The sequence below is a fragment of the Halobiforma nitratireducens JCM 10879 genome (assembly GCF_000337895.1).
In the GTDB taxonomy this organism is placed as follows: Archaea; Halobacteriota; Halobacteria; order Halobacteriales; family Natrialbaceae; genus Natronobacterium; species Natronobacterium nitratireducens.
Genome location: NZ_AOMA01000009.1, coordinates 1 through 52530, shown reverse-complemented (window position 1 = coordinate 52530; position 52530 = coordinate 1). Strand labels below are relative to the sequence as shown.

Genomic DNA, 52530 nt, shown 5'->3' with positions numbered 1-52530 from the left:
GAGCCGCTCCCGATGCTCCATTGATGTCGCACTCTCAGGGAATGACTCACGGTCACCATTGTAAAACGATGCATATGCATCGGCGGCAGACGTACGTGCGGACTTCGGAACGTCCTCAAAGAGCCGATGGCGGAGAACCGATGCCACCTCGTTGTCCTCTGTGGGCGTAATTGAGCCCTCGGTCCGGTCGGTAATGCTGTTGAACTCTGAGATTGTTTCGGAGACGAGACCTCGGACGTCTTCAGCCCGGTCATGGAAGGCCGTATCTGCGATGCTTAGTACGACTGTCAACTGGTCCGTGTTCTGGGTCGCTGAGAGTAGCGACATCAGGAACGTATTTGTCTGCTTGGCGAGCGTTGAGTCACCGACCTCGACTGCTGCCGTTTGTTCGAGATATGCAGCAATTTCGTCGATGAGAATGAGCGAGGGGTCGGAGTGACGGTCAAACAGGCGTTCGAGCTTTTGGCTCCCTGGAGGGGACTGCTGTTCATCGTTTTCACGGAGGAACTCGTACCCTTCTTGTCCGAATAGCTGATAAGCGAGTTCGCCCCACATCGTTTTGGTTTCCGGTGCGTTTGGGTCGGTATAGTCACATCGCGCACTCGTGGCGTCAACGTGTGTGCCCACGAAGACAGCAGTATTCACGTCAAGTCCGAGCGCCGCTGAGTCACTATAGGCGTCAGCTGTCTCCTCTTCGCCCACGAAATCAGAAAGGTCGGGGACAGCTTCCGGCTGTTCGGCTAAGTGGTATGCAGCGATTTGGTTGTGGGTCTTGCCTCCTCCGAACGATGTGTCAAGGCGGAGCACTCCGTTTGTACCGCTGTACTCGTTATCCTGGTACGAGACAAATCGGGTTGCAAGCCGGCCCAGAAGCTCTTGCAGTCCGTCGGTAGGGTATGTCTTTTCGAAGAACAGTTTCGGGTCAGCGTATACTGCTGGCGCATCGTTCGAGTGTGCGACATCAGCGAGGCTGGCAGCAAACTGGTCCTCAGCGAGTTCTCCAATAAGAACATCTTCTCGCGGCGTACACGCCTCGAACATTGACGGCAATTCTCCTTTACCGGTTGCCGATTCTGGTGACGCGTCACTCATTCGAGTTGACTCATGTATCCAACCTACAATAGCCCGTTGCATGTGCAAAATTAGTTGATGCTTGGTACCCGGATGTGGGCATTAGTAGCCAACCCTGTTCAGAGAAACCTGCAACATCATCTGGTTTTTGGCCCTAATTTCGAAAGCGTGCAACAGGGTATACAAAATAGTGCCTCATACCTCCGCGCCGACTAGAACTGAATAGTCCCTAGACGGTGTCTTGATGAGACGATAAAATCATATACAATGCTATCAGCTCGCCAGCGAAAGCGGTGGGTTCGAAACCTTTACTGTCGACTTTGCCACATTTGTGATGCTTTCCACACAGGTCAACACCGAACCCTACGTGCATTACCTCGTAACGAATTACTTTGAAGAAACCCCCTACAATGAATCCGTCGAGCAGACTCTACCGCTTCAGCCATCATCCGTGTTGCTGGATGGAGAACCCATCTCCATAGGCGACACATCGATGAGACCCTCTTTGACTACCTCGGTATATCGTTTAAAAGCCACTTCGAAGTCATCATATACCTCACGTACGGCCCGCTGCCACATTTGGCCATCTCGTTTCTTGTCAAACTCAACATCAATAGTGATGGCATGACCATCATCGGTGTACGTCAATCCTACCCTGCGCGTTTCACCATAGACAAGCGTCGCACTCGCTGTTTGCGACTCTGATTCGGGAAAGAAGGAGGCATACTGGAGACGTGTCCACCCATAGTCCGAGCCAATAAACTCTGGCGCAATCAACTTCCCATCCTCGATTCGAAGGTCACCACTTCCCCCAACGAATTGGACATTATCGTCGATGATTGGCTCTCCTTCCTTGGAAGGGAGGTCTGGTTCTGGAATAGCAGTCATTGTTCATCACCCGTCTGCAGCCTTGTTTCCACTTTATCAATCGCAGCATCAAGGCTCTCCCACGTACCTAATGCATCAAAACCGTACTCGTGGGATATGCAAGCGCTCCATTCTGATTCATTATCAATACGGAGGTGGAGTTTTGGACTCCGATTGTTGCTACTGAGAACGACCTCTTGAGACTCTATATCAATCTCAGTAACGTATTCTGTCAATTCACGTTCTTTGAGGATGGTTCCAAGTTCAAGATTGACCTCCTCAATCAGCTTTTCTGGATACGTCGGTGTTGCACCCCTCAGCGGGTCCGTTGCAGGGTGGTGCTGTCTAACAACACCAACAGCGCCATAGGCATTTTCGAAATGCCCGAGGATTGTCCGATGAAGTCCTGGAATCTCACGGATAACTATCCAATCTTGACCTACTGTGTGGGCAACGGTGAACAAGACCTCCTCATTGTCTTGTTGGTCTTGTTGAGTACGTCCAATCTCGACATATGCCAACACAGTATTTCCCAGTAGACTTCTTCCATACTCCCTGCCCGCTTCGATAATGAATTCGTCCAGTTCCAATTCGATTATTGCGTCCGCAAGCTCACCGTCGATTTCTGCAACATCAGTAGAGTTTTATTCATCTCATTGCTTATCATTTTATTATATTGATGGGATAGGATTATCTACACTTAAAACACCGGGCCGATTAGTCCGCGACATTTGATATTATACCTGATACGACGGCACACAGTGAACCATGTGGACCGTGTGAAACCCGTGTGAGAAAGCACCGTGTGTCAAACGTTTCAGATGGTTTAAACCGCTGACCGACAAGCCCGTCATGGGGCTATCCATCACTGAGTAACCATCTCCCCTCCTGAATCCGACTGTAATAGTTGACACCTTTGCGGACACACTTTCGGTTCCGATACCTTTTGCACACACCGTCTCGCAAGTGTAAAACCCATAGACACACCTCGTTTCGTCTGTTCTTCACACACCTTCGGATTCGACAGTCTCTGATGAAATCTATCGCATAGGTTATGAGAACGTCTGTCCTGAACGGAACTCGGTCAACTCGTTGATTCTGGACTCCAGCTCCTCGATTTCCTCTCGTAGTTCCTCAGCCTCTGGCTCATCACTTGTTGCCAGACTGTCCTTGAGACCCTGAAGCCGCGTCTCCTTGGTATCCTCGTTGACTTCGGCCTTACGCACGTACTCCTGCTCTTCAATGTCATAAACAGCGGACGCAGGGACTGTCACCACGTCGAGTACCTCGTCAACTTTGCTGCGGTCTACGCTCATGACTCGCTCACGGTCTACACCAGCTTCATCCAGTACTTTGAGGACGGTTTCCTCATCTTTGAGTGAGCGATTTCGCCGCGAAGTCCGTTGTACCGAGCCGTACTGACTGTGGACAGGCTGGTCGTGATGCACACGGTCGAGCAATACATCAGCGACATCTTGCCGCAGATTATTCGAATTCCGCTGAACATCAGAGAGAAGCGTGTAGAGGTTAACGAGCGTCCCTGTTTCGAGTTCCGTTAGTGACTCTACCTCATGCCGTTCAAGAGCGTCAACAAGGAGTAGCGCATCAGCATAGACATCAAGGTCGGGTTCTTTTCGTTCCGTTTTTTCGTCCTCAGCACCCTCGTCAACGAGCTGTGTTGTGGTAGCAGTCTCCGACTCGATAATGGCCCCACGGTCTTCGTTCACCTCGTACCGTGGATGCAGACTCAGCACGGCGGCATAGGGTTCAGCACCCACAGGGAGTTTTCCAAGGTCGTATCCTCCATCTGCCTCGTAGATACGTTGGTAGAGAGTCTCGAACTGGTCTCGCTGGAGTGGTCGTGACTCCCCGTCTGGGAACTCGATGATTATGCGTTGTTCCTGTACATCTGTGAGACGGAACTCCTTGTGGGCATTCGGGGTGACAAGTGTTGCATCTGACGGGAGTTCTTCGCACTCTTCCAGCAGCGTAGACCAACTGACGCTAAATGGCATTAGAAGTATATGGCGGCTATAGAGTCAAAATAGTAGTGCTGAGGCTGGTTCCATCAGATAGTAAGGTCTCCGACTTCCCAATCATCGGGAAGGTCAGTATCAAGGCCCTCCTCGACCACAAGATTTCGAAGACGCTGCTCGACCTCGCCATCCAGTTCGAAGGTGTAATCCAACTCCTCGTGCCAGTCCCAGTAACGAGGCACTGTCGGCCAAAAATCGCTTGCTGCACCCGCAGGCGCATCCAGTAGGTACCGAATTTCGGAAATTTCACCAGCAGGATACTGCATCTTTTCCTGAATTGAATCGTCGTGAATAATTCGCTCTGACACCTCGATAGCGGCGTGTTGGTCGGCGTAAAACGCGTGTTCCAGCATCGGATTCACCACGAAAATATCCTCTGCTGCATGGGCATGGATACGGTCAGCAACGGAGTGGTCGGGATGACCGATTCCCCACCCATACGGATGGAGTCCCTCGTTGATGAAGTCATATCCCTCCCCAACCTCGCTCAGAATCGAGTCGAAGTAGTCGAGAACAGTAACAGGCACAGCATCAATCCCGTCTGCGAGACGCACCCGAATGAGATTACGACTAGCCACGTTCTGGAGTACTGTCGTTACGTGTGGGAACTCATCAGCTGTCTCTGGGTGGTACGCGTTGAGGAACTCTTCGAGCAATTCCCACCCTTCTGCCTGTGTTGTATCGTCCAACACGGTGATGAGTTGGTCTCGATACGTTCGGGTGATTCCTCGGTAGCGGTCAGATTCCTCTGCCTCGTGTGCCGACGCTAACCGTGTCTCGTATGTTGCTACTGCCTGTGTGAGTGCGGTCACATCTCCGTCGCCAGCGGTCGATAACTGTTCGTCAAGCTCTTCCAGCTCAACTGCATCAGGCCGTCGGTCTTTTGGCATTACTTGTCTCTACAGAGCTGTCGGCGTAATATTTGTGCCGCTGGACGACGACGACAGTGTATGACCGATACTTACACGCTTACTGTTAGAATCGATTCGTACGATTTTAACGGCGAATTCTACTTCATCGGTGAAGGGTACGGCACAGGTGAGGAAGTCCTGAAACACGTAGCAACCGACCATATCCTAGCGATGAAGCAACGCCCGCACGTCGCTGAGTACCTCCTCGAAACACTCCAAAGCGGTGAGAACGTGAGTGAATCGGAGTACAGACAGGCAGACCCCGACGTTTCGTGCGGACTTCACTTCGATGTCAATCACCAGCAGTTCCGTTTCTGGGTTGGCGACCATACAGTTGAGATTGGGGGACAGCCGACCAAGAGCGAGCTTCGCTCAATCGCTGAAGAGCTCCCAGCGTAGGTCTCTTGCCGAGTTATCTCTCACCCAGCAAGGACAAGTATCGCACTTGCATAGAGAGATTTGAATGCGCATCTCGTTTGATGACGGCACGCTTCTCCTCAAAGACGCTCCTGATGCTATCCCTTACGCGGAGTGGGATGACCGCGTTGACGAGTATCGAGCACAAGCACACCACTACCGAGAGTTGCTTGAGCTGGCGGAGGACAACGATGATGGGCAGGCAACTCTCTCTGAATCCACAGCGGCTGTAGCATCTATTGAAGATACAGCTCGCAGCTACGCCGACTTCCATTTCACCCCTTCCGTCGCCATTGAGCCACGAGACTACCAGCAGACTGCGTTAGAAGCGTGGAACGACCACGACCGCCGTGGGACCGTCGTACTCCCCACGGGCAGCGGCAAGACCTTTCTCGCTGTGCAAGCCATCGCTGACGCAGGTGTCAGCACGCTCGTTGTCGTCCCCACCATTGACCTCATGAATCAGTGGCACGCCACACTCACGAACGCGTTCGGCGACCAACTCCCCAACGAGGTCGGCGTGCTCGGAGGTGGCAGCCACAATGTGACTGAACTCACGGTGACCACGTATGACAGTGCATACCGCTACATCAACGAGTACGGTGACCAATTCGGCCTGCTCGTCATCGACGAGGTACACCACCTGCCAGCGCCGACCTACCAACAAATACCCGAGATGACTATCGCTCCGTATCGGCTCGGACTCACCGCTACCTACGAGCGTGCTGATGGAGAGCACGAAGTGTTGGAAGAGCTGATTGGCCCTGTCGTCTACGAAGAGAACGTCGATGAGCTCGCAGGCGAGTATCTCAGTGAGTACGAAACCATCCACCTGAAGGTCGAACTCACTCCCGAAGAACGCGAGAAGTACGATGAGGAGTATCAAATTTACCGTGACTACGTGGACAACCACGACTTCGACATCTGGAAAGAAAGAGGCTATCAGGAGTTTCTCAAGCGGTCTTCATACGACCCGCAAGGTCGCCGTGCCCTCGTCGCGAAGCAACGAGCCGAAGAGATTGCCCGTACTGCCGAAAAGAAACTGGATACGCTCGATAATCTGCTGAAGCGCCACCACGATGACCGCACCATCATCTTTACCGCCAACAACGATTTCGCCTACGACATCTCGAAGGAATTCATCGTTCCGTGTATCACCCACCAGACTGAGACAGACGAGCGAACGGAGATTCTAGAGCGTTTCCGCACGGGCGAGTACTCGATGCTGGTTACGTCACAGGTGCTTGACGAGGGTATCGACGTGCCTGCAGCAAACGTCGGTATTATTCTCTCTGGTAGTGCCTCGAAGCGGCAGTACGCACAACGGCTCGGACGGATTCTCCGCCCCACAGATGACCGACAGCCAGCTCGCCTGTACGAAATTATCACTGAAGACACTAAAGAGCAGTACGTTTCCACGCGCCGCCGTCAAGGGGTGAGCAGTAGTGCTGACAGCTGACCTCGCTCGCTCCCGTACGCGAAACGGAACAGTACAACCGCTGTTCATCGACGCGGACGACCAACAGTATCGCGAGACAGCAGCGGAGCTCATTCAGATATTCGAGGACCACCTGGATGAGCCAAAGGGAGAGCTGGAGGAGACGATTGACCAGCTCACCATCGCAGACACGGACTACAAAATCGTCCAAGGACTGGCGAAGCTGCTGAAGGACGAGTGTGAGTTCGAGACCGTTGCCGCTGCTGACCCGAAGGAAATTCGCCAGCGACTCTTTGAGAAGGCCAACGAGACGTATCCAATTGTCCATCAGCCAACGCTCGGAGAGGACACGCAGAAGTTGGAAGTCTACAGCACTGTTGCTGATAAACTGGGTATCTCGCTTGAAGAGTGTTATCGTGGTATGTATGCAGACCTCGAAGACAACAAGCGCCTCGTTCGATTTGGACACCACGTCTCCGATGGGCATGAGGATTCAGCTGAGACCTCAACGACGACGCAATTGACTGGTGACAGCGAAGAGTCCTATGCCGAGGACGCAATCACCGTTGATTGGCTTCTCACGCGATACAATCTCGCGCTCGCACAAGCGGTGCTGTACGATGCGACACGGATGAAGATTCGAGTTTGGGACTCCTTTGGGACTGTGTTTAGCTACGTCAAGCTGTTTGGGCTAATGCACCGCATCTATCCCATCGATGGAGCTGGCAACCGTGTAGCGGATACAGACGCTGCTCATGGGTACGAAGCGATACTTGACGGTCCAGCGTCGCTGTTCTCCCAGTCGCGGAAGTATGGAATTCGGATGGCGAACTTCCTCCCTGCGCTCCCCCTGTGTAACCGTTGGGAGATGGAAGCCGAGATTCTCGACAACGAGGCCACAAGCACTACTCTCACGTTTGAACTTGACCACACCGACGACCTCTCATCCCACTACACTGCACAGGGTGATTTCGACAGCGACGTAGAGCGGACCCTCGCTCAGAAGTGGGAACGAGCAAACACAGACTGGGAACTCGTCCGAGAAGATGACGTACTGGACTTAGGTGCAGAGGTCATGATACCCGATTTCGCCCTCGAACACCCCGATGGCTGCCGAGCAATTCTGGAGGTTGTCGGGTTTTGGACTCCTGAGTACCTCGATGATAAGCTGACGAAGATACGGGAAGCAGATGCTGATAACCTCCTTCTCGCCGTCTCCGAGCGGTTAGATTGCTCATCAGAGGATTTTGAGGGAATGGATGACCGTGTTCTGTGGTTCAAATCGGGCATCCATGTCTATGACCTCGTAGAGATGGCCGATACCCATTCACAACCAATAAATAATAATTCTTAGGACGACTCTTCACTTTCACTATGCCATCCTAGCTCTTTTGCTGGTTGGTGACCAAAATGAGCATGGAACTTGGATTCCCTGTCACACGCTCCAAGTTCCTCCCCGTTTGACACTCATGCCACCATCGCCCTCACAACTAGGTACATGTCCCCTCTGTGGCTCATCAATCAGCAGTGATGCGATTATCCTCAAATACGAAGTAAACGGGGAAGAGCGGCTGTATGCAGAATGCGACGAGTGTAACGAGCCTGTGCATCCGCAGTAGGAGAAGTTATAGCTGAGCTGTTAGTTAACAACTTCTGTGAACGCAACGTTCTCCCGTGCTTCAGTCACGCGGACTGTCACTCGGTCACCAACAGCCGTGTCAGGAACAATTACGACATAGCCGCGCTCAACTTTGGCGATACCATCTCCTTGGTCACCGACATCCTCTATCTCAACCTCTCGAATATCGTCCTCTTTGACAGGCGGTCGCTGGGGTCGGTCGTCTTGTTCGTCACGCTCATTTTGGGTAGGTGACTCGGAAGAAACGATGGCGACTCGGTAGACCTCACCGCTCTGCACGTCACCGACCTCAACCTCACGCTTAGGTACCTCAATTACGTAGGTTCCGTTTCGTTCGGTGACTCGCTCACTGTACAAGCAGAGTAAGTCATCAGAGAGTTCCATCTGCTTCCGTATGGATTACGAGAGAGATGACATAGGTATTTTGTTAACACTATTACGTCTCTTGAACTTCCTCTGTTAGCAGTTCTTGGAGCTTCTCGGTTTTGGAAATCAGATTGTTGGTAGTGTAGACCACCATCATCTTGAGGAGTTGCTTGTTACAGGAATTATCCTCAGCCTCTGCAATTTCACGAAAAAGTTTCATGGTCTCTTCTTCGACTTCGATTTTATTTTTGTTGTCCGACATATGTTCGATTTTCAGAGCATATGTTAAATGTTTTATTGGAGTGGGGCAGAACGCGGAACTTAATCTCTGTATGTCATTAGTAACAAAACTGACTCATGCGGATGTGGGGCCATGGACGACCTCACAGGGTTTCAGCGTGACTTGCTCTACGTCATCGCTGGTGAAGACCGACCATCAGGTCAAGACCTGAAAGACGAGGTTGAGCAGTACTACAGCTCCGAGATTAACCACGGGCGGCTGTACCCAAATCTGGATGCGATTGTCAACAAGGAACTCGTCGAGAAAGGAGAGCTCGACCGCCGTACGAATTATTACAACATCACGAAGAACGGGGAGGAAGTTATCGAAGAGCGGCGTGAGTGGGAACAACAATACATCGACTGATGATTAGGCAGTACGCCTCGTGATGTGATACTCTCGACCTGCAAAGGGCTGACTGTCCTCTGGGTGCAATAAGTCGTCATCGGGGTAGCCAATTGTCTCATAGCGTCCTCGATGTGGACGTGGAACCCAGTGCCGTTTTGATGGCGTTGAGGGGCGGTCTCGGTTAAATACACGGCACATTTCACGAAACGTCGATTCGATACAGCCATACACCCCACCTTCAGCTGGCTTCCAACGAGGCCCCTCATCAGTCAAAACCCACGCGTCACCCCACTGTGCGGACGATACGGGCACACTGGTATCCATGCTTTCGACTTGAATCAGTCCTTCTTCGAAAACAATCTCGTAGTGGTCATGCGGTGAACCGCCAAAAAGATGGATTTCGTCGCACCCTCGATAATCGTCGATACTCCACGGTGACTCCGCAAACTTGGACTGACACGGAATGCCGACGCGGATGTGGTCGGGGATTCGCGACGGGTGAACTGACTTTGGCACCATGACCAACGTCTCGCAATGTGGAGCGACTTCATACGCGAGCGAGAGCGCGTCCTCGAACGTGACGCCATTGTTGATGTCTGGGATTACGGCGAACTCAGGCTGCTCTTCCTTCACTACCTGTAGATAGGGTTCAAACACGTCCTCAACCGAGACCTCCGCCTCTTCCAACCGCTTGAACGGGAAATCCACAAACGCTCTTCTGTAGGAGATTGTTGATACTGCTCAGCTGTCGCTGTGGAATCGAAGAGAGCAAGGACACCGCGTCAGCGGTGTCCGTTNGGCGCAGGTTCGCTGGCGTAACGGTGTTACTTGCCCTCGCTGCCGTTCTGATCTGACGGTCAAGAACAGCAGCTATGGGCACTTTCAGCGCTATCTCTGTAAGAATTGCGACCGCACGTTCAACGACAAGACCGGCACGATCTTTGCCCATTCGAAAGTTGCGCTCAGGAAGTGGCTGTTCTCGATTTACGCGTTTCTCCGATTTAACACGAGTCTTCGCCAACTTCAGCTAGAGATCGACGTTCAGTACAAAACGATCTACAAGCGCGTCGAACGATTCACGAAGGCGCTCGACGCGCCTTCGCTTGACCTTGTCGGACCGGTCGAAATCGACGAAGTCTACGTCTCTGCAGGGATGAAAGGCCGCGAGCGCGACCGACCGTCGCGCTCGCGTGGCCTGTCCACGCGTGGGCGAGGATCGTACGAGCAGGACAAACCGCCTGTGTTCACGATCGTCGATCGTGGAACCAGCGACCGATACGTGATCCCAGCGAAATCAGCCGACGAATCGACGATCCGGCTCCTTCTCTCAAACCGCGGGAAGGAGCCACTGACTGTCTACACCGATGGATTTCGTGCCTACGACCCGTTGGCCGAGGACGACGCATTCGACCGCGAATACGTCGTCCACGGCGACGGTGANGACTGTCTACACCGATGGATTTCGTGCCTACGACCCGTTGGCCGAGGACGACGCATTCGACCGCGAATACGTCGTCCACGGCGACGGTGAATACGCCGACGAAGACGTTCACGTCAATACCTGCGAGAGCCACGGATCGCTGCTGCGACCGTGGCTCTCGCCTCATCGAGGCATCTCAAAAGATAAACTCACACAGTATCTCCGAGCGTTCCAACTTCGACGAAAGTTATTGCGGAAACCAGGGAGAGAAGCGCTCAAACACGCTGTCAAAGCTACGCTGTGAAATCAACAAAGTGCTACACAAGAGCGNAAGTTATTGCGGAAACCAGGGAGAGAAGCGCTCAAACACGCTGTCAAAGCTACGCTGTGAAATCAACAAAGTGCTACACAAGAGCGAAACAGTATCAGACGCGCGAATAGCAGGTCTGCGTCCGGAGTCCCGTCATACCTGACCGCATCCACGGCGTACAGATTGCCCTCGTGTTCGATCGGCTGCCCTTGTTCGAACTCCGGGATTCGCTCGTCGTAGAGTCGAACCGAGCCCGTCTCGACCGCAGTCTGGACGTCGTCGGACGCCTCGTCGCTCGGGATCGCGGCGTGTTCGAGTCCCTCCATTTCCGAAACGTGGCGGAGAGACAGCGTCGTCGTTTCGTCTGACTGGGTCGTTTCGGGAACGTAATACCCTTCGTCGAACTGGACGACGTCGTATCTCGCGTTCTGGCGCTGGTGGACGTCGTGGCCGTCGGATTGTTCCTCCGAGAGGTCCCCGTCGACCTCGAGTTGTCCTCGCTCGAGAACCTCGCGCTCAAGCGCACAGGGTCGCTCGCCGTTGCCTCCACACTGCAGTATCGACTCGGACAAACTGAGCGCCTGTGAGGCCTCGACTTGCGTTTCAATCTCGGCGACTTCGTACGTGACCTCGGTTGCCTCCCCGTACGGATTTTCGGGAGAGAGATACAGGGGGTTCAGCAGTAACGAAATGCCGACTATCAGAAGGGTCGCCGTCAAAACGCTTCGCTTCATCGACACAGAGGATTGATTTCGTTTTCACTAGTACGTTGTGTCATCCATTTCGAACAAGACACGAAACCTCCTACGTACTCAGTCGTCGGCCACAACGGTGTCCGTAAGTGCCTCCGGACTGACCGAGGCGTACCGGACCACGGCGTCGAACTGCTCCAGCGGGAATCGATCGCCGCTCGTGATCCCCCGTGCCTCCTGCTCTTCGAGTTCGGTCGCGACGAAGCGGTTCGCGACCAGCCCAAGCCGTCCCTCACCGTCCTCGAGTTGCTCCTGTGCCTCCTCGAGCAACAGCGCCGCCGTAAAGACGTCGAAGACGTAGTGAGACAGACGCTTTGCCGACAGTTGCGCGTACTCGGCGTCCTCACCGGCGAGCGTCACCAGCGCGGTCTCGAGGTCGCGGAACTCGCTCTCGACCGTCTCCGCGGCGTCCTCGAGAGCAGGATGGGAGACGGACTCGAGTCGCTTCTCGACGGCTTCGCGGAACGGTTCGTGTGCGTCTTCGCGCTCGAGGGCCCGGAGGACGTCCAGCGAGAGGATGTTCTCGGTCCCCTCCCAGATCGGCAACACCTGGGCGTCACGCAGGAGGCGGTTGGTGACGAAGTCGTTCACGTAGCCGTTGCCGCCCTGAATCTCCATCGCGTAGGAAGCCGTGTCGACCGCCATCCGGGCGGTCCGGAGTTTGGCGACGGGGATCAACAGGCGCATGAGGCGGTAGGCGTCCTCGGCGCTTTCGCCCGCTCGTTCGGCGCGCTCGCGTTCCGACAAGAGCCGCGCGGCCTCGAAGACGTATGTCGTCGCGGCCTCGTGGTCGACGGCCATATCGACCAGATCCGCACGCATCAGCGGGTACTGGTCGATCGTCTCGCCGAAGGCCTCGCGGCTGGCGGCGTGTATCTTGCTCTCGAGCAGTGCCCGGCCCATGATGCCACAGGACGCCGCCGCGTTCGACAGCCGCTCGACGTTGAGCATCTCGGTCATCTGCTTGAAGCCGCGTTCCTCCTCACCGACGAGGTGAGCCTTGGCACCGTCGAACTCGACCTCGCCGGTCGGCACCGAGATCGTGCCGAGCTTGTCCTTGAGCCGCCGATAGCGTTGATCGTTGACCGCGTCGGGGACGAGCGGCCCGTCCTCGAGTCGGTCGCCTTTCGTCCACGGCCCTTCCGAGCAGTCGGGATCGGCGTGTGGGACGAGAAACATCGAGAGCCCGTCGGTTCCTCCGGGGGCATCTTCGGTTCGGGCGAGCGCGAGCGTCCCCTCGGCGTCGATGTTCGAGCAGAACCACTTCTCGCCGGTGAGCCGCCAGCAGTCCGCCTCCTCGTCGTATTCGGCGCGGGTCTCGGTGGCCCCCACGTCGCTGCCACCCTGCTTCTCGGTGAGGAACATCCCACCCTCGATCGACCCCTCGTAGTCGCGGCTGGTCAGCGCCTCGTAATACTCGGCGAGGGAGCCGTCGTCGAACTTCTCGAGGACGAGCGCCGCACCGGCGGTCATCGCGACCGGACAGTCGAACCCCGGCTCCGCATACGAGAGGAGATACTGCATCGCGAGGTTGTGGGCAAGCGGCATCGGCTCGTCGCGACCCGGCGGTGTCTCGAAGGCGTCGGCGACGATCCCACGGTCGTAGGCGACCCGTTCGGTCTCGAGCAGTTCGGGGGGATAGCGTACCCGGTTCTGAACCTCGCCGTGTTTGTCGTAGGCCTCGAGTTCGGGCCCGTGGTCGTCGACGTAGTCGGCGTTGTCGGCGACGGTGTGACCGACGATCTCGCCGAATTCGGAGAGTCGCGGCTCGGCCCACTCGAACTCGTCTTCGGCGTAGATGCAGCGGAGTTCCCGCTGGATCGTCCGATCGAGCGTCCAGTAGTTGACGTGGCGTCCCTCCTCGAACGACCCGTAGTCGATGGCGGAACTCATGTCGTGGTACTCCTTCACGAACGTCGATAAAACCGGGGCAAACAAACGGTTCGTCGGTGTTCGATCGTTTCTCCGTGACTCGCTCCGCCGATAGCCCTGTGGGAAACTATCATGGTTGGCGGCGTCGTCGGGACGGCTATGAACGCCGCCGACCGAACGACCGTCGAAGACGTGATGTCGACGCCGTTGGAGACGATCGCGGCCGACGCGACGGTGAGGGAAGCGACCAGCCGAATGCGTGAGAAAGACATCAACGCGCTCGTTGTCCGGACCACGCCACGAGCGATCGTCAGCAGTACCGATGTCCTCGACGCTGTCTCCGACGGGAAAGACCCGATGGAACTCGAGGTTTCGGACGTGATGACGACCGACGTCGAAACCGCCGCGCCGGACCTCTACATGGAGGAGGTCGCCGCGATGATGACCACGTACGGCATCAAACACCTGCCGGTCGTCGACGACGACTACGTCGGAATGGTGTCCTCGACGGACGTTACTGCCCACCTTTCGTAGGACGGCTACCCCCGACGGTCCGGTGACCCTTTCTTCAGGCGCGTCCGTGGAAACACGTAAACCCGTAGCGACGAGGGGACGACGCCGTTGGGCTCGACGTTCGCGTGCGGGTAGACCGCGCCGACGACCGGCACGTCGGGGTCGTAGTTCTCGTTGGTCCAGTAGTCGGCGACCGTGCGGTCGGCCGCCGGGATGTCGACTGCGTCGGCCCGGTACGCCGAGACGTCGACGACGGTGAGTCGGTCGCCGGTCTCGCGATCGACGACGGTATCGCCCGGCTGGATCGTGTGTTCGGCACAGTAGGCCGGTTCGATCGCCTCGTCTTCGTCGACGAACACCGGCGCGTCACAGTCGTGACACTCGAGTGCGATCTCGCCCGGCGGCGGCGTGCGTCCGTCGGTAATTTCGATGGCGACGCGACGGACGTGCTTGCACCGACTGCCGCGGAAGACGTGGTCGGGGCAGGTACAGCGTCCGGCCTCGAGGTCGACGAGGTACGTGCTGTCGCTGGCCGACTCGACCTCGTAGAGGCCGTCGCCCAGCGGGAGCACCGACATCGGCTCGGTGCGGGCCCGGAGCGATCGCCCCTCGAGGCGGTCGACGTCGGGAGACGAGACGGGAAGCGGTGCTTTCGGTGATGCTTTTGTGTTCATGGGTGCATCGGGTTGGTGCAGGCGGTCAGCGCGCTGTTCACGCGCGCTAGGGTCTCGAAGCGTATAACGGGCACGCCGGGTGTTGGACGGACTGTTCGTCCGGAATTCCGACGGATAGCGACCGGCCTCGTTACCCCTCCTCGAGCGAGAAGCGGACGACGGCGAGGTGCTCGTCGGGATCGAGGTCGCGTCTCGCGTCGTCTCCCCACGGTCGCTTTCGGAGCCCGAGCAGCCACGCCAGGAGCCGTCGCTGCTCGACGTAGCTCTCGAGCAGGTCGGTACGCGGCGGGTCGTCGTCGACGACCTCGCCCGTCGCCGGCCGACGGCGGCCCCGAAGCCGGAGCGTACACGCGGTCGGCTCCCGGAAGTTGGTCCACCAGACCGTCTCCGTTTTCGGGGTGAGAACGACGATTGCGGCGTCGCCAGCGGCTTCGACCCGGGCGTACGCGACGGGGATCGTATACCGCGTTCCCGACCGGTGACCCGTATACGCGACTAGCGTGAGCGCGGAACTCGCCAGCCAGTGGAACTGCGAGCACAACAGCCGACACACCAGCGGGTTCGCGACGTGCTCCTCGAAGGTGCGAGTCGACTCGAGTACGCGGTCCGTGAGCGCCACGACCGACGGTTCTCTCGGGACCTTCTAAAGGGAGGGGGACGTTGCATCGGGTATGGGACTGCTGGACGGGCTCCGGTCCGTACTCGGACTCCGCGCCGAAGCCGACGCGAGCCGCGACGCCGACCCCGACGACCTCTTCGGGATGAGTACCGCCTACGTGACGATGGAGGCCGAACTCGGCTACCAGTCGGCCGATGTCGGCGCACTCTGTTTCTCCGGCGTCGACTCACACAGCTTCCGCGAGGCCGTCGACGAAGTCGAAGCCATCCTCGAGGCCGGTCAGACCGAGACCGGCACGGACTTCGACGTCTCCGAAGACGACCACGGCTACCACTGGGTCATCCTCGAGGACGACGACCCCGAGGACCTGATCACCAGCCTGCACTTCGCCGCGGACACGTTCATCGAACACGACTACGGCTCGCGGCTACTTGCTGCCGTCTTCGCGTACGAAAACCGCGATGGCCCGGCCTACTGGATATACTCGTTTCGCCGGGGTGCGTACTACCCCTTCGCGCCACGGTCGGGGCGGGAGCGCGACTCGAGCGCGGAGTTCAAACTCGAGTCGGCCCTGGACGGCGAACTCGAGATCGAACGCGAGAAGGAGTACTGGTATCCGCTATGGCCGAGCGCGAGCGGGACCCATCCCTGGGAGTGACCGGAATCGATCGGTCGGTCCAAATTCTTTTGGAGGGACGTATATTGTGGTGGAGCCGGTAGGAGTAGGTACGGCAGGACGCCGACGCCACATCATCACACTACGATCGCTGCGCCATACACAGCGTTCGATCGGTGCCTGCCGAGTTTTCCCCCTTCCAAGCCCTTTCGATACGTGCCGACAATGCCACGTCGGTGAGGACAACCTTCCTCGAGCGGCGCAGATCCGTTCCATTATACCCATCCGCTGAGTATTCCCCGGCAGTGACCTCCTGGAACCAGCACAAGGGCGACGCCCGCAACGGGGGCGTCCGCCGCGACCTCGAGGGACCGCTCCGGGTCAAGCAGTCGTGGACCGTCGATCTCACCGGCTCCGTCGGCACACCCGTCCTCGACCGCGACACAGTCTACGTCGGCACCGGGCGCGGGAACTGCTACGCACTCGAGCGCGAGACCGGCCGTCGCCGGTGGGTCTTCGAGACGATGAACGCGACGAGCACGACGCCGGTCGTCACGCGAACCCGTGTCTACGTCGGCACCGAGGAGGGAACGATCTACGCGCTCGACCCTGCAACCGGCGACCAGCAGTGGGCCACGGAACTGCCGGGATCGCTCTCGAGTTCGCTTACCGTCGCCGACGGACGGCTGTACGCCGGTCACACGGCGGGCGTCTCCGCGATCGCGCTCGAGGACGGTACGGGGAGCCCGCTGGAGACCGAGAGCGCCGACGACGGGGCCGTCGACGACGGCGATGTCGTCTGGACCTACGAGACCGACGCGCCGGCCGTCGGCTGTCCAGCAGTCGACGACGGCGAGAACGGTGGTGGCGACGGCGAGCGCAGGTTCGGCGAGCGAGAGACGGAACCCGACCCACACTCCAACGTCGACGGGAACCTCGAGACCAGCTTCGACACCGACTTCGACCACGATACCACCCACGACGACGGTCAGCCCGTCGTCTTCGTCGGCACCGAAGACGAAACCGTCCTCGCGCTCGCGGGCGCGACCGGCGAGGAGGAGTGGACCGCGCCCGCGGACGGGGCCGTCGCCGGCGGCCCGACGGTCGCCGACGGGCTGGTCTACGTCCCCGACCAGGGTGGCACGCTGCTGGCGATGGGCGTCGACTCGGGCCAGTCGTGGTTCTCCTACGATATCCGCGACGGGTTCGTCGGCTCGGCGACGGTCCTCCCCGACGACGACACCACGTTCGTCGGGGCCGAGGACGGCTACCTCCACGTCACCGACACCTCCTTCGGCCGCCGGAAGCTGCGGGGGTGGCTGTTCGCGAAGAAGGGCGTCCAGCTAGACGGCCCCCTCCGGGGGAGTCCAGTCGTGGTCGGCGACGTCGTCTGCGTCGGAGACGCGACCGGCTCGCTGTACGGTCTCGACGTCGCCGACGACTGTACCCACCTCTGGCACTACGGCACCGACGCTGCCATCACGGGAACGCCTGCGGTCGGCGATCGGCAACTGTTCGTCGGCAACGAGGACGGCGTGTTTCACTGTCTCACCTGGCGTTCGGACGGCCGACGGCCGTAGCCCGTGGGGCCCTGCGAGGGCTCGTCTTCCTCCCTTACTGTATCGACGAACGCTCGAGTACCCCGATGCTTGCGTGCACTTTCACTTTCACTCCCCTGTTAACGAGGGTTTATGAGGGGTCCGGCACAACGACGGAGTATGCCCGAAGCAGATCTCGAGGAACTCCCCGGTGTCGGACCCGCAACCGCAGACAAACTCCACGATGCAGGCTTCGACTCCTTCCAGAGTCTCGCCGTCGCCTCGCCCTCCGAGCTGTCGAACACGGCCGATGTCGGCGAGTCCACCGCGGCGGACATCGTCAACGCCGCCCGTGACGCCGCCGATGTCGGCGGCTTCGAGACCGGCTCGACCGTACTCGAACGACGGAACGAGATCGGGAAACTGAGCTGGCACATCGACGAGGTCGACGACCTGCTCGGCGGCGGGATCGAGACCCAGTCGATCACCGAAGTGTACGGTGAGTTCGGCTCCGGGAAGTCCCAGGTCACCCACCAGATGGCCGTCAACGTCCAGCTTCCCAAGGAAGTCGGTGGCCTCCACGGCAGTGCGATGTTCATCGACAGCGAGGACACGTTCCGCCCCGAGCGGATCGACGACATGGTCCGTGGCCTGCCCGACGAGGCCATCGAGGCGACACTCGAGGACCGCGATATCGAGGGGTCGGCCGACGACGAGGAGGCGCTCGACGAACTCGTCGATGCCATCCTCGAGAAAATCCACGTCGCGAAGGCGTTCAACTCCAACCACCAGATGCTGCTGGCAGAGAAGGCCCAGGAGCTCGCGAGCGAACACGAAGACTCGGAGTATCCCATCCGCTTGCTCTGTGTCGACTCGCTGACCGCGCACTTCCGCGCCGAGTACGTAGGCCGTGGCGAACTCGCGGATCGCCAGCAGAAGCTCAACAAACACCTCCACGACCTCGACAAGGTCGGGAACCTCTACAACGCCGCCGTCATCGTTACCAACCAGGTCGCCTCGAACCCCGACTCGTTCTTCGGCGACCCGACCCAGCCGATCGGCGGGAACATCCTCGGTCACAAGTCGACGTTCCGTATCTACCTCCGGAAATCGAAGGGCGACAAACGGATCGTCCGCCTGGTTGACGCGCCGAACCTCGCCGACGGCGAGGCGGTCATGCGCGTCCAGGACGAGGGGCTGAAGCCGGAATAACCGTCGGCTGATAGAGATACGAGCGCATACCCCCGCCTTCCCGTGAGTGACGAGTGTTCCGACGCTCTGTCGGAACCGAGGAGCGAACAGGCGGGGGTCGAGCGGACAGCATAGTGTGACAATCCACCGTTCTATTGCAGGACTGGATTTCCCACCGTTTCCACAAGATATTTGTCATTATATGACCATAGTGTGTAGCACGGATGAAGACCACACGGCACGCAACCTACAACCTCAACTACCACATAGTGTGGCTCCCGAAGTCTCGCAGAACCGACGGTTCTGCGGACATCGCGGAACAGGGTTCCGCTCAGTACCGCAACGCGGTACTGACGGGAGAGGTTGCCGACCGTGTGGAATCCATCCTCCACGAAATTGCCGATGAGAAAGGCTTGGACATTCAAAATCTGACTGTTCAGCCCGACCACGTTCACCTGTTCGTCAGTAGCCCGCCCAAACACAGCCCATCACTGCTCGCCAACTGGTTCAAGGGCATTTCCTCACGGAAATATAACCACCGCCACGCCGACCACGACGGCGAGAAAATACGGTGGGCACGCGGCTACTACGCCGGGACAGCCGGGCACGTCTCGAGCGAAACTGTCGAGAACTACATCAACCGGCACAAGGAGGCAGAAGCGTGACCGAACTCACGAAAACGCTCGAACTGAAGCTTATGGACCCAAACGTCCACAAGCGGCAGAAGCTTCGTGAGACACGGAACGCCTACCAGCAGGCACTTCAGGCCGCGTTCGCCGCTGGCTGTGACACACAGTCAGCGGCCAACGACGTGGTTGTCGAGTACGACCTGAGCGGCTACGCCAAAAACGCCCTCAAAAAGTACGTCCCACAACTCTGTGGGAACAGCTACGACGCCGACGAGCTTCACGACGACCACCCGGTGCGGTTCACCAACGAGGGCCTGCAACTCGACCACCAGCCACAGAACGCTGTCGAGTGGTACGTCAAAGTCCCGCACCATGAGGACTACCACCTCTGGATTCCGGCTCGTGCCATTCCCGAACAGCGGGAGTGGCTCGAAGCGTTGTACGCAGACGACGCCGAAATGGGTGAAAGTCGGCTGTTCGAGCGGGACGGAACGTGGTATCTCCACGTCACCGCCACCCGCAACGTGGAGGACAAATATGAGGCGTCCGCCGACGAGCGGACACCGCCAGACGAGTCTGGCGAGCCCTGTCTCGCGGGGCTCGACAGGACGCCGATAGGCGTGGACATCGGAGAAGCGAGTCTCGTCACGGTGTGTCACCGCGACGAGAGCGGTTCTCCGATTCGCCCCCGCCTGTGGGCCGACGACGGCAAAGCCGTTCGTCGGCTCCGTAAAACCTATTTCACCGCCAAGCGACGGCTTCAGCAGCGCGGCAGTGAGCGAATCGCAGAGTCTTACGGTGACGCACTGTGGGACCAGATTGACGATGTGTTCCACCGTGTGACCCGCGAGGTCGTGGACTACGCCGAGTCTGTCGAGAACCCAGTGTTGGTGCTGGAAGACCTGACGTACATCCGCGAGAACATGGACTACGGCGAGTACATGAATCGACGGTTGCACGGATGGGGCTTTGCCAAACTCCACGCACAGATTCGCTACAAAGCCACCGAGAAGGGGATTCCCGTCGAGACGGTGAATCCCCGGAACACCTCGAAGGCGTGCCACGCTTGCGGTGAACACGGCTACCGGCCACGGCAGGCGACGTTCAGATGTTCGAACGACGACTGCTGGCTCGGTGAGTATCAAGCCGATGTGAACGGGGCGATAAACATTGCAGATCGCTACCGTAGTGGAGAGAGTCACCGCCAAAGCGACCGGGCTTCCCGGCAGAAGGCCGGTGACGATGACTCGGCTACGGATGGGGCCTCTTTGACCGGGCCACAAGACAGCCAAGCCGTTAACGAATCGCGGCGCGATTCGTTCGCACACCAGAAATCTCCGATTTCTGGGGACGATGCTGAAAACCAGCAGGTGACGCTTGGAACGTATGCGTCTTGAAACCAACAGGCCGCTTCGCTCGGCCTGAAATCCCGTGGCGGGATTCCTCCGCGTTTACGCGGAGGAGGGGGTCAATCGGGTTCCCACGCTCGGATTCTCGAGCGCTGGAGCGTACTCGTTGTACCCGTTACACTCGTCACACTCGTCGTGGCAGTACGGACGCGAGAACGTGAAACCGCGTGTATCGAGATCGGAGGGGACGGATCGGAAACCGGACGCCCGAACTCAGTCCTCGGTCGTCGTCTTGTCGACGTCGAGTTCGCCCCGGTAGATTTCCGCGCCGTCCTGGGCGACTTTCTCCGCGAGGACGGCACACTTGACGCGCATCGGGGAGATGTCGACACCGAGCATGTCGACGATGTCGTCGCGGTCCATCTCGAGCAACTCGTCGACGGTTTTCCCTCGAAGCTCCGTCGAGAGCATGCTCGCGGAGGCCTGGCTGATCGCACAGCCGTCGCCGGAGAACGCGACTTGCTCGATGGTCGCCTCGGCTTCGTCGTCTTCACGGTCCGCGAGTTTGACGTCCATCCGAATCTCGTCGCCACACATCGGATTCTCGCCGACGTGTGTAAACGTGGGATCCTCGAGTTCCCCGTAGTTGCGGGGGTTCTTGTAGTGATCGAGGATCTGCTGTCGGTACATGTCCGAGCCCAGTCCCATTGGTACGTGCGAATAGACCGGTGAATTGTAAAAGGGTTCCGGGGTGGCGGTTAGCAGGATACCGAAATCGGTTACGGGTGGGGGTGGTGAGGAGAGCTACGGCGGGTGGTGACGAATCGAGTCACGAGGATCGGTTACGACGACGGAGAACGGAAGGACGGTTGCATTTCGGGTGTGTCGAACGGTTGGTGGTCGATACTGCTACGTCGACCCCTGGTCGATCGGGGGGTTGAGGTAGCAGGCGTCTACGATGACGAGTACGCCGATAGCCGCGGCGACGATCAACGCCTGCGACACCGACACGCTCGCCACGGTGGCGACGACCAGTGCAACCGCGAAGGCAGCCGGCACGATCCAGAGGAGGAAGTCGTACCGGTCGGCCGTGGCGAGAACGTCGACCAGGGCCTCGAACGGCTCCCGTTCGGGACGGCCGATCGTTTTCTCGTGCATGTGTTCTCACCTCGGCGATGACGTATAGGGACGGCGAAGCCAAAAACCCACCGCCAGTTTGTTGTTGTTCAACACGGCTGTCGTCACCGGTCGCCGCGAATCTCCGCGTCGAACTGGGTGACGTACTCCCGGACGAACGACGCGCGGGCGTCGGCGAGTTCCCGGCCGACGTCGGTGTACATCCGGTCGGGGAGATCGAGGAGCTTCTCGTGGATGTGGTCGTACTGACTACCACCGTCGTCGGCTTCGATCGGCGACGAGCCGTCGTCCGGAACCACGTCCAGGCCGTGGATCGGCGACCCCACCTCGCCGCCGTAGGAGAACACGCGAGCGATTCCGACGGCTCCGAGCGCGTCGAGATTGTCGGCATCCGAGAGCAGTTTCGCCTCGAGCGTCCCCGGTTCGGGGGCGGCCGAGTAGCGGTGGGCGTCGACGCAGTGGCGAACGCGGTCCACGACGGTCGGCTCGGCCTCGAGTTCCTCGAGGATTCGTTCGGCCTCGCGGGCACCCCACGTCGAGTGGTCGTCGATTTCGCCGCGGTCCTCTTTCGCGCGGCCGATGTCGTGCAACAGGACGGCGAGTGTCAGGACCCGTTCGTCGACCTCGAGCGGGGAGGCACCAACAGAACGACGGTGGCGATCGACGAGCGTCTCCGCGAGGGCTTCGACCCGGCGGACGTGTCGCCAGTCGTGAGCCGGCTGCGCGTCGGCGAAGTACGGGCGGGCACGGCGTCTGACTGCGTCGAGCATGAGGGCGTGTTTCGCCGACCGTCAAATAAGCGACCCGCTCGCCACGTCGGGCCCGGCTCGGTCGTCCCGTCTCTCGCACGGTCGCTGCTCTCCTACGGATTGCTGTAACTGTTTCCCGCCGAGCGTCGACCCCGTTCCGGCGATCGGCGGGAACTGACTACAGTCAACCGTCTCAATCACTCATCGACGTCGAATCCTCGGGTCCACGGGACTCCCCGTCGCGGTTCCGCTGTTGCTCGAGTGTTCGACAGCCGTGGATCAGTTGCTCGGGAATCGCGCTGACGTTTGCATACAGCGACTCGAGGACTACCGCGACCTCCTCGAACCGCGGCCCGCGGTAGGCGCGAAACGGGCTCCGATCCCAGCGGACGTAGCCGTCGCTCTCGAGTAGCGGGAGATGTGTATGGGACAGAGTGACCCGGAACGACTCACGATCGATCGAACGGCGGGGGTTCTCCGCAGCGCCCGGCAGCGAAACCGATTCCTCGTCGCGGGCGTCCATGAGCGCATCGACGAGTTGTCGTCGCGGTTCGGCGGCGAGGGCGGTGAACGCTCGGTCCCAGCGGCGAACGACTCGTTCGGCGTCCCGCTTTCGATCGAGAGACATACACAACCATGGGAGAAATACCATAATAAATATTGGTGTGAATAAACACCGGCGAACGGTCGGGTAGCCCGTCGACCGTCTCCCCAGTCGTTCCTCCCAGAATCCGTTCGCAGAAATCGTCGACAGGACGGCAGCTCAGGGTTCGAAACCGACGGTTACGCGAACAGCTGCCGGGCGTCCTCCAGCGCTGCGACCAGTTCGTCGACCTCCTCGCGAGTGTTGTAGACGTAAAACGACGCTCGAGTGGAGGCCGGAACCCCGAGCTTGTCGTGCAGCGGCTGGGTACAGTGGTCGCCGGCCCGCACCGCGATCGTGTGGTCGTTCATAATCGAGGTCAGATCGTGAGCGTGGACTCCTTCGAGGTTGAAGCTGACCAGCCCGCCGCGGTCGGAGCCGGCCTCGGGGCCGTAGATCTCGACGTCGTCTTCGGCTTCGAGACGATCGTAGGCGTAAGCCGCGAGTGCTTCCTCGTGAGTACGAACCCGATCCATGCCGATCTCCTCGAGCCAGTCGACGGCCGCGTGGAGGCCGACGGCTTCCGCGATCGGGGGCGTTCCGGGTTCGAACTTCCAGGGAAGGTCGCCCCAGGTCGACTCCTCGAAGGTGACCTTGCGGATCATTCCGCCGCCGTAGAGGTATGGCTCCATCTCCTCGAGCAGTTCTCGCTTGCCATAGAGCACGCCGATCCCGGTCGGGCCGGCCATCTTGTGCCCCGAGAAGGCATAGAAGTCGGCATCGATCGCGTCGACGTCGACGGGGCGGTTGGGGACGGCTTGGGCACCGTCGAGGAACGAGAACGCATCGTGTTCGTGGGCGATCTCGGTCAGTTCGGCGGCTGGATTGACGGTACCGAGCGTGTTCGAGACGTGGACCGCCGAGACGATCTCGGTGTCGTCGGTGATCAGTTCACGGGCGTGATCCATGTCGAGCCGTCCCGTCTCGTCGACCTGGATGTACTTCACGTCGGCACCGGTCCGCTTGCCGATCTGCTGCCAGGTGACCAGCGAGGCGTGGTGTTCCATCTCCGTGAGGACGATCTCGTCGCCAGGCTCGAGCTCGTTTAATCCCCACGAGTAGGCGACCAGGTTCTCGGCTTCGGTGGTGTTTTTGGTGAAGACGATCTCCTCGCGACCGTCGGCGTTGATGAACTCGGCGACACGGTCGTGGGCCTCCTCGTAGGCGATCGACGCCTCCTGGCTGAGATGGTGGATGCCGCGGTGAACGTTGGCGTTGTACTCGCGGTAGTAGTCGCTCATCGCGTTGACGACCGGGTCGGGCGTCTGGGTCGTCGCCGCGTTGTCGAGGTAGACGACCTGCTGGCCGTCGAACTCCCGTTGCAGGATGGGGAACTGCTGGCGGATCGCCTCGACGTCGAGCGACTCGAGGTCCTGGGAACTCATTACGTGAGTAGCAGGGACCGCACACAAAACACTCCTTCGGTTCCGCCAGCTTTCGTCGCCGTCGCGGACGGACGGCGGGGCAACGCGGGGACGAACGGGGGCGGCCCCGAAACCGTTCGTGGTTTCGGTTCCGGGGCGACTCGAACACGAAACGCCTCGGGCGGGCAGACGAAGTCACCAGCCCGTCATGCCGACACCTCGAGGATACGTGCGTCGCAGGCCTCACACGTGATCGCGTACACCTGATGGGAGCGACAGCAGGACTCGACGGTCTCTTCGTCGAGCGAAATCGGTCCCTCACAGTCCGGGTCCGGACATCGTTCGACGAAGGCCCGAAGCCCGCTTGCCAGCTGGCTCCGGTTCTCGAGTGCGAGCCGGTCCCAGTGTGGGAGTTGGTCCTCGAGCACTCGAATCCCGGCCAGGTCGGCGAGCGCGGCAGTGCCGGACTCCCAGCGGGCGGCCGGTCGCCCATTGACGTGGGCGGTGGCACCGTCTTCGACGGCCTCGAACTCGAGTGACTCGGGGTCGACCTCGAGAAACGCCGCTAATTGTCGTTCGTGGTCCTCGTCTCGAACCGCCTCGAGTTCCGCTCGCCAGGCCGTTCGAACGTCTTCGGTGAGACAGAGGTCGTCTTCGGCTTCGGCTTGGGTTTGGGCTTGGGCTTCGTCGTCGGCCTCGGCCTCGCGTTCGTCGCAGGGGACGACGATCCCGTGCTCGCGGAACTGTCGTTCTGGATCGACGTGGTCTGGGACGGTGACATCGTCGGGCGTCGACTCGGCCGGCGTCTCGAGTGTCGTCCCGTCGGGCCCCGAAGCCGGCGCTTTGTCGAACTTTGCGAGGAGCCAGTCCGGGAAGTATCGCTTCGTCAGCGTCGGCGTTCCTGGTACCAGATACCCTCGGAAGTAGATCGCAGCGAGCGCGACCGCGAGCACCGCCGGCGCAGCGGGCAACGAGACGATCGCCACCGCGGCCGCGAGGACGACCGCGATCACGATGTTGACCGTCGTACAGGGGATACAGCGGTTCTCTCCCGTGTACTCGGGCTGTCGCAACCGCTCGAGGAGGCTCGGTTCGGTCGATCGATCCGTCCGTTCAGAGGACATATCCAGTGGCAACAGGGCAGTCGACAAAAAGGTATGGTTCGTGACGTGTTCGATGCCGACGACGTGACCGGCCGCAACACCGAAACGGAGTCACCCGGTGCGTTCCGGCCCGATGGGCAAATCGGCGTCGTCATCGCGGCTCCGCTCTATCCCGGCGTCCCGCGCCGAGCCCCTCCGATTCCGAGAGGACGGCCTCGAGTTCCGTTCGAACGCCGCCTCGGTCAGAACCGTGACGACAGTCGGGCAGACGCCCGCGACGGCAGCTATCGGAACGAGCAGGAGCGAGCCGATCCACGGGCTGACGAGAAAGCCGAACGCGACGAGCAGCGCGTAGACGCCAGCGGAGCCGGAGACCGCCGACAGGCCGAGCCGACCGAGCGTCCCGTCCGGCGTGTACGCCTCGACGAGACGCCGGAATCCAGTGCGGTTCGACATCCGGCCGAAGACCAGGGCATGAACCCAAGTACGTGTAAATACACTATCAAGATGCCGTTCGAACGATCGACCGGCCCAACCGAGGAGGAACGGAACAGTAGGAGGTGATCGAGCCGAGGAAAGCAGTACACTCAGTACAGGCGCAACAACTGCGCGTGACGCGTCGACCCGACCTCGAGGACGTTGGCCTCGTCGACGAACCCTTCCTCGACGGCCAACTCGACCGCGCGGGTGCCGACGATGTTGGCTACGTCCGCCCGGGCGAGGCTCTCGACGACGGCGCGTTCGTCGACCTCGTCACCGCCGTAGAACTCCTCGGTGACGGTCAGCGAAATCTCGCCGGACTCGAATGTCTCGCCGAGTACGTCGGCGTCGCAGACGGCGACGAGCAACCCCTCCTCGGTCTCGCGTTCGTTGACGATCATCGCTACTCGAACTCGAATTCGCGGTCGCGGTCCGTGCGCTCGTCACCAGTTCGACGGCCGGGGTCCTCGACCGCGTTCCCGGCGTCGAACGGCTGGCCGCGCTGTTCGGGCTGTTCGAGGCCGCCGGCACCGCCACCGGCCTGTCCACGGCCGTCCATGCGGTCCTCCATGACTTCCTGTTCGGCCTGCTCGACCAGCTCGTTTGCCTCCTCGACGATCTCCTCGGCCTCGTCGTAGCGGCCGAGTTCCTCGAGAATCTCGGCTTTCTCCTCGAGCACTTTCGCGTTGCGCAGGCCGAGGCGGATCGCGTTGTCGATACAGTGCAGTGCGTCCTCGGCCAGCCCCCGCTCGGAGAGGAAAAAGGCGCGGTTGAACCAGCCTTCGGCGAATCGCTCGTCGATCTCGACGGCGCGCTCGGCGTGCTCTAGAGCCTGTGTGGTCTCGCCGAACTCCCAGAGGGCGTAGGCGAGGTTCGTCTCGGCTGTCGCGGCGTGTTCGCTCTCGTCGTCGATCGCGAGTGCCTCGCGGTGGGCACCGATCGCGCGGTCGTACTCCTCGAGTTCGGCGTGGGCGACGCCGCTGTTGACCCACGCCTCCTGTTCGACGCGGTCGTCCTCGGCGAACTGGGCTGCCCGCTCGAAGGCATCGGTGGCCTGCTCGTAGCGGTTGATCTGCATGTAGTTCAGCCCGACGTCGATGAGTTCGTTCGCGTCGACGTCCTCGTGGTCGACAGTGTGCTCGTCTAACGTGTCGGTGATCACGCGGGAGTCGACGGGGTCGACCTTCGCCGGGTCGACGCCGAGTTCGGGCGGGTCGAGGTCGAACTCGTCGTACGGATCGTCGAACCCCTCCCCTTCGGAGAAGTCGTGGTCGCGATCGTCCGCTGGGTCGGTCATTGGCGGAATGTGGCGTCGAGGACTGTTAAGGTCTGCGACCCGCGGAGACGCGAAACGTTACGCTCGTCCGCCGAGACGCCGGGTCAGCGACCGGACCGATTGTGTGACCTCCGCGGGATGGGGGAGCCCGAGCCGGTACCGAAGCCTGTCTTCGCGCTTGAACGGCTCGAACGCCGTCGGTTCCTCGAGGTCCCAGATATCGGCCGGCACGTACGAACGGCGAGCGTGGCGCTCGAGGACGGCGTTTGCCGCCCGGCGACCGGCCTCGTTTGCCGACTCCATGGACGCGAGATCGGAGTTCGTTCGCACGTAGTCGCTCGCGAGCGTGAGGTTCGGGACCGCGACGTCCGCGGGCGGCCGGTTCCGGAGGGAGCCGACGGTGTTGATCAACAGCGGCGAGCGGTTTTCGACGCGGTCGCCGGCCTCGGAGTCGTCGTCGCGTTCGACGATAGAGGGGTCGAGAAACCAGTCGACGAGCAGATCGTCAGACAGCGTCGGGCTCGTCCCGTTCAGATGGGTTTTCAACTGGGCCCAGATATCCGTCACGATCTCTTCGCGGGTACACTGCCTGGCCGGTTTCCCGTGGACGACGCCGGGCGTGTCCCAGTCCGAAGCGATCACGGAGAGAACTCCTTCCACCGCGTCCGGGCCGCGACCGCTCACGTCGTACTCGTGGTCGCGCCAGAACTGCCGTTGTGAGATCGAAGTCAGCGCCCACGGGGAGTCGGCGTACACCTGATGGCCCCGCGTCAGGGTGACGTCCTCGGAGAGGTAGAACTGGACGCCGTTCATCCAGGCCGTGTCGAGCCGTTCGATCCGTCCCAGCTCCGGCGCGACGCGAGCGAGTTCCGGCGTGACGAACTGTGGGGCGACCTCGACCGGCACCGCGAGAACGAACTCGTCGGCGACGACGGTCTCGCCGTCGACGAGCGTCGCCGCGGTGACTCGTCGGCCGTCGAACTCGAGGTCCCGAACCGGCGCGTTCGCCCGGAGGTCGACCCCGAGCCCCTCGAGATAGCGAAGCCAGGGATCGATCCACGCGACGCTCGTCGGGGCGTTGAGCACCTGTTCGGTCGGACGCGTCGGGTCGAGCTGGCCGAACAGCAACTGCAAGTAGATCGTCCCGATCGTCCGTGCGCTGCCGACCTGTGGGCGGAGAGCGACCAGCGCCTGGGTCGCGTAGGCCAGCCGGTCGCGAAACTCCTGGGAACGGTTCTCCGCGTCGATGAACTCCCACCAGGAGATATCGTCGAGTTCGTCCTCGCGACGGGCCTCACAGGACGTCAGCAGGTACAACAGCCGCTCGAGCAGAAAGCGGACGTCCGATCGGGGGAGGTCCTCGGCGAACGCCGGCCGTAGCGCCTCGAGCCAGCCTCGAAGCGTCTCCGGCGTGCCGGTTTCGGCCACCTGCGGCGGCCCGTCGACGTTGGCGATCAGCGTCGCCTCGGTCTCGACGAGGTTGTCGGCGACGGTTCCCTCACCGTCGGGAATCCGGGCCATCGTGTCGGTTACGTGCCGATAGAACGCCGGGAAGAACCGAAAGCCGTGTTCGCCGTGTAGCGGCGCGTCACTCGCTCCGGGAGTCGAAACGCTCTCGCCGCTCGCCCCGGCGATCGGCATCGACCTGGCTTTTCCGCCGAACCGTTCGTTCGCCTCGAGGACGGTCACGTCGATCCCCCGTTCGGCGAGTTCGTGGGCCGCGGTGAGGCCGCCGATCCCACCGCCGACGACGGCGACGTCGGACTCGATCATTACCGGAGGCAGGGCTGCGAACGACATAATGGGCGCGCCTAACGACGACCGGGCGAACCGAGCGAACGGACCGTCACCGTTGAGTGGACAGCCCGCGAACCGCCGTCTATGCGACTGTTCGTCAGCGTCGACCTGCCCGACGAACTCGCCGACGACGTCGCGGACCTGCAGGCGACGTTCGCCGACGCGAGCGGCCTGAAATTCACCGATCCCGAACAGGCCCACGTCACCCTGAAATTCCTCGGCGACGTGGACGACGATCGCCTCCCCGCTCTCGAGTCGGAACTCGAGACCGCGGTCACGGAGGCCGGCGTCGACCCCTTCGACGCGCGGATCGGCGGGCTGGGCGTCTTCCCGACCCTCGAGTACATCAGCGTCCTCTGGGCCGGTACCGAGACCGGGGGCGCGGAACTGACGGCGCTACACGAGGCGATCGAAGAGCGAACGACGGCGATGGGGTTCGACGAGGAGGACCACCAGTTCACCCCACACGTCACGCTCGCCCGGATGGAACACGCCGGCGGGAAAGACCTCGTCCAGGACCTCGTCCGCGAGCGCGACCCAACGGTGGGCGAGCTGAGGGTCGGGGAAGTGCGGCTGACGGAGAGTACGCTCACCGACGACGGGCCCGTCTACTCGACGGTCGAACGCTTCTCCCTCGAGTGAGATGGACGAAACGAGCAACGGGCCGCCAACGCCGCCGAAAGACGGTCAGTAGCGGTGTCGTGTCGCCGGTCCGGCTCGTCCTCGGCCGAGGATCAAGTACAACACGAGACCGAGGATCGGCGCGAGAAACACGACGATGGTCCAGAGGAACGCCGGATGCTCGCTGTTTTGCTGTGCGTCGGCGTAGGTCCAGGCGACCAGGGCGAGATACGCAATCGTGAACGCGACGAACAGCAGCAAACCGATACCACCGGCGGCCGCTGCAACGGTCAGGGAGGGCATACACGTCGGATGTGACGGCCGTGATAAATTCTTTGTGACATTCCTGTCGGGAAGAAAGACGTTCGAAGCGAACGACTGTGTCTCGAGAGCGGAACCGAAACCGACGATTCGGAGTGTTCGCCGAATCGCTGGCGGGGTTGCGTGACGACCGACGACGACTGCATCACTGGCGAGCCGGTCGCTACCGCGGTCGCACTCCAATGAACAAGATTTTAAGCCACCGTGGGCTACGTTCGGCTACTATGGGTAAGAAATCGAAGGGCAAGAAGAAGCGTCTTGCCAAACTCGAGAACCAGAACAGCCGCGTTCCGGCCTGGGTCATGATGAAGACCGACATGGATGTCCAGCGGAACCCGAAGCGACGCAACTGGCGACGTAGCGACACCGACGAATAACGATGAGTGCAAGCGATTTCGAGGAACGCGTCGTTACCGTTCCGCTGCGCGACGTCAAGAAGGGGGCCAACCACGAGGCCGCGGACCTGGCGATGCGACTCGTCCGCGAACACCTCGCGAAACACTTCGCGGTCGAGGACGACGCCATCCGCCTGGACCCTTCGATCAACGAAGCGGTCTGGTCGAACGGCCGATCCAACCCGCCACGAAAGCTCCGCGTCCGCGCGGCCCGCTTCGAGGAAGAGGGTGAGGCCGTCGTCGAGGCCGAGGTCGCCGACTAAACTTGCAACGCCTCGCCTTCGCCGGGTCGGCCTACGTCGGCGTCTTCGCCCGCGCGACCGACTCGTGCGTGCTCGTTCGCCACGACGTCGACGACGACGATGTCGCCGACCTGACCGACGAACTCGAGGTGCCGGCCGTCGAGACCACGATCGGCGGCTCCTCGACGGTCGGTGCGCTAGCGACGGGTAACGAGAACGGCCTGCTCGTCAGTTCGCGCGTCCTCGACTACGAGCGAGAACGGCTCGAGGAGGCCGTCGACCTCCCCGTCGCCGAACTGCCCGGCAGTATCAACGCCGCCGGCAACGTCGTGCTCGCGAACGACTACGGGGCCTACGTCCACCCCGATCTCCCTCGGGAGGCGATCCAGATCGTCAAGGACACACTGGAGGTCCCAGTCGAGCGAGGCGACCTCGCGGGCGTCCGCACCGTCGGCACCGCGGCGGTCGCGACCAACTCCGGGGTGCTCTGTCACCCGAAGGCGACCGACGAGGAACTGGACGTTCTAGAGGACGTTCTGGACGTACGAGCCGATGTCGGCACCGTCAACTACGGCGCGCCGCTGGTTGGCTCAGGGTTGATCGCCAACGAGACCGGCTACGTCGTCGGCGATGAGACGACCGGACCGGAGCTGGGCCGGATCGAGGACGCGCTGGGCTATCTCGAGTAACTCGCGGTTCGGGTTTGGACCCTCGAGTCCAGCGTCTGCTCGACTCTTCCTCTCCTGTTTCCGCCCAAAGTGTCCGTGAGCTATCCCGACAGCTCGTCGTAGTCGACTTCGAACGGAACGGTGAGTTCGACCGGGTCGCCGGTGAGCGAGTCGCCCGTCAGGCGTGCCTCGAACGCGACGGTCTCGTTGCTCGCGTCGGTCGAGGCAAACGTCGTCGTCGCCGTGTAACCGTGATCCCAGCCACGAGGGTAGTCGACGTGAAGTTGCGAGCCCGGTTCGGCGGTGTCCGGTTCACTCGTGAGCCAGCCATCCGAATACTGCGTCGTTGCCGGTTCGCCGAAGCTCGCGAATCCCGTTTCCGCCGGCGTGACCTCGAGTTCCACGTCGTGCCAGAATCCGTTTTCGTGGAGGTCCCAGACGACGATCAGTGCCGTCGCGGAGACCTCCGAATCGGCGACGTACACGACGGTTAGCTCGGCATCGTCGTGCGTCGCGGTCGCGACCTCCTGGGCATCGGTGAGCTCGATAGTCTCGACGTGCTCGTCGCCAGCGTGTATCTCGAGTCGGTCGTCGCTCTGTTCGACTGTCAGAGCCGTCGTTTGATACCACCCGACGACTCCAGCGGCGGTTCCAAGCAAGACGATGGCGATGAGGAGGGCAACGGCGATCGTCCGTCGTGTCATCTGTAGGACTGTTTCTATCGACCGTATTATTGCTTTCGAACGAAGTAACGAAATTTAGGTCCGGTTAACCGCCTGTGCACCCACCAACCGCAATAGCCCTGCCGGTCACGATCGTTCTCGAGTCGCGAGCCGGTTGCGCCGCGTTCTCAAACAGTTCCGGCTTCGGAACGTTTGAGGTCTCCTACCGGAAAGGGGTGACGTGAGCCGCGCTCGTCTGTTTGCCTCCCTCTGTGGGCTCGTCTTTCTCCTCAATCTCGCCAGAATCATCTTTGCGCCGCTGCTCGATGTCATCATCACGGAGTTTGCGATCGGCGAGGCGACCGCCGGGCTCCTCGTGACGCTTGCCTGGGTCGGTAGCGCGTCGCCGCGTCTGCCGACCGGCTGGCTGCTGACGAAGGTTCCCCGCCACTACGTCGTGCTCGGCTCCGGATCGATCCTCGCGGTCGCTTCGGCGTTCGCCGCGACGGCGGTTTCGGTCCGACACCTCATGGTCGGTGCCTTCCTGATGGGGATCGCGTCGGGCGTCTACTTCGTCTCCGCGAACCCCTTCCTGAGCGAGTTGTTCCCGGACCGGGTCGGCCGCGTCATGGGAATCCACGGGGCTGCGAGCCAGATCGCCGCGGTACTCGCCGCGCCGCTTGTCACAGTCACGGTCGTCCTCGGCGACTGGCGGCTGTCGCTGTGGCTGATCGCCGCCGGTGCAGCAGTGATAACCGTCTACACCGCGCTCGCGGCGAAACGGACCGAGTTACCGAACGCTGGTGAACAAGACCGGAACTTCGTCGCGAGCGCGCTCTCGGAGTGGCGCATCATCGTGACCGCGCTGGCGATCGTCGGCGCAGCCTCGTTCGTCTGGCAGGGTGTGTTCAACTTCTACGAACTGTACATGCAGTCGAAGGAGCTCTCCGCCGAGTCGTCGGGAATGCTGCTCACGATCGTGTTCGCGGCGGGCATCCCGGCTTTCTACTTCGGCGGCGACCTGGCGGACCGGCTCCCCCTCATCCCGTACCTGCTCGGGATCGTCGGCCTGTTCTCGGCGAGTCTACTGGTACTGACGGCAGTAGAGGGGTTCGTCGGACTGGTCCTCCTCTCTGCGGTCCTCGGCTTCGTCATCCACGCGCTCTTCCCGGCGACGGATACCTTCCTGCTCGATACGCTACCGGATGCGACCCGGGGCAGTGCTTACGCCGTCTTCAGTTCGATGTGGATGCTCACCCAGTCGCTTGGCTCGTTCGTACTGGGGCTGTTCATCGAGGGCGGATACAGCTACGACGGTGTGTTCCGAATCGCTGCCGTCTGCCTGGCCGTCCTAGTCGTCTCACTCTTGCTCCTCGAGCGGACGGATCGGCTCCCGGTCTGATCGTCTGCACTCTCCGCCACTTCCTACTCTGCCACCCCGTCGGTCGAGGTGGACGCGACCGGCGCGTCGGTTCAACTGGGGTCGTGCCGTCTCCCTCTCCTACTCCGACTCGTTCTCGTCTCGCTCCCGTGACTGCCACCACCGCGCGGCCAGGGACGGCAGGAACAACAGGAACCCGGCCACGAGCACGAACAGCGCCACGCCGAGCGTCTCGAGCATTACTGAATACGGAACCGATCCGGCTCGCCTTCGGTCAGCGTCGCCTCCTCGCGTAGTTTCACGATCCGCCCCGTCGGCGTCGACTCGAATTCGGCTTCGGCGTCGACGTTCTCGAGGGTGCCGAGCAGTTGTGCCCGCGGGGGTTTCTGGGCCGCGCCGCAGTCGTAGATGGTAAGGAGGCCGCGGTCGCTGTCCTCACGGTCGTAGACGACGATGTGGGCGTGGTTGGGGAGCCGCCACTCGCCGTCGCCAAGCGGTGGGAGGTGGTTCATTCGTTACTGCCGTTCGAACCGGTGGCACACGACATCGCTGTCGTCGTCCCACTCGAAGTTCTCGTGAGCGCGCTCGAGCAGCCGACGATATCCCTCGAGGTCCTCCATTCCCTCGGCCTTGGCGTCCTCGTCGGTGAGATCACCGAGGGTACGGTCGGTCACCTCCCGGACCTCGAAAGTGGTGTCTTCGATGGTGAACGTGTCGCCCTCGTCGGCGTACTGGTGGCCGCGGTGGATCTGGGTGACCTCGCCCTCGAGGGCCTGCTGTTTCATACGGTCGTTCGGCAGGAGTTCGCCGGGTTCGATTTCGGCCATGGTCGGAGGTAGGACGCCGGGAGCAAAATCGTTTGGTCCCGGACGGGGCCACGCGATGAGCCGGCCGACAAAACTTATGACACGGTACGAATACGTTGGCGGTATGGTCCTCCGATCCGCGATCACCCGGGTTCGGACCGGGTTCGCGCTCGCGCACGCGTCGTTCGGCGTTCTCCGACGTGAGAAGTGGTTGCTCGTGTTCCCGGTTCTGTACGGACTCGCGGCGGTCGTCGGCCTGTTCGGATTGCTCGTCGGCCTCGGAGTCGTCGTCTTCGCCTCCGCGGTCGGAATCGCCGCCCTCGAGGGCGTCGCCGTCGATCTCGGCACCGAACTCGTCACCGCGGCGGTCGGGCTCGTCGGCTCCTTTCTCTTTCTGTTCGCGGCCACCGCGGTTGCGACGTTTTTCAGCGCCGCGCTCGTCCACGCGGTCGGGAAACTGTTTGCCGGCGAGCCGACCGGCGTTCGTGACGGGCTGGCCGGAGCCTGGGCATCGAAGCGGACGATCCTCGCGTGGGGGTTCGTCGGGGCGACCGTCGGTATGCTCTTTCAGGCTCTCGAGAGCCAGGAGGGGAAACTCGCCGCGCTCGTCAGGGTGCTTGCCGGCTTCGCCTGGTTCGCGATGACGTTTTTCATCGTTCCGGTGATCGTCTTCAGAGATGGCGGCGTCCGCGAGTCGATGCGTGACAGCGTCGACCTGTTCCGTGAGACGTGGGGGGAGGTCGGCGGGATCAGCCTCGGCATCGGCCTCGTCACGATCGTGGCCGCTGCTGTGGTGCTCGTTCTCGGGATCGGCGCACCGGTACTCCTGTTCGGGCCGCCTGCCGCGGTACTTCCGTACACGATCGGTCCGACCATCGCGTTGCTGGTCGGGATCGCGATCGTCCACAACGCTGCGACCGCGATCGCAAAGACCGCGCTGTACCGGTACGCCGACGATGGCGAGTTGCCCCCGGAGTTCGACGGCATCGATCCCGACGCACTCGCACGGCGGAAACGCAGTTCCCGGTCGACGATGGGCGGTGGGCCCGGCGACCAGCCCGGACGGATTTAGGCCGCCTGCAGTGAGGTCGTCCTGTCGGCGGGAGGGACGGAAGGAGAAGAGAGCGAAGAGAGGGAAGGGAGGAAGGGAAGATTCTTCCGACTGCCCACCGGAAGAACAGCCATGAGTCAATACACGGTGACCGGTCAGTTCAAGACCCGCGACGGCTACGCGGAGTTCGAGACGACCGTCGACGCCGAAAACGAGGATGTCGCTCGCGAACACGCCTTCTCCCAGCTCGGGAGCCAGCACGGACTCAAACGAACCGAGATCGACCTCGAGGGGGTCGACGCACAATGAGTCAGCAGCAACTCCAGCAGCTGTCCCAGGAGCTTCAGGAGATTCAAGAGCAGATCGAAGCCCTCGAGACGAACGTCCAGTCGATCCAACAGGAGAAGACGGAGGTCGACGAAGCTATCGAGGCTCTGGAAACCCTCGAGAGCGGCTCGACCGTGCAGATGCCGATCGGCGGCGGCGCGTACCTGCGAGCGACGATCGAGGACATCGACGAGGCGATCGTCGACCTCGGAGCCGACTACGCCGCCGAGTTCGAGGAAGACGACGCCATCGAGGCCCTCGAAAACAAAAAGGAGAACCTCGACGACCGCATCGACGAGGTCAACGAGGAGATCGCCGAACTCGAAACCGAGAGCGAGGAACTCGAGCAGCAGGCCCAGCAGCTCCAGCAGCAGGCGATGCAACAGCAGATGCAACAGCAGATGGGCGGCGGTCCGGAGTCGGACGAGTAACGATCGGCTCCCGGTCGATCGTCGCCGCCGACGGGGCGAAGACGACGCTTTTTGATGCGGAGTACAACACCGATGTGCCGACGTACCGGCCTCACTGTGACTCGTACCGTGAGTGGACTGGGACGGACGTACTGTGTTGTCCGCCAGTGCGGTCGTCGCTCGGTCCGAGACTGGTCGTGCGGGCCGGGAATCGCCACTGCTATCACTCGCGACGCCGACGGAACAGGTAACTGCTCTCGTCGGGACCGATCGTCGTTCCCGACCCGTTCGCACGCTCCCGTCACTGCGATGGCGGTCGGACGGAACCGGGCGGGAATTCGAACGCAGATGCAGATTACGACTACGACCACGACTACGACTACGACTACGACTACGATCACTATTCAGACCAAGAGCCATGTTCGATAACCTGAAAGAGAAACTCGGGAGCTTCCGCAAGGACGCCGAAGAAGCCGCCGAGGAGAACGTCGAGGAAGTCGATCCAGAAGAAGCGGACGAACTCCAAGACGAGTCGGGTTCCGGCGAACCCGACGAGTTCGAAGCAGCCGACGACCGCGACGGTGTGGCCGATGCCGAACTCGAGGCAGAAGCCGAGACGGCCGAAACCGAGACCGAGACCGAGGCTAACACCGAGTCCACCGGCGAGCCGGCCGGGACGCCCTCGGAAACCGAGACGGATACCGAACTCGAGGAGGCCGACGGACACGAAGGCGACAGTGAACGCACAGACGACGCCGAGGAGAACTCGACCGGCTTCGGTCACAAGGCCAAATCGCTCGTCACCGGCAAGTTCGTCATCGAGGAGGAGGACCTCGAGGGGCCGCTACACGAACTCGAGATGGCGTTGCTCTCGAGTGACGTGGAGATGAGCGTCGCCGACGAGATACTCGACAACATCCGCGACGAACTGGTCGGCGAGACCCGCACGTTTACGACGTCGACCGGCGAGGTCGTCGAGGACGCCCTGCGGGAGGCGATCCACGACGTGATCAGCGTCGGTCAGTTCGACTTCGACGAGCGTATCGCGATCGAGGACAAGCCCGTCACCATCGTCTTCACCGGCGTCAACGGTGTCGGGAAGACCACCACGATCGCCAAGATGAGCCGCTACTTCGAGGAACGCGGCTACGACGCGGTGATGGCCAACGGCGACACCTACCGCGCCGGCGCGAACGAGCAGATTCAGGAGCACGCCGACGCGCTGGAGATGAAATGCATCAGCCACGAGCAGGGTGGCGACCCCGCTGCCGTGCTCTACGACGCCGTCGAGTACGCCGACGCCAACGACGTCGATGTCGTGTTGGGCGACACCGCCGGTCGTCTGCACACCGACGAGGGACTGATGGACCAACTCGAGAAGATCGACCGGGTCGTCGATCCGGACCTGACGCTGTTCGTCGACGAGGCGGTAGCGGGTCAGGACGCCGTCAACCGCGCCCGCGAGTTCAACGAGGCCGCGGAGATCGACGGCGCGATCCTGACGAAAGCGGACGCCGACTCGAACGGTGGCGCGGCAATCTCGATCGCCCACGTCACCGGCAAGCCGATCCTGTTTCTCGGCGTCGGCCAGGGGTACGACCACATAGAGCGGTTCGATCCGGAGGAGATGGTCGATCGGTTGCTCGACGAAGACGAAGACGAAGACGAAGTCGAGGAGTAAGGTCACTACATCTTCGGGGTGTCGCCTCGAGTCGAACGTGGGATCGGACCCGGACCCGGACTCGATTTCGGGTTCGGGTTCGGACTCGAGTCTGTGCGACCCCGACCCCCACCCGACGCGGGCTCGGCGCACTTCGTATCCCGCTCGAGACGGTCGTTCTTCGGGACTGTTCGTGACCGTAACCAAGGACAACCCTCGTATAGGGGTTTGTGGTACGTTGTCGTGTGGGTACGTGTCGCAATGTGTCGTGGGCGACTCCGTGAACCGGCGTCCTCGCCGCAGGGAGCGTCCGGCCGACGATCGACAGATAACCGTCGAGGGTCGATCATGTCAGAACATATCAACCGACGAACGTACGTCAAGGGAATGGGTGCAACGGGGGCCGCAGGGCTGCTCGCGGGTTGTATCGGCGACGAGGAGGTCGTGGGGGGTCCCGGCGAAGACGAAGACGATCCGGCAGACGTCGACGCGCCGGGGACGGACCCCGACGAACGAGACGTGCTGCTGGGGGTCTTGCAACCGGAAACGGGTGACCTCGGGGAGCTCGGGACGCCGATCGCGGACGCCGCGGAGCTACCGGCGATCCAACTGACCAACGAGGGGAGTCCAGTAACGGTCGATGTCCAACGCGAGGATTCACAGACGGAGTCCGAAGCCGGCATCAGCCGTGCGGAAGACCTGGTCGCGGCCGGCTATCCGTCCTTTACTGGGGCCGCAGCGTCGGACGTGACGATCCCCGTCGCCGAAAGCGTCGCGATTCCCGAACAGGTCGTGATGTGTTCGCCGGCGAGTACGTCACCGTTGATCACCGACCTGGACGGCGACTACGTCTTTCGGACCGCGCCCAGCGACGCGCTTCAGGGGGTCGTGATGGCCGAAGTCGCCTACGAGGAACGGGGCTGGGAGACGGCGGCCTCGTTCCACCTGAACGACGACTACGGCCAGGCCCTCTCGGAGGTGTTCGTCGAATCGTTCGAGGAACTGGGTGGAGAGATCACCGCCGAGGTGCCGTTCGAGCCCGAACAGCCGTCGTACACGTCGGGGCTCGAGGACGCGTTGAGCGACGACCCCGACCTGTTGATGGTCGTCGCGTTCCCCGTCAGCGGCATTCAGCTGTTTCGGGACTTCTACGGGGAGTTCGACGAGGAGTTGCCCGTGATGGTGACCGACGGGTTGATCGAGGACGGGCTACCGGAAGACGTCGACAACTCGATGGACAACGTCATGGGAACGGCACCGGCGGCCGACGGGCCGGAAGCCGACGCGTTCGCCGACCTGTACGAGGAGGAGTACGGCTCGAGTCCGGGCGTGTTCAACGCCCACGGCTACGACGCCAGCGCGGTCCAGATTCTGTCGAACCTCCGGGGCGGCGAAAACGACGGCGCGACGATCAGCGAACAGATGCGAGCGGTCACAAGCGGCGGCGGCGAGCCGGTCGGCCCGTCGAACTTCCTCGAAGGCGTCGAACTCGCCGCCGACGGGGAGGCCATCGAGTACGAGGGGGCCTCGAGCATCGTCAGTTTCGACGAGAACGGCGACATGGAAAGCGTCTCGTACGACGTTTTCGAGTTCGAGGACTTCGAGCTCGAAGCCGTCGACCGAATCGAGGACTTCGAGCCCTGACGAGGATCGATCGCTACTGGTCGGGAACAGGAACGGGCTCGAGGTCGCTCTCACTCTCGCTTCCGACACGTCGGTTGCCGTCGCCGGACCGCCGCCGGACCGCCGCTGGCGGTCGATTAGCCACCGAGGAAATCGCGTCGGACCTGCTCGTCGCCGAGCAACGCGTCGCCGTCGTCCTCGTAGCGGTTCTCGCCTCCGACGAGCACGTAGCCGCGGTCACAGCGCCCCAGTGTCTCCTTCGCGTTCTGCTCGACGATCAACACCGCGGTCCCGTCGTCGTTGATCGCGTCGACACGGTCGAACATGTCCGAGACCAGGTCCGGCGCGAGTCCTGCCGACGGTTCGTCGAGCAACAGCAGATCCGGCTCGAGCATCAGCGCCCGGCCCATCGCGACCATCTGCTGTTGGCCGCCGCTCATGCTGCCGGCCGTCTGGTCCTGGCGTTCCCGGAGAATCGGGAACCGGTCGAACACGTCCTCGAGCGCGTCCTCGGGCACTTCGTCGAGGATGTACGCCCCCATCTCGAGGTTCTCCCGCACCGATAGCGACGGGAAGACGTTGTCGTTCTGTGGAACGTATCCGATGCTGTGGGTGATGATCTCCTCCGGACGACGGCCGCTTATCTCACGGCTCTGGAACTCGACGCTGCCGCCCATGTAGGTCGTCAATCCGAAGACCGACTTCATCACTGTCGACTTCCCGGCCCCGTTCGGCCCGACGATGGCCACGTACTCGTCCGAATCGACCTCGAGGTCGATGTCGTGAAGCACCTGCAAGTCGCCGTAGCCCGCGTCCAGCCCGTCGACGGTCAACATCAGACCTCACCCCCGAGGTAGGCTTCGATGACGCGTTCGTCGGCCTGGATCGCCGCGGGCGGGCCGTCCGCAAGTACCGATCCCTGGTGCATGACGATCACGCGTTCGCAGTTCTCCATGATGACGTCCATGTCGTGTTCGACGATCAGGAACGTGTAACCGCGATCGGTCAGGTCGTGGATGCGCTCGAGTAGCTTCCCCTCTAACGTGGGGTTTACCCCAGCCATCGGCTCGTCCAGCAACAGCAGCTCCGGGTCGGTAAGCAACGCCCGCGAGAGCTCGAGCAACTTTCGCTGGCCGCCAGAGAGGGTACCGGCTTCCTCGTGGGCGAGGTGGTCGATCTCGAACAGTTCGAGCGTTTCCCAGGCGCGCTCGAGGAGTTCTCGCTCCTGGTCGACGACGCTCCCGCGGACGCCGGGAAGGACGGCACGCCACAGTGCCTCGCCGCGCTGGTTCTGGAACGCCAGCAGCATGTTCTCGAGGACCGTCATCTCGCCGAGCTCACGGGTGATCTGGAACGTCCGGACGAGCCCGCGTTCGGCGACCCGGTGGGGCTGGAGGCCGGTGATGTCCTCACCGTCGAAGTAGATGCGTCCGGAATCGGGCTCGTGGACGCCGGTGATCAGGTTGAACGTCGTCGACTTGCCGGCTCCGTTGGGGCCGATGAGCCCGGTGATCGATCCTCGCTCGACGGCGAACGTGGCGCTATCGACGGCGAGAATGCCGCCGAACGTCTTTGTCAGGCTCTCGACTCGGAGCGGCCGGTCGTCCCCGTCCGCCGTCTCCGTCGAGACGGTCGCGTCGGATTCGGGTAGTTCGATGTCACTCATCGGGCTCACCTCGGTCGGGGGTGCTGTCGTCTGGGTTCGAATCGAGTGGGTCGTCGTCGCCGTTGTCGGTACTGGTATCGACGCCGGCACTATCACTATCACTATCACTATCACTATCACTACCGCCACTGCTATCGCCACCATCATCATCACCGCCCCGCTTCGCCGACCTCGAGTCCGCCGGCGACTGTTCGGCACTCAGGTGCAGCGGCGACGCGGGCTCGCTTCGGTGTCCGAGTAGGCCGTCCGGCCGGTAGATCATCAGCAGAATCAGGATCACACCGAACAGAATGAAACGGACGTTCGCGAGCTGGCCGACGAAATACCCCAGCAGCGGCAGCGGATCGAACGCGCCGAGCGCGACCACGCCGTCGTAGACGGTCGCGGGCCGGGGCAGATCGACCTGCTGGGTGACGATCCGCTGGACGTACGGCGGCCCCTCGAAGAGGACGCCGGCGAACACGAGCGCGCCGACCACGCTGCCCGTGTTCGAGCCGGAGCCGCCGATGATCAACGCAATGAAGATGTAGAACGTGATGATCGGGAGGAAGGCGTCGGGGTCGACGTAGCCGTTTCGCCCCTGCCAGAAAATCCCCGCCAGGCCCATGATCGCACAGCCGAGCACGAACACTTTGATCTTCACCAGGTCGGTGTTCTTGCCCAGTGATTTCGTCGCGAGTTCGTCCTCGCGAATGCCCTTGAGAAGCCGCCCGAACGGCGAGTTCGCGGTCCGGACCAGGAGGGCGAAGACGATCACCACCAGCACGACGAGGATCGACGTGTAGACCGCCGACTCGACGACCGTTCGTTCGATTCCGAGCTGGTTCGTCACGGTGAGTATCTGCAGCCCAACGACGTTCGCCCCCTGTGCCGGATCACCACCCTGGTAGAGAACCCACCGCGGAATCGCGCTCTCGAGCAGCGGGAAGTTGATCCCCCGGCCACCGCCGGTGCCGAGTTCCCGGCCGAGGAGTTCGAAATCAGCCAGCGCGCCGGAGTTGATCGTCAGCCGGATCACCTCGGCGAACGCGAGCGTCACGATCGCGAAGTAGTCCGCCCGAATACGAAGCGCCGGCAGGACGACGATCAATCCGACGAGACCGGCCAGGAGGACGCCGAACGGAATCCCGATCCACAGCGGGAGCCCGAGCCCCGGCGTCGTCGTCCCCTCGGGGGGCGCTGTCAGTACCGCCATTCCGTACGCGCCGACCGCCATGAACCCCGCGACGCCGATGTTGAAGAGCCCTGTGTACCCCCAGTGGAGGTTGAGTGCGAGGACGACAAGGGCATACGCCGCCGCCAGGAACGTCACCGTCTGGAGCTGTCTGAAGATGCCACCGACGCCGAGTCCCGTCAGGAGACCGAGGACGGTGATCAGAGCGTAGATCGCGACCGTCGTGAGAACGATGTAGCCAAGATCTACCTGCCAGCGCGGCCGCGCTCCCGCGTCGGTCTCGAGCGGGAGCGTCGCGGAGGTGCCGCCGTCGGTGGCGACTTGGCTGGCCTCGTGCTCGCGGGTTTGGGTTCGTGACTCGTCCTGATCGCCCACATCGTCGCTGGTCATGCCGTTTCGACACCCCCGAACAGCCCCTGCGGGCGGAAGATGAAGATCAGGATCATCAACAGGAACGCGGCGACGCGGGTGAGATCGCCCGAAATCCAGACGAGCATCATGTTGTCGGCCAGCCCGATGATGAGCCCGCCAGCGATGGCACCGTAGATCGACCCGATCCCGCCGAGAATGACCGCGGCGAAGATCAAAAGCAGGAGGAACCAGCCGGTGTTGAAGTTCAGTGTCTCCTGTTCCAAGACGATCAGGTAGCCGGCGACGCCGGTGAGTCCGGCACCGATGACCCACGTCGCGAGGATGACTCGCTCGGTCGGGATACCGGTGATCAGCGCCAGGTCCTTGTTGTCGGCCATCGCACGCATCGCCGTCCCCAGTTTCGTGTACTGCAACAGCCCGTGCAAGCCGAGCATCAGGCTCACCGCGGAGACGACCATGACGAGTTCGTGGACCACCAGGCTGTCCGTCCAGAAAAGCAGCGAGTGGTCGATCGACGGCGAACTCCTGACGATACCTCGAGTTCGTTCACCGTAGAAGAAGACGATGACGTACCGCAGGGCGAGCGCGACCCCGACGCTCGCGATCAGCAACGGGATGCCGCCGGCGTCGCGCATCCGTTTGTAGACCAGTTTGTCGATCGCGAGAGCCACCAACACGGTCGCGGCGGCCGCGATCACGAGGCCGGCGACGATCGCGACCGGTTCCGCGTAGACGTGAAGGTTCAACTCGCGTGCGGAGGTCGATCCGTCTGCGTTCAACAACAGCCGTGAACCGAGCCCCGTGACGCCGGCACCGCCGATCAGCCAGGCGGCCGTCCAGCCCGTGAACGCGCCGGTCGTGACGAGGTCTCCATGCGAGAAGTTCGCGAACCGGAGGATGCTGTAGGTCATGGACAGTCCGACGGCTGCGAGCCCGATGATCAGCCCGTCCACGAGTCCGCGCCACAGGAACGTCGAGAACGTCGACACGCCGAGATCACCGACCACGAGCCGTCGGAGGACATCCAGTATCAGTACACCCACGCCAGCGAGCAAGAGCACGCCGAACCATTGCTCCCAGGTGAACTCCGTGGTGTCCCCCATACCAGTGTGCTATCCCGAACCGACGATAAATAAGTCACGCCATATGATACCATTTCTCACAATCCGGAATTCCGGTAGATCGGTAAACGAGCTCTTACGCCGACGGAAGGCAGGACGAAACGACTCGGCGGACGTCGAGGATTACGCCTCGAGTAACTCGGCGATTCCGTCCAGTCCCTCCGCGACGAGGTCCGGTTCGGGGCCGAACGGCTCCCAGGGGCGACCGGTCCGGTCGAGCCACACCCCTTGCATCCCCGCGTGGACCGCTCCCTGGACGTCGAACCACAGCGCCGAGACGTGGGCGATCCGATCGATCGGCGTCCCCGTCCGGCCGGCGGCGTGGCGATAGAGGTCGGGGTCGGGCTTGAACGTCGCCACCTCGTGGGCGCTGATCGCGTCCGTGACGTAGTCGCCGATTCCGGCCCCCTCGATCATCGACGCGAGCATCTCCGGCGACCCGTTCGAGAGGACATAGAGGTCGTAGCCGGCCTCGCTGAGGCGCTCGAGGGTCGGGCGGACGTCCGTGAACGGCTCGAGGTCGTGGTAGACCGAGAGGATCTCCGCACGCTCCTCGGGCGTCGTCTCGATCCCGTGGGCCGCCAGGGCGTACTCGAGGGCCGCACGGTTGATCTCGACGAACGACTGGTAGTTCCCCAGTGTGTTGCCCACGAGCGTGTACTCCAGCGACCGCTGCCGCCAGCGGTTCGCGACGGCAGGCGTATCCGCGTCGGTGACGGCCTCGTGGTCGACCAGTGCGGTTTCGATCGCGTCGACGTCGACGAGCGTGCTGTCGGAGTCGAACGTGACTGCACTGACCGGCTCCGGTTCGAAGGACATGGCTCGAGGTTCGGTGACAGGACCCAAGAAACTCTGCCCGGATTACTCGGTGGAACCGTCGCTATCTCGCACAACTACCACGATCGAAGTCGCTTAGTGATCACCGACGCCACCTCGAGTATGGACACTACGGAACCGTCGACGGCGAACTGGGAGACCTACCTCGTCACCCAGGAGTCGGTCTCGGAGGGTCGATCGACCCTCGAGATCGTCCGCGAGGCGATCGCGGGCGGGATCGATGTCGTCCAGTTACGGGAGAAGGGAACCGATGCCCAGTGGCGGTACGACCTCGGCCTCGAGCTACGGGAGCTAACCGCCGAGGCCGGCGTCGACCTGATCGTCAACGACCGGGTCGATATCGCCGACGCGGTCGACGCCGACGGCGTCCACGTCGGGCAGTCGGACCTCCCCGTGGCGGTCGCCCGGGACCTGCTCGGTCCCGAGGCGATCGTGGGCTGTTCGGCCGCGACCATCGAACAGGCCTGCGAGGCCGAGGCGGCGGGCGCGGACTACCTCGGCGTCGGCACGATCTACGGCACTACCTCGAAGGATGTCGCGGAGTACAAGGACGGCGTCGGCCCCGAGCGAGTCGCCGAGATCACTGACGCGGTGTCGATCCCGGTCGTCGGGATCGGCGGGATCACTGCCGAGAACGCGGGGCCGGTCGTCGAGGCCGGCGCGGTCGGCGTCTCGGTGATCTCCGAAATCACGGCTGCCCCGGAGCCGCGGGCCGCGACCGAGTCCCTCGCCACCGCCGTCGAAACCGCGAAAAGCGTGGGAGACGGAGACACGACGGGATGAGCGACACCGAAATCGACGTGACCGACGCGGAACTCACAGAATCGCTCGCCGCCGTCACCGACGCCGAGCCGCTGGTACAGGCGTTGACCAACGAGGTCACGATGAACGACGTGGCGAACCTGATCCTCCACTGGGGTGCGCTGCCGGTGATGGCCGATTCGCCCGGCGACGCGGGTGAGATGGCACGGGCGGCAAGCGCCGTCCTGGTCAATACCGGCCAGGTCCCCGACGGAAAGATCGAGGCGATGCACGAGGCCGTCGAGACGGCCACCGAGCGCGAGGTCCCGGTCGTGCTCGACCCCGTCGGCGTCGGTTCGACTCCGACCCGGGAGGCCGTCGCCGAAGACCTGCTCTCGACGACGGAGTTTTCGATTATCAAGGGCAACTACGGGGAGATCAGCTCACTCGCCGGGGTTGACTCCCAGGTTAGAGGCGTCGAGTCCGTCGGCGACTACGAGGAGATCGAGCGGGCGGCCCGCTCGCTGGCAGACTCGACGGGTGCGATCGTCGTCGCCTCGGGCGTCGAGGACATCGTCGCCGACGCCGACAGCGCCTACCGGATCGCCGCCGGCCACGAGCTGCTCGGCGAGGTCGTCGGCACCGGCTGTATGCTCGGTGCGACCCTCGCAGCCTTCAGCGGCGCTGTCGAAGACGAACACGCGGCTGCGCTCCATGGCACGCTCGCGTTCGGAATCGCGGGGGAACGCGCCGCGGAACTGGCATACCGAGGCCCCGAAAGCTACCGAACGAACTTCCACGACGCCGTCTACGGGTTCTCCGCCGAGAGCACCGACCGCGACGCTGACGAGAGTCTCGAGGTCGACCTCGAGGATCGGATCGAACGCGTCGTCTAGCCGGCTGTCGGTCGGCCGCTGTTTCTCGCCGTTCAGCGTTCGTTTCATCCGAAACCACTTGCTCGACCAGGGAGCTCCTCTCGGCCGGCAGCCCGGCGGCCCGACAGGGGGTGGCCGGCAATCCGCCGATAAGGGGTGCCTGCCAGTGCAGGCTCAATCGCTTCACGCGGTAGAGCGCTACCCTGGAGTACGCGGATGAAACGCAGCGGGCGTCGCCAGCCCCAGCGGAGCGGCGTCCGCCGGTTCTCGGCGCGGTGACGGCGGTCCTCAGTCCGCTCGAGCGCCTCGTAACGCGACGCGAACGGCCGCGGAGCGGTCGCACGCGGACGCGATCGCAGTCTCCCATAGAGATATAGAGATATCCATGAATGCTAGTCTCGAAGTCGAGTACTGGGTCGTCGACGACGACGGCGACCTGGTATCCCCTGGACCGTTGCTCGACCGCTCGGATCGAATCGATCCCGAGTTCGTCGAGCCGATGATCGAGCTCAAAACGACTCCGTGTGCGACGATGGACGAACTCCGGACGGAGTTTCGCGCGCTCCTCAGTGATGTCGTCGATGCAGCCCACGAACGCGGCAAGCGGCTCGTGCCGCTGTCGACGCCGATACACGCCGCCCCCGCCGAACTCCCCTACCGGGACAAACGCGGCACCGCCCTCCAGCGACGGATCGTCGGCCCAACGTTCGACGATGCCCGCGTCTGTGCCGGCACCCACCTCCACTTCGAACGGGCCGACGATGCCGGCCGCGTCGCCGACCAACTCAACGCCCTGACCGCGATCGACCCCGCCTTCGCGCTCGTCAGCAGTTCCTCCCACTACCGCGGCGAACCCATCGTCGAGTGTGCTCGCCCCTACCTCTACCGGCGATCGTGTTACGGTCCCTGTCCGGAACAGGGGCAGCTGTGGCCGTACGTCGATAGCGTCGGCGAGTGGGAACGGCGGCTCGAGACGGCCTACGACCGGTTCCGAAACCGAGCGCTCGAGCACGGCGTCGATCCGGATGTCTTCGACGAGGAGTTCGATCCCTACGACGCGGTCTGGACGCCGGTCCGGCTCCGAGAGGAGATGCCGACGGTGGAGTGGCGCTCGCCCGACGTGGCGTTGCCGAGCCAGATTTTCGACCTCGCGGAGACGGTTCGGGGGATCGTCGACCGAGCGGCCACCCGCGGCGTGACCGACGCGGGGTCGAACTCCAGCGGCGGGCTCACCCTCCCCGAGTTCGCTACCGTCGAGAGGGTGACCGACGCCGCCATCGATGACGGGATCGGCGACGAGGGCGTCCAGCGGTACCTGCGTCGGTTCGGGTTCACGCCCACCGCCTACGAACCGCTTGCCGAGCGGTTACCCGACTCGCGGGTGACGAAACGGGACGCGAAGACGTTGCGACTCGAGGCCGCAGGGCAACTAGAGCGAGAGGTCGGACTAGGGCGGGCTCGAGCGTAAGACGGTAAGACGGGGTAGACGAGTTCGACGCCTGCGACCCACACGATGTCACCGATCGGCCGCTGTGTCCTCTCTCACAGGGGGTCGCGAGTAGATCGGACTCCTGAGCGACTACAGCCGGAAAGCTCTAGCCCTGGCGCGTTCTCGACGTACCCGACACGGGACGGTAGTCGATCACTCCGGAACGTTGTCCGCGTCCGGCCAGAACGAACTACCGACTTCCGTATCCTCCATGCCGTCCTCGTCGGTAATCGTAAGCTGTGCTTTGTACCGCAGTTCCGACTCGAGCGAGAGGGAGAGTGTCTCTCCAGTTTCAGTCTGTTCCTCACCGGTGTCGAGGTTCATTATTTCCCAGTGGTAGTTCTCGATCGCTCCGTTCGGACTCGAAGAGATGCCAGCATCGAGCTCGACGGGGTTCGATGGGAGGAGGTTGTTCTCCGACCCATCAACGAGGAACGCTGCCGTTGGCTCTTCCGGAGACCTGAACTCGACGGTCTCTCGATCGGTGTTCCCGCCGGTGTTCGTTACCTCGAGGCCGATTTCCCACAGGGTATCCGAGGCAAAGCTTTCTTCGGCCGTTTCACCGGACATGTTGGGGGATGTCTCGAACACCCCTCGATCCGGATTCCGAGAACGGTTCCTGAAGTACCAGTCGTACTGTTCGATTTCACCGGCCGGCGTACTCGAGTCACTGCCGTCCATTTTCGTCGTACCTCCGACATCGAGGTCGATCGCCGCTGTCGGTTCGACATCGATATCTTCGTCGCTCGTTATGTCACCGCTTTTGGAGACGTTGACAGAACCGTCCGACATTTCGACCGAAAGATACGCCGTGTACTCGCCGGCTGACTCGAACGTCACCGAAACCGTTTCGTCGGTGCTCTGTTCGAACCCATCCGGACCCGAGATAGTCCACGAGTGGTCGGCGAACCCGACAGTACTAGTGAACACTGTTTCTTCACCGACGGAGGGTGTTTCTGGGTCGACGAGAATTTGAACGTCGTCGTTCGAACCACTCGCCATCCCGGACATCGCCATCAATCCGGTCGCAGCGGTGCCGACTGATGCAAGCGTTCGGCGTCGGGTAGTCGACTGATCGGTCACGCCATCGGAATCGTTCTTCTCCGACATCGCACGGATAGTTTCTATCCAACTACTTAACAATGCCTATCGTAATAACTATTAGCAATAAAGACGATGCAGGGGGAACAGTACGTGTAGTGCTCCCGTCGACCGCCAGTTCGACCACGAACGATACACCGCGAACCAGTCGACGGCAGTGTCAGACGTGCCATCCTCGGTTTCGGACGGGCACCATGGGCCCGGTCGACGCTCGAGGACTTGCACTCGGGATGACGAGCCAAGCAGCGACGATCAACGACTCGAGTTCGTCGATCGCCCACTCGACGGCCTCGCGTTCGGTTTCCGCGCGACGACGCGCCTGTTCGGCGGCCGTGTTGACGCCGGCGACGACCTCGTCGTACGCGAGCGGCTGGGTGGCCGTCTCTCCGTCCGAATCCTTCATACTCGAGGGTGCGCCTCGAGAGGGTTGTAGCGGTGGCCTGCAAGCGAAAGAGAACGACGCCAGGATAGTCACAGGGGAGACGGCCGGCAGTGTTGGTTCGTCGTTCGAAGGCGGTTCGGGGCTGACGATCGTCTCCGAGTCCGAAGTCGATATCGGCGTGGACGGGGTGCTATCGAGGTGCGAAGTGCGAGGTGCAGGGTTCGACGTTCGACGGTCGAGAGTTCGAGAACTCGAGAGCCAGGACTATCCGCCCGATACCGTGCTGTGATACCGCCCGCTGTCTGTCGTCAAACGGGAATTGGATGTCTCCGGGGGTCGCTGTCCGACGAACGGGGACGATCCGGTCGCTAGTCCTCGGCCTCGAGTGTGTCACCGACGTACTGGTTTTCCCACTCCCGGCGAGCTTCGATCTCCCGTCGGCCACGGCGGGTGACCGAATAGATGTTCGTCCGCTGATCGGCTTGTCCCTTTTCGACCAGGCCTTTGTCGACGAGCGTATCGAGGTTCGGATACAGGCGGCCGTGATTGATATCGGTCCCGTAGTATTTCGCGAGTTCCTCTTTGATCCCGAGACCGTGTGGTTCGTCCTGGCCGGCGATCGTGTACAACAGGTCGCGCTGGAAAGCAGTTAAATCGTGCATATATCACTGTTAGAAGACATGTATTAAAGAGTTTGGTGAAGGCAACGCAAATATAGTATTCTGCTGACACGAAACGCGAGTGCTAACCGGTACCTGTTCGCTTGCTTCCAGTCAGTGTCAGTTAGGGAAGTAACAGCCGGCGAGAAAAAGTAGAGATCGTTCGGACGTGCTTTTGGAGGACGACTCGTCTCTCAATACTCCATCACATCGGAATAGACGAAGGTCTGGGGCGGGTCGTGAAACGTTTCCGCGAATCCCTTTTCGTCCGTCTCGTCGCCACTGTCGACGGACTCGTACTCGAGCAGTTCGACCGGTGGATGTGCCGATGTGAATTTGCCACCCCATTCACCGTCGACGTGCTCTCTGACTCTCCGCTGGAGGTGGCGGCTTTCGCCGACGTAGACCAACCGCTGTGACTCGAGGGCCAGCGGTATCGCACGTGCCGGTAAAAAATTCGCGAGGCTCTCTCTGGATGCGTCTGCATTATCGCACGCTAGTGCATAGACGCCGTGGCCCGCCGGAACGTCTTCTCTGTCCATACCGTGGAGTTCTCGGATACAAACGTAATTTCACTGGCCGAGTGGGATATTCGATACTCGATACTCGATATTCGTCGTACCGAAACGATACTCGAGGACCGAGCAGATGGTGGCTCCGAACGGCGTCCCGCCGACCACGAGTTCAGTGGGAGTACTTCGGTCAAGATTTCGTGGGCGAGCACGACACCGTCCGGCCGGTCGGACGCGACCGCCCCTTCCACGTGTCGCTGTTTTCGACGCCAGCGAGAAGCAATCGTTATATTCGCCGACCGAGCGGCATAAAGTATGCCATCCAAGCGCGAGACGCTTCTGACTGGCAGCGTGGTGTTGAGTTCGACGGTCGCTGGGTGTCTGGATCGATTCGAAACACCACCCCGGGACGTACACGTCGAGCTTCACAACGGAGCCGACGAAACGCGTACGTTTCACCTGACTCTCGAGCACGAAAACGGGGCGATAGACTGGCACTCGTACACCCTCGATGGGGGAACCGTAGAACAGATCGAACTCACGGCACCGGAGGGGTCACCACCCGTCGCTGTACACGGTGCTGTCGACGAGTTCGTGGATCAGATCCGTCTCAGGGGTGTGGAAGACGGTGACGAGGATACCTGTCTCTGGATAGAGTTGTGGTATCAGATCAACGAGGGTGTCAGCACTCAGTTCGTCCAAGCGGCGGACAATAGCATGTGTAACGACGAATCCAAGGCTTGAATCCGCCGGAGAGCGGTTTACACTCCGTCGAGACGAATGCCACGGGGCTCGACCCCGAGGGGGTACACGACCGTCAAAACTGGGGGTCACCGTGTCGCGGCGTGTCGTATCAACTTTCCGTACTCAGCAGACCTCTCGACTCCCGCTCGAGGACCGGCCGGCGGTCACAAGGTGTGCAACGCACACGGTGTGCGTGAACCGCTCGAAGTACGCCAACCACTTCGGGACGAGCTGCGAGAGGCGGATTGGCGAAGAAGCGCCGGCTCGACCTCGAGCGGGCTATAGTACCAACTGCAACGATTTGCACACTGATCGCCGATCCGTCTGGCGAGCGGGTGTGCACTGACGTGCAGTGGCTACTATAGCTGGCACCACGCCGGATTCGGGAACGGGACACCCGTCGGTCAGGCCCGCCATGCTCGAGCGTTCAGACGGTCAGCCGGGGTATTTCGAAGCCTATCGTGAGTCCCACGAGAAACGCCGGCGGCACGACGGTTGGTGCTGTTTCGTCGTCTACCGACCACACGGTCGTTCCGGCTGTACACTCATCAACGACGAGATGACTCGAGCGAGCACTCTCGCGCTGCTGCGGTAGCACGGTGGCACGGTGGCACGGTGGTGTGGATCACCGCAATATCAAGCAGGCGACGATTTCGAGCAGCGATATTTTCTAACCAGGTCCGTCAGGTTCCCTGCGAGTTGCGATTTCACCACCCGTGGCAACCAGTATCGAATGTAAAACAGGAGGGAGCTTGTGGCAGGCCACAAAGGAATTGGTCCCGTCCCAAAGTCGTCTAGAGTTCGCCTCTGGTAGCTTCAGTTGACACCTCCATTGTGATGGCTGTTTTGGCTGAGCGCTCGAGCAGTTCGTCGGCGAACGCCGCGAACTGCTCGGGATCGGCGTACTGCACCAGATTCAACCAGAGAAGCGACTCTAGCCCCGCTTCTGACCACCGCATCCATTGATTCTTACACCGTTTCGAGATTTCACCCATGGCTCGTTCGACCACGTTTGATGTCCACGGAACCTGCTGTTGGTCAAGCGCGAACTCCGCGAACGTCACGGTTGCTTCTGCCCATTCCCGGAGGTACGTCGCTGCTTTTGGGGAGTCTTGACACTCTAATCTCCAGGCTTCTTTCCGAAGATTCTCGAGCGTTTGGTCGATCCGCTCGCGGATCGCCAAACGCTCATTCCTCGGTGCATGAAGTGCGACAGAGTTCTTCAGATGGAACAGATCATTCGTAACGCCAGAGACGATCGCTTTCCGCTCGGAGAGCGGAAACG

Annotated in this window: 59 protein-coding genes and 4 pseudogenes; 27 read left to right on the top strand and 36 right to left on the bottom strand. The window is 61.7% G+C overall.

What is annotated here, in order from left to right; genetic code table 11:
• The 5 genes from C446_RS01450 to C446_RS01430 all read right to left on the bottom strand — a co-directional run.
• The coding region (locus C446_RS01450) for a DUF499 domain-containing protein (RefSeq protein ID WP_152419335.1) at positions 1 to 1092 on the bottom strand (1092 nt) is incomplete at its 3' end.
• A 417-nt stretch (positions 1093 to 1509) separates the two neighbouring features.
• Positions 1510 to 1959 (bottom strand): hypothetical protein, encoded by a 450-nt coding sequence (locus C446_RS01445; protein WP_006671268.1) that lies wholly within the window; start codon positions 1957 to 1959, stop codon positions 1510 to 1512.
• Complete coding sequence (locus C446_RS18390; protein ID WP_152419334.1) at positions 1956 to 2528, bottom strand: hypothetical protein; 573 nt, start codon at positions 2526 to 2528, stop codon at positions 1956 to 1958. Before C446_RS18390 ends, C446_RS01445 begins: the two co-directional genes overlap by 4 nt.
• Before the next feature lie 462 nt (positions 2529 to 2990).
• Positions 2991 to 3953 carry a hypothetical protein gene (locus C446_RS01435; RefSeq protein WP_006671266.1) on the bottom strand — a complete coding sequence of 321 codons (963 nt, stop codon included), beginning with the start codon at positions 3951 to 3953 and terminating at the stop codon, positions 2991 to 2993.
• Positions 3954 to 4006: 53 nt separating this feature from the next.
• Positions 4007 to 4864, bottom strand: coding sequence for a hypothetical protein (locus tag C446_RS01430; protein ID WP_006671265.1), 858 nt, complete (start codon positions 4862 to 4864; stop codon positions 4007 to 4009).
• 60 nt (positions 4865 to 4924) lie between these two features.
• On the opposite strand from C446_RS01430, the gene C446_RS01425 reads away from it, so the two are divergent.
• From C446_RS01425 to C446_RS20745, 4 genes are all read left to right on the top strand, one after another.
• A complete protein-coding gene (locus tag C446_RS01425; RefSeq protein WP_006671264.1) occupies positions 4925 to 5284 on the top strand; it encodes a hypothetical protein in 360 nt (119 codons plus the stop codon).
• Between the two features lie 64 nt (positions 5285 to 5348).
• Entirely contained in the window at positions 5349 to 6761 is a 1413-nt protein-coding gene (locus C446_RS01420) for a DEAD/DEAH box helicase (protein ID WP_006671263.1), read from the top strand.
• On the top strand, positions 6748 to 8094 hold the full coding sequence (locus C446_RS01415) for a DUF790 family protein (protein ID WP_006671262.1): 1347 nt from the start codon (positions 6748 to 6750) through the stop codon (positions 8092 to 8094). Before C446_RS01420 ends, C446_RS01415 begins: the two co-directional genes overlap by 14 nt.
• A gap of 115 nt (positions 8095 to 8209) precedes the next feature.
• Positions 8210 to 8359 carry a DUF7837 family putative zinc-binding protein gene (locus tag C446_RS20745; protein WP_455349889.1) on the top strand — a complete coding sequence of 50 codons (150 nt, stop codon included), beginning with the start codon at positions 8210 to 8212 and terminating at the stop codon, positions 8357 to 8359.
• A gap of 20 nt (positions 8360 to 8379) precedes the next feature.
• On the opposite strand, the gene C446_RS01410 is transcribed toward C446_RS20745, so the two are convergent.
• Together C446_RS01410 and C446_RS01405 are read right to left on the bottom strand one after the other, a co-directional pair.
• The gene (locus tag C446_RS01410; RefSeq protein WP_006671261.1) at positions 8380 to 8763 is read right to left on the bottom strand and encodes a TRAM domain-containing protein; all 384 of its coding nucleotides are present in this window, start codon (positions 8761 to 8763) and stop codon (positions 8380 to 8382) included.
• A gap of 52 nt (positions 8764 to 8815) precedes the next feature.
• Complete coding sequence (locus tag C446_RS01405) at positions 8816 to 9007, bottom strand: hypothetical protein (protein ID WP_006671260.1); 192 nt, start codon at positions 9005 to 9007, stop codon at positions 8816 to 8818.
• 111 nt (positions 9008 to 9118) lie between these two features.
• Here C446_RS01405 and C446_RS01400 point away from each other — a divergent pair, with 111 nt between their 5' ends.
• Complete coding sequence (locus C446_RS01400) at positions 9119 to 9391, top strand: PadR family transcriptional regulator (RefSeq protein ID WP_006671259.1); 273 nt, start codon at positions 9119 to 9121, stop codon at positions 9389 to 9391.
• A gap of 3 nt (positions 9392 to 9394) precedes the next feature.
• Here the strand turns inward: C446_RS01400 and C446_RS18385 are convergent, their stop codons facing one another.
• Positions 9395 to 10081 carry a DUF6610 family protein gene (locus C446_RS18385; protein ID WP_152419333.1) on the bottom strand — a complete coding sequence of 229 codons (687 nt, stop codon included), beginning with the start codon at positions 10079 to 10081 and terminating at the stop codon, positions 9395 to 9397.
• A gap of 43 nt (positions 10082 to 10124) precedes the next feature.
• Here C446_RS18385 and C446_RS01395 point away from each other — a divergent pair.
• Positions 10125 to 11097 (top strand): annotated as a pseudogene (locus C446_RS01395) (IS1595 family transposase).
• Positions 11098 to 11186: 89 nt separating this feature from the next.
• Here the strand turns inward: C446_RS01395 and C446_RS01390 are convergent.
• Positions 11187 to 11837: a hypothetical protein gene (locus C446_RS01390; RefSeq protein WP_006671257.1), complete on the bottom strand. Its 651-nt coding sequence runs from the start codon at positions 11835 to 11837 to the stop codon at positions 11187 to 11189.
• A 78-nt stretch (positions 11838 to 11915) separates the two neighbouring features.
• Entirely contained in the window at positions 11916 to 13748 is a 1833-nt protein-coding gene (locus C446_RS01385) for an acyl-CoA dehydrogenase family protein (RefSeq protein ID WP_006671256.1), read from the bottom strand.
• A gap of 138 nt (positions 13749 to 13886) precedes the next feature.
• Here C446_RS01385 and C446_RS01380 point away from each other — a divergent pair, with 138 nt between their 5' ends.
• A complete protein-coding gene (locus tag C446_RS01380; RefSeq protein ID WP_049919962.1) occupies positions 13887 to 14261 on the top strand; it encodes a CBS domain-containing protein in 375 nt (124 codons plus the stop codon).
• Positions 14262 to 14266: 5 nt separating this feature from the next.
• On the opposite strand, the gene C446_RS01375 is transcribed toward C446_RS01380, so the two are convergent.
• A complete protein-coding gene (locus tag C446_RS01375; RefSeq protein ID WP_006671254.1) occupies positions 14267 to 14914 on the bottom strand; it encodes an SWIM zinc finger family protein in 648 nt (215 codons plus the stop codon).
• 130 nt (positions 14915 to 15044) lie between these two features.
• Positions 15045 to 15533, bottom strand: coding sequence for a hypothetical protein (locus C446_RS01370; RefSeq protein WP_006671253.1), 489 nt, complete (start codon positions 15531 to 15533; stop codon positions 15045 to 15047).
• A gap of 52 nt (positions 15534 to 15585) precedes the next feature.
• Here C446_RS01370 and pspAB point away from each other — a divergent pair, with 52 nt between their 5' ends.
• The 5 genes from pspAB to C446_RS01345 all read left to right on the top strand — a co-directional run bounded on the left by pspAB (position 15586) and on the right by C446_RS01345 (position 20904).
• Positions 15586 to 16191, top strand: a complete 606-nt coding sequence (gene pspAB, locus C446_RS01365) for a PspA-associated protein PspAB (protein WP_006671252.1) — start codon at positions 15586 to 15588, stop codon at positions 16189 to 16191.
• 263 nt (positions 16192 to 16454) lie between these two features.
• Positions 16455 to 17729 carry an outer membrane protein assembly factor BamB family protein gene (locus tag C446_RS01360; RefSeq protein ID WP_006671251.1) on the top strand — a complete coding sequence of 425 codons (1275 nt, stop codon included), beginning with the start codon at positions 16455 to 16457 and terminating at the stop codon, positions 17727 to 17729.
• 138 nt (positions 17730 to 17867) lie between these two features.
• On the top strand, positions 17868 to 18899 hold the full coding sequence (gene radA, locus C446_RS01355) for a DNA repair and recombination protein RadA (protein WP_006671250.1): 1032 nt from the start codon (positions 17868 to 17870) through the stop codon (positions 18897 to 18899).
• Between the two features lie 203 nt (positions 18900 to 19102).
• On the top strand, positions 19103 to 19543 hold the full coding sequence (gene tnpA / locus C446_RS01350) for an IS200/IS605 family transposase (protein ID WP_006671249.1): 441 nt from the start codon (positions 19103 to 19105) through the stop codon (positions 19541 to 19543).
• A complete protein-coding gene (locus C446_RS01345; RefSeq protein ID WP_006671248.1) occupies positions 19540 to 20904 on the top strand; it encodes an RNA-guided endonuclease InsQ/TnpB family protein in 1365 nt (454 codons plus the stop codon). Before tnpA ends, C446_RS01345 begins: the two co-directional genes overlap by 4 nt.
• A gap of 225 nt (positions 20905 to 21129) precedes the next feature.
• Here C446_RS01345 and sufU read toward each other — a convergent pair whose 3' ends face one another.
• The 10 genes from sufU to C446_RS01295 form a co-directional block, all read right to left on the bottom strand.
• Positions 21130 to 21564, bottom strand: coding sequence for a Fe-S cluster assembly sulfur transfer protein SufU (sufU, locus tag C446_RS01340; RefSeq protein WP_006671247.1), 435 nt, complete (start codon positions 21562 to 21564; stop codon positions 21130 to 21132).
• A gap of 201 nt (positions 21565 to 21765) precedes the next feature.
• Positions 21766 to 22014, bottom strand: a complete 249-nt coding sequence (locus C446_RS01335; protein ID WP_006671246.1) for a hypothetical protein — start codon at positions 22012 to 22014, stop codon at positions 21766 to 21768.
• An 83-nt stretch (positions 22015 to 22097) separates the two neighbouring features.
• Positions 22098 to 22763, bottom strand: a complete 666-nt coding sequence (locus C446_RS01330; RefSeq protein ID WP_006671245.1) for an HD domain-containing protein — start codon at positions 22761 to 22763, stop codon at positions 22098 to 22100.
• Between the two features lie 172 nt (positions 22764 to 22935).
• Positions 22936 to 23370 (bottom strand): hypothetical protein, encoded by a 435-nt coding sequence (locus C446_RS01325; RefSeq protein WP_006671244.1) that lies wholly within the window; start codon positions 23368 to 23370, stop codon positions 22936 to 22938.
• Between the two features lie 155 nt (positions 23371 to 23525).
• Positions 23526 to 24770: an aminotransferase class V-fold PLP-dependent enzyme gene (locus tag C446_RS01320; RefSeq protein ID WP_006671243.1), complete on the bottom strand. Its 1245-nt coding sequence runs from the start codon at positions 24768 to 24770 to the stop codon at positions 23526 to 23528.
• A gap of 185 nt (positions 24771 to 24955) precedes the next feature.
• Positions 24956 to 25873 (bottom strand): hypothetical protein, encoded by a 918-nt coding sequence (locus C446_RS01315; protein ID WP_006671242.1) that lies wholly within the window; start codon positions 25871 to 25873, stop codon positions 24956 to 24958.
• 90 nt (positions 25874 to 25963) lie between these two features.
• Entirely contained in the window at positions 25964 to 26308 is a 345-nt protein-coding gene (locus tag C446_RS19470; RefSeq protein ID WP_193363513.1) for a hypothetical protein, read from the bottom strand.
• A gap of 131 nt (positions 26309 to 26439) precedes the next feature.
• Positions 26440 to 26733, bottom strand: coding sequence for a DUF424 domain-containing protein (locus C446_RS01305; protein ID WP_006671240.1), 294 nt, complete (start codon positions 26731 to 26733; stop codon positions 26440 to 26442).
• Between the two features lie 2 nt (positions 26734 to 26735).
• Positions 26736 to 27629: a tetratricopeptide repeat protein gene (locus C446_RS01300; protein WP_006671239.1), complete on the bottom strand. Its 894-nt coding sequence runs from the start codon at positions 27627 to 27629 to the stop codon at positions 26736 to 26738.
• A gap of 57 nt (positions 27630 to 27686) precedes the next feature.
• Positions 27687 to 29381, bottom strand: coding sequence for a hydroxysqualene dehydroxylase (locus C446_RS01295; RefSeq protein ID WP_049919961.1), 1695 nt, complete (start codon positions 29379 to 29381; stop codon positions 27687 to 27689).
• Positions 29382 to 29489: 108 nt separating this feature from the next.
• Here C446_RS01295 and thpR point away from each other — a divergent pair, with 108 nt between their 5' ends.
• A complete protein-coding gene (gene thpR, locus C446_RS01290; protein ID WP_006671237.1) occupies positions 29490 to 30047 on the top strand; it encodes an RNA 2',3'-cyclic phosphodiesterase in 558 nt (185 codons plus the stop codon).
• A gap of 45 nt (positions 30048 to 30092) precedes the next feature.
• On the opposite strand, the gene C446_RS01285 is transcribed toward thpR, so the two are convergent.
• On the bottom strand, positions 30093 to 30329 hold the full coding sequence (locus C446_RS01285; RefSeq protein WP_006671236.1) for a PLDc N-terminal domain-containing protein: 237 nt from the start codon (positions 30327 to 30329) through the stop codon (positions 30093 to 30095).
• Positions 30330 to 30571: 242 nt separating this feature from the next.
• Between C446_RS01285 and C446_RS01280 the strand changes: the two genes are divergently transcribed.
• Genes C446_RS01280 through C446_RS01270 form a run of 3 tightly spaced genes read left to right on the top strand, consistent with a single transcriptional unit; the run spans position 30572 to position 31673 of the window.
• A complete protein-coding gene (locus tag C446_RS01280; protein ID WP_006671235.1) occupies positions 30572 to 30724 on the top strand; it encodes a 50S ribosomal protein L39e in 153 nt (50 codons plus the stop codon).
• Between the two features lie 2 nt (positions 30725 to 30726).
• Entirely contained in the window at positions 30727 to 31005 is a 279-nt protein-coding gene (locus C446_RS01275) for a 50S ribosomal protein L31e (protein ID WP_006671234.1), read from the top strand.
• A 2-nt stretch (positions 31006 to 31007) separates the two neighbouring features.
• The gene (locus C446_RS01270; protein ID WP_006671233.1) at positions 31008 to 31673 is read left to right on the top strand and encodes a translation initiation factor IF-6; all 666 of its coding nucleotides are present in this window, start codon (positions 31008 to 31010) and stop codon (positions 31671 to 31673) included.
• Positions 31674 to 31753: 80 nt separating this feature from the next.
• Here the strand turns inward: C446_RS01270 and C446_RS01265 are convergent, their stop codons facing one another.
• Positions 31754 to 32356, bottom strand: a complete 603-nt coding sequence (locus tag C446_RS01265) for a hypothetical protein (protein WP_006671232.1) — start codon at positions 32354 to 32356, stop codon at positions 31754 to 31756.
• 199 nt (positions 32357 to 32555) lie between these two features.
• Here C446_RS01265 and C446_RS01260 point away from each other — a divergent pair, with 199 nt between their 5' ends.
• Positions 32556 to 33716 carry an MFS transporter gene (locus tag C446_RS01260; protein WP_006671231.1) on the top strand — a complete coding sequence of 387 codons (1161 nt, stop codon included), beginning with the start codon at positions 32556 to 32558 and terminating at the stop codon, positions 33714 to 33716.
• A gap of 218 nt (positions 33717 to 33934) precedes the next feature.
• On the opposite strand, the gene C446_RS01255 is transcribed toward C446_RS01260, so the two are convergent.
• The gene (locus C446_RS01255) at positions 33935 to 34207 is read right to left on the bottom strand and encodes a hypothetical protein (protein WP_006671230.1); all 273 of its coding nucleotides are present in this window, start codon (positions 34205 to 34207) and stop codon (positions 33935 to 33937) included.
• A gap of 3 nt (positions 34208 to 34210) precedes the next feature.
• A complete protein-coding gene (locus C446_RS01250; protein ID WP_006671229.1) occupies positions 34211 to 34522 on the bottom strand; it encodes an ASCH domain-containing protein in 312 nt (103 codons plus the stop codon).
• Positions 34523 to 34625: 103 nt separating this feature from the next.
• On the opposite strand from C446_RS01250, the gene C446_RS01245 reads away from it, so the two are divergent.
• The 5 genes from C446_RS01245 (at position 34626) to C446_RS01225 (ending at position 39593) form a co-directional block, all read left to right on the top strand.
• Complete coding sequence (locus C446_RS01245; RefSeq protein ID WP_006671228.1) at positions 34626 to 35573, top strand: DUF6159 family protein; 948 nt, start codon at positions 34626 to 34628, stop codon at positions 35571 to 35573.
• A 111-nt stretch (positions 35574 to 35684) separates the two neighbouring features.
• Entirely contained in the window at positions 35685 to 35861 is a 177-nt protein-coding gene (rpl18a, locus tag C446_RS01240) for a 50S ribosomal protein L18Ae (RefSeq protein WP_006671227.1), read from the top strand.
• On the top strand, positions 35858 to 36310 hold the full coding sequence (pfdA, locus tag C446_RS01235; protein WP_006671226.1) for a prefoldin subunit alpha: 453 nt from the start codon (positions 35858 to 35860) through the stop codon (positions 36308 to 36310). Before rpl18a ends, pfdA begins: the two co-directional genes overlap by 4 nt.
• A gap of 397 nt (positions 36311 to 36707) precedes the next feature.
• Positions 36708 to 37970, top strand: coding sequence for a signal recognition particle-docking protein FtsY (ftsY, locus tag C446_RS01230; protein WP_006671225.1), 1263 nt, complete (start codon positions 36708 to 36710; stop codon positions 37968 to 37970).
• A gap of 327 nt (positions 37971 to 38297) precedes the next feature.
• Positions 38298 to 39593, top strand: coding sequence for an ABC transporter substrate-binding protein (locus tag C446_RS01225; RefSeq protein ID WP_006671224.1), 1296 nt, complete (start codon positions 38298 to 38300; stop codon positions 39591 to 39593).
• Positions 39594 to 39709: 116 nt separating this feature from the next.
• On the opposite strand, the gene C446_RS01220 is transcribed toward C446_RS01225, so the two are convergent.
• The 5 genes from C446_RS01220 to C446_RS01200 all read right to left on the bottom strand — a co-directional run bounded on the left by C446_RS01220 (position 39710) and on the right by C446_RS01200 (position 44724).
• Complete coding sequence (locus C446_RS01220) at positions 39710 to 40408, bottom strand: ABC transporter ATP-binding protein (RefSeq protein ID WP_006671223.1); 699 nt, start codon at positions 40406 to 40408, stop codon at positions 39710 to 39712.
• The gene (locus C446_RS01215; RefSeq protein ID WP_006671222.1) at positions 40408 to 41238 is read right to left on the bottom strand and encodes an ABC transporter ATP-binding protein; all 831 of its coding nucleotides are present in this window, start codon (positions 41236 to 41238) and stop codon (positions 40408 to 40410) included. The genes C446_RS01220 and C446_RS01215 overlap by 1 nt, the downstream gene beginning before the upstream one ends.
• Positions 41231 to 42802, bottom strand: a complete 1572-nt coding sequence (locus C446_RS01210; protein ID WP_006671221.1) for a branched-chain amino acid ABC transporter permease — start codon at positions 42800 to 42802, stop codon at positions 41231 to 41233. The genes C446_RS01215 and C446_RS01210 overlap by 8 nt, the downstream gene beginning before the upstream one ends.
• Entirely contained in the window at positions 42799 to 43887 is a 1089-nt protein-coding gene (locus C446_RS01205; protein WP_006671220.1) for a branched-chain amino acid ABC transporter permease, read from the bottom strand. The genes C446_RS01210 and C446_RS01205 overlap by 4 nt, the downstream gene beginning before the upstream one ends.
• A 141-nt stretch (positions 43888 to 44028) precedes the next feature.
• Positions 44029 to 44724: a haloacid dehalogenase type II gene (locus C446_RS01200; RefSeq protein WP_006671219.1), complete on the bottom strand. Its 696-nt coding sequence runs from the start codon at positions 44722 to 44724 to the stop codon at positions 44029 to 44031.
• Positions 44725 to 44844: 120 nt separating this feature from the next.
• Here C446_RS01200 and thiE point away from each other — a divergent pair, with 120 nt between their 5' ends.
• The 3 genes from thiE to C446_RS01185 all read left to right on the top strand — a co-directional run bounded on the left by thiE (position 44845) and on the right by C446_RS01185 (position 47826).
• Positions 44845 to 45525 carry a thiamine phosphate synthase gene (thiE, locus tag C446_RS01195; protein ID WP_006671218.1) on the top strand — a complete coding sequence of 227 codons (681 nt, stop codon included), beginning with the start codon at positions 44845 to 44847 and terminating at the stop codon, positions 45523 to 45525.
• Entirely contained in the window at positions 45522 to 46379 is an 858-nt protein-coding gene (thiM, locus tag C446_RS01190; RefSeq protein WP_006671217.1) for a hydroxyethylthiazole kinase, read from the top strand. Before thiE ends, thiM begins: the two co-directional genes overlap by 4 nt.
• Positions 46380 to 46743: 364 nt before the next feature.
• Positions 46744 to 47826, top strand: coding sequence for a glutamate-cysteine ligase family protein (locus tag C446_RS01185; protein ID WP_006671216.1), 1083 nt, complete (start codon positions 46744 to 46746; stop codon positions 47824 to 47826).
• Between the two features lie 174 nt (positions 47827 to 48000).
• On the opposite strand, the gene C446_RS01180 is transcribed toward C446_RS01185, so the two are convergent.
• The 4 genes and pseudogenes from C446_RS01180 to C446_RS18360 all read right to left on the bottom strand — a co-directional run bounded on the left by C446_RS01180 (position 48001) and on the right by C446_RS18360 (position 50531).
• Positions 48001 to 48957 (bottom strand): PKD domain-containing protein, encoded by a 957-nt coding sequence (locus C446_RS01180; protein WP_006671215.1) that lies wholly within the window; start codon positions 48955 to 48957, stop codon positions 48001 to 48003.
• A 241-nt stretch (positions 48958 to 49198) separates the two neighbouring features.
• A pseudogene (locus tag C446_RS18365) lies at positions 49199 to 49351 on the bottom strand (C45 family autoproteolytic acyltransferase/hydolase); the annotation flags it as partial.
• A 347-nt stretch (positions 49352 to 49698) separates the two neighbouring features.
• Positions 49699 to 49992 carry a PadR family transcriptional regulator gene (locus tag C446_RS01165; protein WP_006671212.1) on the bottom strand — a complete coding sequence of 98 codons (294 nt, stop codon included), beginning with the start codon at positions 49990 to 49992 and terminating at the stop codon, positions 49699 to 49701.
• Between the two features lie 191 nt (positions 49993 to 50183).
• Complete coding sequence (locus tag C446_RS18360) at positions 50184 to 50531, bottom strand: GIY-YIG nuclease family protein (RefSeq protein ID WP_152419332.1); 348 nt, start codon at positions 50529 to 50531, stop codon at positions 50184 to 50186.
• A 285-nt stretch (positions 50532 to 50816) separates the two neighbouring features.
• On the opposite strand from C446_RS18360, the gene C446_RS01150 reads away from it, so the two are divergent.
• Positions 50817 to 51245 carry a hypothetical protein gene (locus C446_RS01150; RefSeq protein ID WP_006671209.1) on the top strand — a complete coding sequence of 143 codons (429 nt, stop codon included), beginning with the start codon at positions 50817 to 50819 and terminating at the stop codon, positions 51243 to 51245.
• A gap of 193 nt (positions 51246 to 51438) precedes the next feature.
• Positions 51439 to 51919, top strand: a pseudogene (locus C446_RS20530) (hypothetical protein).
• 120 nt (positions 51920 to 52039) lie between these two features.
• On the opposite strand, the pseudogene C446_RS01140 reads toward C446_RS20530, so the two are convergent.
• A pseudogene (locus tag C446_RS01140) lies at positions 52040 to 52530 on the bottom strand (ISH6 family transposase); the annotation flags it as partial.

Bases quoted from the DNA above. Each gene is read 5' to 3' on its own strand.
- C446_RS01445 (WP_006671268.1), bottom strand. From the start codon at position 1,959: ATGACTGCTATTCCAGAACCAGACCTCCCTTCCAAGGAAGGAGAGCCA.
- C446_RS01435 (WP_006671266.1), bottom strand. From the start codon at position 3,953: ATGCCATTTAGCGTCAGTTGGTCTACGCTGCTGGAAGAGTGCGAAGAA.
- C446_RS01430 (WP_006671265.1), bottom strand. From the start codon at position 4,864: ATGCCAAAAGACCGACGGCCTGATGCAGTTGAGCTGGAAGAGCTTGAC.
- C446_RS01425 (WP_006671264.1), top strand. From the start codon at position 4,925: ATGACCGATACTTACACGCTTACTGTTAGAATCGATTCGTACGATTTT.
- C446_RS01420 (WP_006671263.1), top strand. From the start codon at position 5,349: ATGCGCATCTCGTTTGATGACGGCACGCTTCTCCTCAAAGACGCTCCT.
- C446_RS20745 (WP_455349889.1), top strand. From the start codon at position 8,210: ATGCCACCATCGCCCTCACAACTAGGTACATGTCCCCTCTGTGGCTCA.
- C446_RS01410 (WP_006671261.1), bottom strand. From the start codon at position 8,763: ATGGAACTCTCTGATGACTTACTCTGCTTGTACAGTGAGCGAGTCACC.
- C446_RS01405 (WP_006671260.1), bottom strand. From the start codon at position 9,007: ATGTCGGACAACAAAAATAAAATCGAAGTCGAAGAAGAGACCATGAAA.
- C446_RS01400 (WP_006671259.1), top strand. From the start codon at position 9,119: ATGGACGACCTCACAGGGTTTCAGCGTGACTTGCTCTACGTCATCGCT.
- C446_RS01390 (WP_006671257.1), bottom strand. From the start codon at position 11,837: ATGAAGCGAAGCGTTTTGACGGCGACCCTTCTGATAGTCGGCATTTCG.
- C446_RS01385 (WP_006671256.1), bottom strand. From the start codon at position 13,748: ATGAGTTCCGCCATCGACTACGGGTCGTTCGAGGAGGGACGCCACGTC.
- C446_RS01380 (WP_049919962.1), top strand. From the start codon at position 13,887: ATGAACGCCGCCGACCGAACGACCGTCGAAGACGTGATGTCGACGCCG.
- C446_RS01375 (WP_006671254.1), bottom strand. From the start codon at position 14,914: ATGAACACAAAAGCATCACCGAAAGCACCGCTTCCCGTCTCGTCTCCC.
- pspAB (WP_006671252.1), top strand. From the start codon at position 15,586: ATGGGACTGCTGGACGGGCTCCGGTCCGTACTCGGACTCCGCGCCGAA.
- radA (WP_006671250.1), top strand. From the start codon at position 17,868: ATGCCCGAAGCAGATCTCGAGGAACTCCCCGGTGTCGGACCCGCAACC.
- tnpA (WP_006671249.1), top strand. From the start codon at position 19,103: ATGAAGACCACACGGCACGCAACCTACAACCTCAACTACCACATAGTG.
- sufU (WP_006671247.1), bottom strand. From the start codon at position 21,564: ATGGGACTGGGCTCGGACATGTACCGACAGCAGATCCTCGATCACTAC.
- C446_RS01335 (WP_006671246.1), bottom strand. From the start codon at position 22,014: ATGCACGAGAAAACGATCGGCCGTCCCGAACGGGAGCCGTTCGAGGCC.
- C446_RS01330 (WP_006671245.1), bottom strand. From the start codon at position 22,763: ATGCTCGACGCAGTCAGACGCCGTGCCCGCCCGTACTTCGCCGACGCG.
- C446_RS01325 (WP_006671244.1), bottom strand. From the start codon at position 23,370: ATGTCTCTCGATCGAAAGCGGGACGCCGAACGAGTCGTTCGCCGCTGG.
- C446_RS01320 (WP_006671243.1), bottom strand. From the start codon at position 24,770: ATGAGTTCCCAGGACCTCGAGTCGCTCGACGTCGAGGCGATCCGCCAG.
- C446_RS01315 (WP_006671242.1), bottom strand. From the start codon at position 25,873: ATGTCCTCTGAACGGACGGATCGATCGACCGAACCGAGCCTCCTCGAG.
- C446_RS19470 (WP_193363513.1), bottom strand. From the start codon at position 26,308: ATGTCGAACCGCACTGGATTCCGGCGTCTCGTCGAGGCGTACACGCCG.
- C446_RS01305 (WP_006671240.1), bottom strand. From the start codon at position 26,733: ATGATCGTCAACGAACGCGAGACCGAGGAGGGGTTGCTCGTCGCCGTC.
- C446_RS01300 (WP_006671239.1), bottom strand. From the start codon at position 27,629: ATGACCGACCCAGCGGACGATCGCGACCACGACTTCTCCGAAGGGGAG.
- C446_RS01295 (WP_049919961.1), bottom strand. From the start codon at position 29,381: ATGATCGAGTCCGACGTCGCCGTCGTCGGCGGTGGGATCGGCGGCCTC.
- thpR (WP_006671237.1), top strand. From the start codon at position 29,490: ATGCGACTGTTCGTCAGCGTCGACCTGCCCGACGAACTCGCCGACGAC.
- C446_RS01285 (WP_006671236.1), bottom strand. From the start codon at position 30,329: ATGCCCTCCCTGACCGTTGCAGCGGCCGCCGGTGGTATCGGTTTGCTG.
- C446_RS01280 (WP_006671235.1), top strand. From the start codon at position 30,572: ATGGGTAAGAAATCGAAGGGCAAGAAGAAGCGTCTTGCCAAACTCGAG.
- C446_RS01275 (WP_006671234.1), top strand. From the start codon at position 30,727: ATGAGTGCAAGCGATTTCGAGGAACGCGTCGTTACCGTTCCGCTGCGC.
- C446_RS01265 (WP_006671232.1), bottom strand. From the start codon at position 32,356: ATGACACGACGGACGATCGCCGTTGCCCTCCTCATCGCCATCGTCTTG.
- C446_RS01255 (WP_006671230.1), bottom strand. From the start codon at position 34,207: ATGAACCACCTCCCACCGCTTGGCGACGGCGAGTGGCGGCTCCCCAAC.
- C446_RS01250 (WP_006671229.1), bottom strand. From the start codon at position 34,522: ATGGCCGAAATCGAACCCGGCGAACTCCTGCCGAACGACCGTATGAAA.
- C446_RS01245 (WP_006671228.1), top strand. From the start codon at position 34,626: ATGGTCCTCCGATCCGCGATCACCCGGGTTCGGACCGGGTTCGCGCTC.
- rpl18a (WP_006671227.1), top strand. From the start codon at position 35,685: ATGAGTCAATACACGGTGACCGGTCAGTTCAAGACCCGCGACGGCTAC.
- pfdA (WP_006671226.1), top strand. From the start codon at position 35,858: ATGAGTCAGCAGCAACTCCAGCAGCTGTCCCAGGAGCTTCAGGAGATT.
- ftsY (WP_006671225.1), top strand. From the start codon at position 36,708: ATGTTCGATAACCTGAAAGAGAAACTCGGGAGCTTCCGCAAGGACGCC.
- C446_RS01225 (WP_006671224.1), top strand. From the start codon at position 38,298: ATGTCAGAACATATCAACCGACGAACGTACGTCAAGGGAATGGGTGCA.
- C446_RS01220 (WP_006671223.1), bottom strand. From the start codon at position 40,408: ATGTTGACCGTCGACGGGCTGGACGCGGGCTACGGCGACTTGCAGGTG.
- C446_RS01215 (WP_006671222.1), bottom strand. From the start codon at position 41,238: ATGAGTGACATCGAACTACCCGAATCCGACGCGACCGTCTCGACGGAG.
- C446_RS01210 (WP_006671221.1), bottom strand. From the start codon at position 42,802: ATGACCAGCGACGATGTGGGCGATCAGGACGAGTCACGAACCCAAACC.
- C446_RS01205 (WP_006671220.1), bottom strand. From the start codon at position 43,887: ATGGGGGACACCACGGAGTTCACCTGGGAGCAATGGTTCGGCGTGCTC.
- C446_RS01200 (WP_006671219.1), bottom strand. From the start codon at position 44,724: ATGTCCTTCGAACCGGAGCCGGTCAGTGCAGTCACGTTCGACTCCGAC.
- thiE (WP_006671218.1), top strand. From the start codon at position 44,845: ATGGACACTACGGAACCGTCGACGGCGAACTGGGAGACCTACCTCGTC.
- thiM (WP_006671217.1), top strand. From the start codon at position 45,522: ATGAGCGACACCGAAATCGACGTGACCGACGCGGAACTCACAGAATCG.
- C446_RS01185 (WP_006671216.1), top strand. From the start codon at position 46,744: ATGAATGCTAGTCTCGAAGTCGAGTACTGGGTCGTCGACGACGACGGC.
- C446_RS01180 (WP_006671215.1), bottom strand. From the start codon at position 48,957: ATGTCGGAGAAGAACGATTCCGATGGCGTGACCGATCAGTCGACTACC.
- C446_RS01165 (WP_006671212.1), bottom strand. From the start codon at position 49,992: ATGCACGATTTAACTGCTTTCCAGCGCGACCTGTTGTACACGATCGCC.
- C446_RS18360 (WP_152419332.1), bottom strand. From the start codon at position 50,531: ATGGACAGAGAAGACGTTCCGGCGGGCCACGGCGTCTATGCACTAGCG.
- C446_RS01150 (WP_006671209.1), top strand. From the start codon at position 50,817: ATGCCATCCAAGCGCGAGACGCTTCTGACTGGCAGCGTGGTGTTGAGT.